Genomic DNA, 53,846 nt, shown 5'->3' on the forward strand with positions numbered 1-53,846 from the left:
TGGAATCCCCAGATGCCGATCTGAGTCAATCCGCCGCACCAGATATGTGCATGCCCTAGGGCCTTCGCCGGGACGACGCGTGGTTGGTGGCCTGCCTTAATCCACCATGTCCGCGACTGCCTTGCCGCAAGCCGTGGTGTCGGCATTGCCGCCGAGATCCCTGGTGCGCAGCGTGCGCTCGGCCAGCGTGCGCTCGATTGCATCGACGATCGACTTGCCGGCTTCCTTTTCGCCGAGATGCTCGAGCATCATCGCGCCGGACCAGATTGCGCCGATCGGATTGGCGATGCCCTGCCCCGCGATATCCGGCGCCGAGCCGTGAACCGGCTCGAACACCGACGGGAAATTGCCCTCGGGATTGATGTTGCCCGACGGCGCGATGCCGATGGTGCCGGTGCAGGCCGGGCCGAGGTCGGACAGGATGTCACCAAACAAATTGGAGCCGACCACGACGTCGAACCAATCCGGGTGCAGCACGAAGTTCGCGGTCAGGATGTCGATGTGATACTTGTCCCACTTCACGCCCGGAAACTTTGTTGCCATCGCCTCCACGCGCTCGTCCCAATAGGGCATGGTGATGGAGATGCCGTTCGACTTGGTCGCCGAGGTCAGGTGCTTCTTCGGCCGCGACTGCGCGAGCTCGAACGCGAACTTCAGGATGCGATCGACGCCGATGCGGGTCATCACGGTCTGCTGCGTTACGAACTCACGGTCGGTGTCCGGGAACATGCGACCGCCGACGGAGGAATATTCACCTTCGGTGTTCTCGCGCACCACCCAGAAATCGATGTCGCCGGGCTTGCGGTTTGCCAGCGGCGACGGCACGCCCGGCATCAGCCGCACGGGGCGCAAATTCACATATTGATCGAACTCGCGGCGGAACTTGATCAACGAACCCCAAAGCGAGACGTGATCCGGAATCTTGGCCGGCCAGCCGACCGCGCCGAAATAGATGGCATCGTGCTTGCCGATCTTATCCTTCCAATCGTCCGGCATCATCTGGCCGTGCTTCTCGTAATAGTCCCAGGACGAGAAGTCGAAATGATCGAAGTGAAGGGACACCCCGTGCTTCTTCGCCGCGGTCTCCAGAACGCGCAGACCTTCGGGCATCACTTCCTTGCCGATGCCGTCGCCAGGAATGACCGCGATCCGGTATTGTTTCTTGCTCATCGAGAACGTCCTTGATTGCTCCGGCAGCCGCCGCCTTTATGACCGCACTGCAATGGACCAAACGCGGCGGCAGTGCAACGCTGCACTGCAATGTTGACCATGGCGCGGCCGACCGCCTACTGATTTTATTCCCGTTCCTCTCCTGCGAGTAACTCCCATGGATCTGCATCTGCGTGGCAAGCGCGTCCTGATCACGGGCGCGTCCAAGGGCATCGGCGCAGCCGCCGCCGAGGCCTTTGCCGAGGAAGGCTGCCATCTCCTCCTCGCCGCCCGCAACGGCGATCAGCTTAAGGCTCTGGCCGAGCGCTTGCGCTCGGCGCACCAGATCGATGCCGCCACGAGCATCGTGGATTTGCGCAAGAGCGAGGATTTGACGCGGCTCGCCAAGGAAGCTGCCGACATCGACGTCCTCGTCAACAATGCCGGCGACATTCCCGGCGGCTCCATCGACAAGATCGACGAAGCGACCTGGCGCCACGCCTGGGAATTGAAAGTGTTCGGCTACATCAACCTCGCGCGCATGGTCTATGCGCAGATGAAGGCGAAGGGCGGCGGCGTGATCGTCAACGACATCGGCGCGGCCGGCGAGAAATTCGACGCCAACTACATTTGCGGCAGCGCCGGCAATGCCGCGCTGATGGCCTTTACCCGCGCGCTCGGGGGCAAGAGCCTCGCCGACAACATTCGCGTGGTCGGCATCAATCCCGGCCCTGTCGGCACCGACCGTCACGTCACCCTGCTGAAGACGCGGGCAAAGCACCAGTTCGGCGACGAGAGCCGCTACAAGGAATTTCAGAAGAGCCTTCCGCTCGGCAGGCCTGCGCATGCGCGCGAGATCGGCGACCTCATGGCGTTCCTGGCGTCGGATCGCGCGGGGTATACGTCGGGCGTGATCTACACGGTGGATGGCGGAATCAGCGCGGGATGGGGTTGATTGCCCCGAGATGATTTAGACGCGGTCATTCCGGGGCGATGCGAAGCATCGAACCCGGAACCTCGAGATTCCGGGTTCGCCCTTCGGTCGCCCCGGAATGACAGTCCAGAGTTAGGAGTAAAATAGTTGTCTCAAGACCTGATCCGCGAAACCGCGTGCACCGTCGTCGACAAGCTGCGGTCCGGCGACGTCTCGCCACTGGAGCTCCTGGATGTACTGGAGAAGCGCATCGGTGAAGTCGATGGCAAGGTCAACGCGCTGCCGACGCTGTGCTTCGATCGCGCGCGGGAGAGCGCAAAGGCGCTGATGCGGAAGCCGGCCGGGGCGCGTGGATTGCTCGCGGGCCTGCCGGTGCCAATCAAGGACCTGACCGATGTTGCTGGCGTGCTGAACACCCAGGGTTCGCCGATTTTCAAGGACAACATCCCGGCGACGTCCGACATCCTGGTCGAAAACCTCGAGGCCAACGGCGCGGTCGTCTATGCCAAGTCGAACACGCCGGAATTCGGTGCGGGCGCCAACACCTTCAACGAGGTGTTCGGCGCGACCCTCAATCCCTGGGATACGTCCAAGTCGGCAGCCGGCTCGTCAGGCGGCGCGGCCGTTGCGCTCGCCACCGGCATGGCCTGGCTCGCGCAAGGCTCCGACATGGGAGGCAGTCTGCGCAGTCCGGCAGCTTTCTGCGGCGTCGTGGGCATGCGGCCCAGCATTGGCCGGGTCGCGCATACTCCAAAATCAGCCATCGATCGTAACCTCGGCGTCGTCGGTCCGATGGCACGCAACGTCGAGGATCTCGCGCTGCTGCTCGATGCCATGAGTGGCGACTATGCGGCCGATCCATTGTCGCTTCCCGCGCCTGCGACCTCATTCCTGTCAGCGGCACAATCGGGCAAGAAGCCGAAGCGCATCGCCTATTCGGCGGATCTCGGCATCACACCGGTGGATCCCGAAGTCGAAGCGATCACGCGGAAGGCGGCCGAACGCTTCGCCGAAGCCGGGACCGTCGTCGAGGACGCGCATCCGGACTGGCGCGAGGCGCATGAGTGCTTCCACGTACTGCGCGCGTTCGACTTCGCGATCAGCAAGGCGCAGCTGCTGCGCACCAAGCGCGACCTGCTCAAGCCCGAAGTGATCTGGAACATCGAGGAAGGCCTCAAGCTCACGATCGAGCAGCTCGAACGCGCCGAGGCGCAGCGCGTCGGCATGACCGCGCGTGCGGTCGAGTTCTTCAAGAGCTACGATCTGCTGCTGGTACCGACCACGATCGTGCCGCCCTTCCCAATCGAGCACCGCTATGTCGCCGAATGCGCCGGCAAGAGGTTCGACAATTACGTCGAGTGGCTCGGCATCGTCTATGCCATCACGCTCGCCTGCTGTCCCGCGCTGTCGCTGCCGTGCGGCTTCACCGCGTCGGGCCTGCCGGTCGGGCTGCAAATCGTCGGGGCTCCGCGCGCGGATGCGCAGGTGATCGCCGGCGCGAAGGTGCTGGAGGATATTCTGGGCGTGCGCGGCACGACGCCGATTGATCCGCGGGTGAAGAAGTAGAACGAGGAAGATGCAGCGGGCTCGGTAGACTCCCTCGCCCCGCTCTTGCGGGGAGAGGGTTGGGGTGAGGGGCTGCTTCCGCGAAGACGGTGACAGTTCAACTCGCGGAGATTCCCCCTCACCCGATCGCTTCGCGATCGACCTCTCCCCGCAAACGGGACGAGGTGAAGAATCCTCACCTTCCGCTCGTCGCCTCCAGGCTCCGGCTATACCGCGACATCGCGAAGCAGAAGACAAAATAGATCCCGGCGACGAAGATGTAGACTTCGACGGAGAATTGCTGCCACGCCGGATCGATGATCGCGGTCTTGGCCGTGGTCAGCAGGTCGAAGATACCGATGATCAGAACGAGGCTGGTATCCTTGAAGAAGGCGATGAAGGTGTTGACCAGCGGCGGGATGACGTGGCGGATCGCCTGCGGCAGGACGATCAGCCGGTTCTTGCGCCAGTAGGACAGGCCGAGCGCGTCGGCGGCCTCGTATTGTCCGCGGGGCACGGCCTGAAGGCCGCCGCGAATGACTTCGGCAAGATAGGCACCCGCGAACAGGATGATCGCGACCTGCGCGCGCAGGAGCTTGTCGATGTTGAATCCGTTCGGCATGAACAGCGGAAACATCACGCTCGCCATGAACAGCAGACTGACCAGCGGCACGCCGCGGATCAGCTCGACATAGAGCACACTGAGCGAGCGGATCGCCGGCAGTTTTGAGCGCCGGCCTAGTGCGACGAGGATGCCGAGCGGGAAGCCGAAGGCCAGACCGAAGGTCGCCAGGATCAGCGTCACCGGCAAGCCGCCCCAACGGTCCTGCGAGACGAACGACAAGCCGAGTATGCCGCCCCACATCAGCACGCTGATCAGCGCGAGCGCTCCGATCCAGAGATAGGCCAACTCGCGCCGCCATAAGGCGCGGCGGCCGGAGAGATAGAACAGGGTAATGAACAGCAGTACCGCCAGCGCCGGCCGCCACTGCTCGTCGAACGGATAGGTGCCAAACAGGATGAAGCGGTATTTCTCGGGGATGATCGCCCAGCATGCGCCGACGCCGCGTACCGCGCGGCAGGCGCTGGAATCGTTCGCGGGGGTGAGCCAGACCGCATTGGCGATGCCCCACTGCGCGAAGCTGAAGATGGCCTTTGCGAGCACCGCCAGCAAGATGACCGAGACGATGCCGTTCGGGATCGACGAGAACAAATTGGTGCGCAGCCAGCGCAGCACCGGGTTGCCGATCTGCGGGCGCCGGGCGGCGCGCGGTGCTTCCGGAATATCGGCGATCGCCGTCATGGTCAGCGCTCCACCAGCGCGATGCGCGAATTGTACCAGTTCATGAAGAAGCTGATGCCGAGGCTGATGGTGAGAAACACCGCCATGATCAAGGCAATGGCCTCGATCGCCTGCCCAGTCTGGTTCAGCGTCGTGTTGGCGATCGAGACCACGTCCTGATAGCCGATCGCCACCGCGAGCGAGGAGTTCTTGGTCAGGTTGAGGTACTGGCTCGTCATCGGCGGCACGATGACGCGTAGCGCCTGTGGCAGGATGATCTGCCGCAGCATGAAGCTGCGGCGCAATCCGAGCGCATTGGCGGCATCCCATTGGCCGCGCGGCACCGACTGGATGCCGCTGCGCACGATCTCGGCGATGAAGGCCGAGGTGTAGGTGACGAGCGCGATCAGCAACGCGAAATATTCCGGCGCGAGCGTCAGCCCGCCGACGAAGTTGAAGCCGCGCAACTCAGGCCATTCGATCGTCCAGGACACGCCGAGCAGCACGGACACCGCCGCAGGCAGCACAACGAGCAACCCGAGCACAAAAGGCCAGGCCGGCCGCGGCTTGCCGTCGCGCATTTGCTGCGCGATGAGCCGCCGCCGGATGACATAGAACAGGCCAAGCCCGAGCACTGCCGTGCCGAGTACCCAGAGCTGCGGCCTCCCGATCGGAATTGCCGGCAGGATCAAACCGCGATTGGACAGGAACACGCCCTCGATCGGCCGGAACGCCGCGCGCGCGGCCGGCAGCGCTTGCATCAGCACGTACCAGAACAGGAGCTGGAGCAGCAGCGGGATGTCACGGAGCGTTTCGACATACACCGCGGCGACCCGCGACAGCAGCCAGTTGGCCGACAGCCGCGAGATGCCGATTACCGTGCCCAGGATGGTTGCAAGCACGATTCCGATCACGGCGACGCGCAGCGTGTTGGCGATACCGACGACGAAGGCCCAGAGATATGAGTCTCGTGGATTGTAGGCGAGCAGGCTGTCGGCGATAGGCATGCCGGCCTCGCGGCTGAGGAAGGCAAAACCGGTCGTGATGCGGCGCGCGGAGAGATTGGTGACCGTGTTGGACCAGAGAAAGGCGATGACCGCGACCGCGATCCCGACCACCAGGGCCTGCCAGAACAGGCCTTTCAGCTCGCGTTGTCCGAAAGCGCCGAAGAAGCGGCGGCGCGGCGGCGGTCTCGGAGCGTCTGACGTCACAGCACAAAAATCCTTCTCGAGACAACGATTTCCGGCGGCGTACGTCAAGTGTTGCACCAAACTCTACTTCGTGCAACAAATGTTTCATGGCCGAGCCCGCGAAATCCTCGCCGCTGAGCGAACTGCGCATTGCATTGCCATCGCTTCCGATGCGGTTGCAGGAGGTCGGGCGTTTCGTCGCGGCCAATGATTACGACGCCACGACGCGTTCGATGCGCGATCTCGCAGCGGTTGCCGGTGCCGATCCCGCCGCGTTCACGCGGCTTGCCAAGGCGATCGGCTATTCGGGCTGGGATGAGTTGCGTGCGGCGTTGACGGAGGCACGGCGGCCTTCGCAGATTGCGCCGTTCTCCGGCCGCGCCCGGAGCCGACGCCACGGCCCGAACGCCGATGTCGCGCTCGTCACCGAAAAGCTGGAGGCCGAGGCCGCCGGCCTTCCGCGCATCCCGGCCCAGCCGATTACGGAGGCGGCGCGCGCGCTGCACGACGCAAAGCGGATCTGGATCACCGGCTACCGAAGCTGCCGCAGCGTCGCGGAACTGTTGAACTACGAGCTCCGGCTGTTTCGTCCCGAACAGGTGCAACTCGTCGGCGCGTCCGGCCCCGATGATCTCGACATGGGCGCGTTCCGGCCCGGCGAGGCCGTCATCGTCGTCGGCTTCATGCCCTACACCCATGCGAGCGTCCGGGTTGCGCAGGCCGCCTATCGCTCCGGCGCGGCCTTGATCGCGATCGCCGATAGCCCTTCGGCGCCGATGGCTGAAGGCGCCGACCACGTGCTGCTGTTCGAAGCGGCCTCCTCTCCCGGCTTTTTCCCGAGCCTCACCGGCGCCATTGCCATCGCGCAATCGCTCGCCGCCGTGACGTTTTCGCTCGGCGGCACGGCGGCGAAGAAGCGCCTGGAGAATACCGAGGCGCGGCTGGCCGCGGCCTCAACTTACGTTTCAGAGAAAGGTTGACCCATGGCCGCTCGCACCAGCCGCGTGCTGCATCGCTCGCTGCGCGAAACGCCGCCCAAGGCGATCGGCGGCGAAGGCGTCTATCTCTTTGCCGAGGATGGACGCCGCGTGATCGACGCCTCCGGCGGCGCGGCAGTCTCTTGCCTCGGCCACCAGCATCCACGCGTCATCGCGGCGATGACGAAGCAGGCCTCGACGCTGGCGTACGCCCACACAGCCTTCTTCTCGTCCGAGCCGGCGGAGGCCCTTGCCGAGACGCTGGTCGGCCATGAGCCCGGCGGCCTCGCCTACGCCTATTTCGTCAGCGGCGGGTCGGAGGCGATCGAGGCCAGCATCAAGCTCGCGCGGCAGTATTTCATCGAACGCGGCGAGCCGCAGCGGCAGCATTTCATCGCCCGGCGGCAGAGCTATCACGGCAACACGCTCGGCGCGCTGGCCGCCGGCGGCAATGCCTGGCGGCGTGCGCCCTATGCGCCGCTGCTCTCCGACGCCTTCAGCCATGTGACCCCGGCCTTCGCCTATCACGAGAAGCACGAGGGCGAATCCGATGCGCAATTCGTCGCCCGGCTTGTGGCGGAGCTCGAAGCCGAGTTTCAGCGCCTCGGTCCCAATACGGTCGCCGCGTTCCTCGCCGAGCCCGTCGTCGGCGCCACCGCAGGTGCCGTGACGGCGCCGGACGGTTACTTCAAGGCGGTGCGCGAGATCTGCGACCGACACGGCGCGCTGCTCATCCTCGACGAGGTCATGTGCGGCATGGGCCGCACCGGCACCACGCATGCCTGGGAGCAGGAAGGCATCGCGCCCGACATCCAGGCGATCGCCAAGGGCCTCGGCGGCGGCTACCAGCCGATCGGCGCGATGCTCGCGAGCGGCAGGATCATCGACACAATCCGCTCAGGCTCGGGCGCCTTCCTGCACGGCCACACTTATCTCGCTCATCCCCTCGCTTGCGCTGCCGCCCTCGCGGTGCAGGACGTGATCCGCGAGGACAGCCTGCTCGACCGAGTCAAGGAGCGCGGCAAGCAGCTCGAGCAGCGGCTCACCGAGCGATTCGGCAATCACCGCCATGTCGGCGATATCAGGGGCCGCGGGCTGTTCTGGGCCATCGAGCTCGTCGCCGATCGCGCCAGCCGGACCTCGTTCGATCCCGCGCTGAAGCTGAACCAGAAGATCAAGGCGGAGGCCTTCGCCAACGGCCTCGGCTGCTATCCCGGCGGCGGCACCGCGGACGGCGTCCGTGGCGACCACGTGCTGCTGGCGCCGCCCTATATCACCTCCGCGGAGGAGATCGATCTGATCGTCGACAAGCTCGGCACGGCCGTCGACAGCGTATTGCGTCGTGTCAATCACTGAGGGGAGAATAGCATGATGAGAAGAGTGGTTATCATAGCCGGCGTGCTCGCGGCATCGACGGTGGTCGCGTCGGCGGCAACGCTCGACACGGTGAAAAGCCGCGGCACGCTGATATGCGGCGTCAGCGCCGGTTTTGCCGGCTTCTCCGCGCCGGATTCGCAAGGCAACTACAAGGGTCTCGACGTCGATTATTGCCGCGCGCTCGCCGCCGGCGTGCTCGGCGATGCCAGCAAGGTGCGCTACGTCTCGCTGACCGCGCAGAACCGCTTCACCGCGCTCCAGTCCGGCGAGATCGACGTGCTCTACCGCAACTCGACGCAGACCTATCTGCGCGGCGTCACGCTGGGCCTGCGGCAAGGCCCAATCAACTTCTACGACGGTCAGGGCTTTGTCGTGAAGAAGGACCTCGGCGTGAAGGAGATCAAGGATCTCAAGGGCGCCACCGTCTGCGTCGCGCAGGGCACTACGCATGAGGTCACGCTCGGTGACTACGGCCGCGCCAACGGCATCGACTGGAAGCCACTGGTGTTCGACCGCGTCGACACCATGTACCAGACCTTCTTCGGCGGGCGTTGCGATGCCATGACCCAGGACGCTTCCGCGCTCGCAGGCGCCGTGACGACCGCGGCGCCGAACGCGGCCGACTACGTCGTGCTGCCGCAGACCATCAGCAAGGAGCCGCTCGGCCCCTTCACCCGCAATGGCGACGAGGTCTGGAGCGACATCATCACCTGGCTGCATTACGGCTTGATCGAGGCCGAAGAGCTTGGCGTCACACAGGGCAATGTCGACGAGATGGCGAAGTCGCCGACGCCCGCGATCCAGCGCCTGCTCGGTGCTTCCGGCGATCTCGGCTCGCGGCTCGGGCTCGACAACAAATGGCTGGTCACGGCCATCAAGGCCACCGGCAATTACGGCGAGATCTACGAGCGGAATGTCGGCAAGGCGAGCCCGCTCAAGCTCGAGCGCGGCCTCAACGGCCTCTGGAGCAAGGGCGGCTTGATGTACGCGGTGCCGTTCAAGTAAACGCTTCGCGTGTCCCGGACGCGCGGCGTCCGGGGCACGCGACCTCCCATCAGGTAACGTTCAATGCCGACGTCTCCTCGCATCGCCCTGATCCACGCCCTCAAGCATTCCATCGCTCCGATCGAAGCTGCGTTCGCGAAGGCGTGGCCGGAAGCGCGGCTGATGAACCTGCTCGATGACAGCCTGTCGTCGGATCTGGCGCGTGACGGCAAGCTCAACGATGCCATGACCGAACGCTTTCTTGCGCTCGGTCGTTACGCCGCGGCAACAGGCGCGGATGCGATCCTGTTCACCTGCTCGGCCTTCGGTCCCTGCATCGAGGCGGTCGCGCGCGCGCATGCGCCGATGCCGGTGCTCAAGCCGAACGAAGCCATGATCGAACGGGCGGTGACGATGGGCCAGCGCATCGGCCTGCTCTCGACCTTCCCGCCGACGCTGGCCTCGATGCCGCCGGAGTTTCCTTCCTCCGTCCAGATCGTACCGAAGCTTGCCGAAGGCGCGCTGGCCGCGCTCGACCGCGGCGACCGCGCTACGCATGACCGGCTGATCGTGGAAGCCGCACGCGATTTGCGCGATTGCGACGTCGTCGCGCTCGCGCAGTTCAGCATCGCGGCAACTGCGCCCCTCGTGGCAGAAGCCACCGGCCGCGCTGTGGTGACGACGCCTGACAGCGCCGTCGAGAAGCTGATGAAGCTGTTGGCGGCGAAGGCTTAAGCGCCGGCCTTTTTCCGGCGTCGCGCGCCCTTGATCGCCGCCGCAAGCGCGACCTTGGTTTCGCTGACAAAATCCTCGACAAGGTCCTCGCGCGTGGCATGGGCCGCCTCGCCGGTGAACAGTCCCTGCTCAGCCAACATCACCACGCCGTGCACCGCCGCCCAGATCTTGAGCGCCTGCCGCTCGCGCAAGTAATCAACTGCCGGAGCTTCCAGCGCTTCGACCACGAGCGCAAAGGTTTCGCGCGTCGCTTCGTGCAGCTCGCTGCCTTTCGCCGCACACGACACCGTGCGCGAGGCGAACATCAAGCGGTAGATGCCATTGCGCCGTAAGCCGAAATCCAGCGTCGCCTGGGCCAGCAGCGACAGTTTCGAGCGCTTCGACGGCTTTGCCATCGCCGCCCGCAAGATCCCGCTGAGTTGCCGGAACGCCTCCGCCGTCACCGCCGTTAGCAGCGCCTCGCGATCGGCAAAATGCCGGTAGGGCGCCGGCTGCGAGACGCCCAGCTGCTTTGCAAGCGCCTTGATGCTGATCGCCTCCGTCCCGCCCTGCTCGGCTTCGCGCAGCGCGGCCTTGATCAAGGCGTCGCGGAGATCGCCATGGTGGTAGGTATTCTCGGGCTTGCGGGCAAGTTGTGAACGCATCTTGCGCAGAGCCTATAAGTTTGCGCTTGACAGGGGAAGCCTGCCGCGAATGTAATAGCCTATAACTTGAACAAGAACTCAAATGGGAGCGCGTGCCGGCTTCGACCGGGGCGCACACGACCGAGGAAGCCGCCATGACAGAGCGACTGAGGGTTCACGTCGATCCGGACAAATGCCAGGGGCACGCGCGCTGCAAGGCGCTGGCGCCGGAGCTGTTCGAGCTCGACGAATACGGCAACGCCCACGAAGCCGGCGACGGCACCGTCCCGCCCGGCCTCGAAGACAAGGCCTGGCTTGCCAAATCCAATTGTCCGGAAATCGCAATCGACGTGATCGAGGAGTAGCGCAGCCGCTGCCGCCCGCGTGCCTTCCGCGACCACGAGCCCCAAGGGATTTCCAGATGTCCGACATCAGCCAGCCCGCCGCCCATCCGCCCGTGACCGACTGGGTCCATGATTTCGACCACACCGATCCGCAATGGACCGAAGATCCCTTCCCGATCTGGGACGAGCTGCGCGCCGCAAGCCCGGTCGTGCACACCGAGCGCTTCCTCGGCTGCTACCTGCCGACGACCTATGAAGCGGTGCGCGAGATCGCCAACGACAGCGAGCATTTCTCCTCACGCCGCATCATCGTCCGCGACGTTCGGCCGGAGATCACCAGCAGAAACTCCGCCCCGCCGATCACGTCCGATCCGCCGGTGCACAAGCCAGCCAAGCAATTGCTGCTGCCGCCGTTCACGCCGGACGCGATGAAGAAGCTGGAGCCGCGGGTGCGCGCGATCTGTAACGAGTTGATCGACGGCTTCATCACTGAAGACCGACTGGACGCGGCAGAGCGCTACACCAAGCACATTCCGGTTCGCGCGATCGCACACATGCTCGGCATCCCCGAGACAGACAGCGATCTCTTCATCCGCTGGATCCACATGATCCTGGAACTTGGCATCAAGGACGAAAACACGCTGCTCCAGGCGGTGCAGGAGATGACCGTCTATTTCAGCGGCCATATCGAGGCGCGCAAGACCAAGCCGACCGACGATCTTATTTCCTACCTGATGAATGCCAGGGACAAGGACGGCAACCCGCTCGAGGATTCACACGTGCTGGGCTCGCTGCGCCTGCTCCTGATTGCCGGCATCGACACCACCTGGAGCGCGATCGGCTCCTCGCTCTGGCACCTCGCCCGGACGCCCGCCGACCGCGAGCGCCTGGTCGCCGAGCCCGGGTTGATCCCGACCGCGGTGGAGGAGCTGCTGCGCGCCTATTCGCCGGTGACGATGGCGCGCGAAGTGGTCAAGGAGACCACGATTTCCGGCTGCCCGGTCAAGGCGGGCAACATGGTGCTGCTGTCCTTCCCGGCCGCCAACCGTGACCCGAAAATGTTTCCGGATGCTGACAAGGTCGTGATTGACCGCCGCGAGAACCGGCACGCCGCCTTCGGCCTCGGCATCCACCGCTGCGTCGGCTCGAACCTTGCGCGCATGGAAATGCAGGTTGCACTGGAGGAATGGCTGAAGCGAATTCCGGACTTCGCCCTCGATCCGGCAGGCACGGTGACCTGGTCACAGGGAACCGTCAGAGGTCCCCGCCAGTTGCCATTTTTGCTTGGAAAGGCGATGTAGACCTCTCCAAACAGCGATACGGAGAGGCCGGACGTGACTGAGCAACTAACGCGACCGGCCTCCGACCACATTGACGTTGCCGACGCCAAGCGCCGGATCAAGGCGATCTTCATCGGCTCGATCGGCAATTTGGTCGAGTGGTACGACTTCTACGCCTACACCGCGTTTGCGCTCTATTTCGCTCCCGCCTTCTTTCCCGGCAACGACCCCGTCGTCCAGCAATTGAATGTCGCCGTCGTATTCGCAGCGACCTTCCTGATGCGGCCCCTGGGCGGCTGGCTATTCGGCTATATCGCCGATCATTACGGGCGGCGCATCTCGCTGACGCTGTCGGTCGTCTTCATGTGCTTCGGCTCGCTGATCATCGCGTTGACGCCGACCTACGCCACGATCGGCTTCGCCGCACCGGTGATCCTGGCGCTCGCCCGCGTCATCGAAGGCTTGAGTCTCGGCGGCGAATACGGCGCCAGCGCCACCTATCTCAGCGAGGTCGCCGACCCCAAGCATCGCGGCTTCTATTCGAGCTTCCAATACGTCACCCTGATCGGCGGCCAGCTCACCGCGATCATCGTACTGTTGGCTCTGCAAAAGATCTTCCTCACGCCGGAGGAACTGAGAGCCTGGGGCTGGCGCATCCCGTTTGCGATCGGTGCGGCGCTCGCGATCTTTGCCGCGGTGATGCGGCGCGGCTTGCACGAGACCGAGGCCTTCGAAGAAGCCAGGAAGGTGGTAAAGCCGACCGGCTCGCTCACCAATTTGCTGCGCTATCCCCGCGAGTTGCTCCTGGTGGTCGGCTTGACCGCGGGCGGCACCGCGGCGTTCTACACTTTCACCACCTATATGCAGACCTTCGTCAAGCTTTCGGTGGGGTTGACCGAGGACCAGACCACGTTCGTGATCTTCGGCACGCTGATCTTCGCGACCATCCTGCAGCCGATCTATGGCGCCATCTCCGACAAGATCGGCCGCAAGCCGCTGCTGATCTTCTTCGGCGTCGCTGGCACGCTCGCCACCGTGCCGCTCCTGATGACGCTGAAGGAGACCAAGTCGCCCTTCATTGCGTTCATCCTGATCTGCGCGGCCTGGCTGTTCGTTGCCGGATACACCTCGATCAACGCGGTAGTGAAGGCCGAGCTGTTCCCGACCAATGTCCGCGCCCTCGGCGTCGGCCTGCCTTATGCGATCACCGTCTCGATGTTCGGCGGCACGGCGCCGGCGATCGCGCTCTATTTCAAGAGCATCGGGCATGAGGCGTGGTTCTACTACTATCTTGCCAGCATCATCTTCCTGTCGCTGGTGATCTATTCTACCATGCGCGACACCAAGCACGCCTCCGCGATGCATCGCCACGAGTAGCCGATGGCCGAAGACAACGAACCGCCCGACAGCAAGCTGACGCGCACCAAGGAAAAATGGGCGCGCGAAGGCCGGTTTTTGACCGGCAAGATCACTCGCTCGGAGGATCAGCGCCTGCCGCCGGGCCAGCATCTGACAAAGGACTGGCCGGTACTCGATCTCGGGGTCGTGCCGCCGGTATCGCGCGAGCGCTGGCGGCTCGACGTCTACGGCGCGATCGAGAACCCCGTGTTCTGGACCTTTGCCGAGTTCGCCGCCCAGAAGCAGGCGCAGTTCACCTCCGACATCCACTGCGTCACCACCTGGTCGCGCTACGACAATGAGTGGGAGGGGCTCGCTACGCGCGAGCTGCTCGCGGCCTGCCAGCCGCGCGAGGACGCGCGCTTCGTCGTGCTGCATTCCCACGACGGCTACACCACCAATCTCACATTGGACGACTTTGCCGCCGAGGACGCGTTGCTCGCCCATAGCTGGTCCGGTGAGCCATTGTCGGACGAGCATGGCGGCCCGGTGCGGCTGGTGGTGCCGCATCTGTATTTCTGGAAGAGCGCCAAATGGCTCCAGGCCATCGAGTTCCTGACCGAGGACGCGCCGGGCTTCTGGGAAGTCCGCGGCTACCATAATCGCGGCGACCCCTGGGCAGAGCAGCGCTATTCGGGCGATTAGGTTCAAGGCAAGGACGGGGGAAGCTCATGCCGACAGAGCGCTTTCAATTTACCGGCGAAGGCGGCCATCAACTTTCGGCCGCGCTGGAGCTACCCGACGGCGAGCCCGCGGCCTTCGCGCTGTTCGCGCATTGCTTCACCTGCGGCAAGGACACGCTGGCCGCCAAACGCATCTCGGTCGCGCTCGCCGCCAAGGGCATCGCGGTGCTTCGCTTCGACTTCACCGGGCTCGGTTCCAGTGAAGGGGATTTCGCCAATTCGACGTTTTCCTCCAACGTCGCCGATCTCGTGCGCGCCGCCGATCACCTGCGTAGCGTCCGCAAGGCGCCGTCGATCCTGATCGGTCACAGCCTCGGCGGCGCCGCGATCCTTGCGGCAGCAGGACAAATCCCGGAAGCCAAGGCGGTTGTGACCATTGCGGCACCATCCGATCCCGCCCACGTCACCGGCCTGTTCAAAGAGCATCTCGGCGACATTCGCACGCAAGGTGAGCTCGAAGTCTCGCTTGCGGGACGCCCGTTCCGGATCAAGCGCGAATTCCTCGACGATATCGCCGAGCACGAGCTGATGAAGGACGTCACTGGCCTGCACAAGGCGCTGTTGGTGATGCATTCTCCGGTCGACGATACCGTCGGCATCGACAATGCGACGAAGCTCTTCGTTTCCGCCCGGCATCCCAAGAGCTTCGTCTCGCTCGATCATGCCGATCATCTCCTGACCAAGCCGGCCGACGCACTCTACGCAGCCGACGTGATCGCGGCCTGGGCGAGCCGGTACATCGACACGGCGAAACCTGCGCAGGCGATGGATCTCCCCGAGGCGCCGCGCCGGGTCGTGGTGCAGGAGACCCGCAAGAGCAAGTTCAACCAGACCATCTCCGTCGGTCCGCATCAGCTCATCGCGGACGAGCCGGTCGCCGCCGGCGGCGAGGATGCCGGCCCTGGTCCCTACGATCTCCTGCTCGCTGGCCTCGGGGCCTGTACCTCCATGACCATGCGCCTCTATGCCGACCGCAAGTCGCTGCCGCTCGATCGTGTCACCGTCTCGCTGAAGCATTCCAAGATCTATGCAAAAGACTGCGCGGAGTGCGAGACGCGCGACGGCATGCTCGACCAGATCGAGCGCGACATCGCGATGGACGGCGCGCTCGATGCCGAGCAGCGCAAGAAACTGATGGAGATCGCCGACAAATGCCCGGTGCACCGGACGCTGACGTCGGAAATCCGCATCGTGACCAAGGCCGTGGAATGATCTAGGCGGTGCTTGACGTTGTGTCGGTTACCGGCTTGAACGGGACTACGCGCAGCATCCCGCGCAAGCCCGCCGTCGTGCCGAGCAGGATGCCGGCGACGGCGACGAACGAGCCCAGCGCGAGCGTCGACACGCCGGTTAGCCCCTGCCCGATCGAACAGCCGAAGGCCATCACGCCGCCGATGCCCATCAGCGCGGCGCCACCGGCCGATCGCAGCATGTGGCTTGGCGAGGAATAGCCTTCGAGATGGAAACGGCCGGTCGCAAGCGCGGTGACCAGACTGCCGGCGAAGACGCCGGCAACCGTCGCGATGCCGAAGTTCGGCGTCAAGCCGGTCGAGAGCATGGCATACTGCAGGCTGTCCGCGATCGGCGCGATAAAGGTGAGCGACGTCACGGGGACCGGGTTGAAATCATCCGCGCCGAGATAGCCGGTGACGAACCAGCCGCCGGCGACGAGGAGACCGACGATGACACCGGCCGCAATCTGGCCGGGCGAACGCCGGAACGCTGGGTGCGCGAAAGCAAACAGGATCAGCAAGACGACGATGACAGCAGCAGCCATCGCGCGCGAAACCGCTTCAGCCGGACCGAACATGGCCAACAGCGACGGCAACGAATTCATGTTGACCGTGGTTTGCGAGGCCTGGACCAGCGCGATGCGCGCCGGCGCAATCAGGCCCTTGAGCGTCATCTGCGCGGCGATGGCGAGCACGACCACCACGACGAAGGAGCGCAGATTGCCGCGACCGAGCAGCACCAGCGCGCGCGAACCGCAGCCGTTCGACAGCACCATGCCGTATCCGAACAGAAGTCCACCCAGAAACAGCACCGGCACCGAAAAGGACTGTTGCAGGTAGATCGATTTACCGAGATCGACCACGCCGTTGCCGGCGAGGAGTTGGCTCGCTGCGGTCGCGACCGCGATCGCCAGCGCATAGGTTCGTACCAACCGTCCATCCCCCTTCGATAGCCAACTGCGCATGCTGCTCATCAGGCAAAAGCCACTGAGCAGGCCGACGGCGCCATAAACCAGGCCGATGACGAGGCCCGCGAGGATGACGAGTTGGGTGGACGATTCCATGATCAAGGCTTCAGGATCACGCGGTCCCGGGACGAGCCGGCAACGGCGACATAGGCCTCCTTCGCGCGTTCGAGCGGATAGACGGCGTTCGCCTTGATGGGGAACGGTTTCAGGTGCCCGCTCGCGAAGCCCGGGCCGAGGTCACGCAGCACAGCGCCTGTCGCGATCGACGACAGGCCGAGCGTGTCGATGCCGACATAGGTATGTTGCCCGCGATAGAATTCGAGGATGTTGAACTGCACGATGCGATCGATCGCGGCGATCAGGATCTGGCGGCCGCGAAGCGCGAGCGACTTGTGCGCCGCCTGGAAATAGGGATCGCCGACCGTGTTAAAGACGATGTCGGCGCCTCTACCATCCGTCAACTCGCGCACGCGTGTGGCGACGTCGGTCGCGGAAGCGTCGATCACCTCGATGGATGCGTTGGTGTGGCCCTCATAAGCTTCCGCCTTGCGCACCACGCCGATGACACGCGCGCCCTGCCAGGTCGCGATCTGCACCGCAGCTTGACCGACCTTGCCATTGACGCCGAACACCAGCACCGTTTCCCCAAGCTTTGGAATGCCGGCGCGGCGAAAACCCTCCATGGCGGTGACAAAGGGCACACCGATGCCGGCGGCCTCCTCCCAGGATACGGTTTTCGGCTTCTCCACCACCGCGTCGGATTCAACGACGAGATGGCTGGCGTGAGTGCCGTCGCGGCGGATGCCGAGATCGCCGGAGGAGCCGAACACCTCACGGCCGATCGTACCGGCCGGCCCGTCGATCACCACGCCGGCGTAATCGCGACCCGGCGTGCGCGGGAAGACGGCATAGGGCATCAGCCCGGTCGCGGCCTTGGCGTCGGAGGGATTGACGGCAGCGGCCTTCACCTCGATCAGGAGTTCATTCGGACCACGCGTGAGGGTATGACGCTCGATGGCAGGTGCAAGCGCGGCGGCGTTCTCTGCCTTGGCGTTGAGGCGCACGCAGCGCGCGTCGACGGCTTTGCGATCGGCTGGTGACATCGATGGACCCGTGATTTCTCGCGGGCCTTGTCGCCTCTGGAGAGAGCCAAGTCAACCGGCCTCGCGTCATTCTGAGGAGCCGCGCCAGCGCCGCCTCGAAGGATGAAGGCCCGCGTTGCAGCATCCTGGCCGGCATGGTTCGAGACGGCGCTGCGCGCCTCCTCACCATGAGGGGTGAGACCTAATCCTTCGGCCGCTTGTCGTAGAGACGCTTGGCCTTGCCGAGCGAGCGTTCCAGCGTGGCCGGCGCAACGACCCGCACGTTGGAGCTGATGCCGATCGTGTTCTTGACATGGGTTGAGATCCGATCGGCATGGTCGAGGAGACCCCGGCCATCCCAGCTCTCGGGCCGCGCCTCGGCAATGATGGTCAGTTCGTCCATGCGGCCTTCGCGGGTGAGTTCCAGAATGAAATGCCCGCCGCACCAGTCGGTGGCGAGCAGAACCTCCTCGATCTGGGTCGGGAACAGATTGACGCCGCGCAGGATGATCATGTCGTCGGAACGACCCGTGACCTTCTCCATCCGCCGCATGCCCGGCCGCGCCGTGCCCGGCAACAGTCGCGTCAGGTCTCGGGTGCGATAGCGGATCACCGGAAAGGCTTCCTTGGTGAGCGAAGTAAACACCAGTTCGCCCTTCTCGCCGTCGGGCAGCACCACACCGGTATCAGGGTCGATCACTTCAGGATAGAAGTGATCCTCCCAGATATGCAGGCCGTCCTTGGTCTCGATACATTCCTGCGCAACGCCGGGCCCGATCACCTCGGAAAGACCGTAGATGTCGGTCGCGTCCATGTCGAAGGCGTCTTCGATCTCGCCGCGCATCGCATTGGTCCAGGGCTCCGCGCCAAAAATGCCGACCTTGAGCGAGCATTGACGCGGATCGAGCTTCTGACGCTTGAACTCGTCGAGGATCGCCAGCATGTAGCTCGGCGTCACCGTGATGATGTCGGGCCGGAAATCGTTGATGAGCTGCACCTGCCGCTCGGTCATGCCGCCGGAGATCGGCACCACGGTGCAGCCGAGCTTTTCGGCGCCATAGTGCACCCCTAACCCGCCGGTGAAGAGACCGTAGCCATAGGCATTGTGGATGATCATGCCGGTGCGACCGCCGGCGGCCCGGATCGAGCGCGCCATCACGTCCGACCATGTGTCGATGTCGCGTTGCGTATAGCCTACCACGATCGGCTTGCCCGTCGTGCCGGAGGACGCATGCACGCGCACCAGCTTTTCACGGGGCACGGCAAACATGTTGAAGGGATAGTTGTCGCGCAGATCCGTCTTCACCGTGAACGGGAATTTCGCAAGATCGGAGAGCTCGCGAAAGTCGGACGGATGCACGCCGGCCGCGTCGAAGGCCTTGCGATAATGCGGGACGTTGTCGTAGGCGTGCTTCAGCGACCAGGCCAGCCGCTGCGCCTGCAGTGCCATGATCTCGTCGCGCGATGCGCGCTCATGCGCATCCATTTCGGCGCGATAGGTGTTACCACCTTCCTTGAGCCTCGACAGAGCCATCCTCATTTCCCCGTATCATTGCTTTTCTTTATTGATTGTGCGCCGGCAGCCAATTGCCGGGAATGACCCGCGAGTGCCCGCGGAATTCGGCGATGACTGTATCGCCGGCAGTGACGCGCACGTCATAGATGCCGGACCGGCCGCCGCGCGCAACTTCGCGCGCTCTTGCGACGAGGCGATCGCCGAGCTTGCCCGGCTTGATGAAGGTGATCTGTCCCTGCGCCGCCACGACGCGGTCGTTGTGCGAGTTGCACGCGAAAGCGAACGCGGAATCGGCAAGCGTGAAGATGAAGCCGCCATGGGCGATGCGCTGGCCGTTGACCATGTCCGGCCGTACAGTCATAGCGAGCGTCGCATAGCCCGGGCCGATCTCGACGATCTCCATGCCGAGTCCCTTGGAGGCGTCGTCCTCCGCCCACATCGCATCGGCGCAGGCGCGGGCAACATCCTCGGGCGACAAGGTGGCTTTGACGTTCACGCGCTCCTCCCGTCCGGTTGTTTGGAGACGATGTTCTGCTGCCCGGCTGAAACTGTCAAACGTGGTCGTAATCGACCACAACCCGCTCCGACGATGGCTTGGCCTGACAGGTCAGGACAAAGCCGGCCTTCAGCTCCCATGGTTCCAGCGAGTAGTTGATGTCCATCGGCGCCTCACCCTCCACCAGTTTTGCACGGCAGGTCGAGCACATGCCGCCCTTGCAGGCGAAGGGCAGATCGACGCCGGCGCGCAGTGCGGCATCGAGGATCGCCTCGTCCTCGGCCACCGGCACGTCGCGGCGCTTGCCGTCGATGATCAGCGACGCGATCGCTTTCGGCGGCGCGTCCGGCGCAACGATCTTCTTCGGCCGCGGCTTGCCGCCGAACTCCGAGACGAATCGCTCGACATGGATACGCTCGTCCGCGATGCCGAGCCCTCGGCAGGTCGCCTCGATGTCCTCGCTCATGCCGGACGGACCGCAGATGAAGACGTGATCGACGCTTTCCGCCGGTACCAGCGAGCGCAGCAACACCCTCACCTTGTCGCCGTCGAGCCGGCCGTGCAGGATCGGAATGTCCTGTTCTTCGCCGGAGATGACGTGGAAGATCGAGAGGCGGTCGATGAAGCGATCCTTGAGCTCTTCGAGCGCCTCGCGGAACATGATGTTGTCGGTCGCGCGATTGCCGTAGAACAGGAAGAAGTGGCTGTCCGGTTGGCGCGCAAGCGTGCCCTTGACGATCGACAGGATCGGCGTGATGCCGGAGCCCGCGGCAAAGCCGACATGGATGCGGCCGACGCCGGCAGGCGGGATCACGCCGAAGCGTCCCGTGGGCGTCATCACGTCGAGCTCGTCGCCGCACTTCAGATCGTCCGCTGCCCAGCTTGAAAACGCGCCACCATCAACCTTCTTGACGGCGATGCGGATCTCGCCGTCGTCGGGGCCGGAGCAGATCGAGTAGGAGCGGCGCACTTCCTCGCCATCCAGCATGGTGCGGAGCGTGAGGTATTGGCCGGGCGTGAAGGCGTAGTCGGTCGCAAGCTCAGTAGGGATGGCGAATGTCAGCGATACGGCGTCCGACGCCTCGCGGCGGAGGTCGTTGACGGCCAGGCGATGGAAGCGTGGTGCGACTGCTGACATGGTCAATGACACTTGAAATAATCGAAGGGTTCGCGGCAGGCCCTACAGCGCCACAGCGCCTTGCAGGAAGTGGAGCCGAATTCGGACAGCAGCTCGGTATTCGACGAGCCGCATTGCGGGCACACAACGGCTTGCTCGCCAAACAGCGCGCGGCGTGAATTCGAAGCCTGCGGCGGCGCGATGCCGTAGGCGCGAAGCTTTCGGCGGCCCTCTTCGCTCATCCAGTCGGTGGTCCAGGCCGGGGACAGCACGGTGCGAACCTTTGGACTGTGGAAACCGGCGCGCTCCAGCGCGACCTCGATTTCCAGCGCGATCATGTTCATGGCCGGGCAGCCCGAATAGGTCGGGGTGATCGCGACCTCGACCTGATCGCCGTCGAGGACGACATCGCGGAGGACGCCGAGATCGGCGATGGTCAAAACCGGAATTTCGGGATCGACCACGCTCGCCGCGGCCTCCCAGGCCCGTTGGCGCAATTCGCTATGGGGCTCCAGCACCGTCACCATGTCTGCCCCGGGAAGGTGCGCTGTATCGACTGCAGCTCTGAGAGAAGATGGCCGAGATGCTCGCTGTGCCGGCCCACGCGGCCGCCCTGCTGCATCCAGTCGTTCTGCGGCAGCTTGAGCATTGCTTCGCCGATCACATCCGAGAGTGTCGTCAGCCAGCGACCCCGCAAGGTCCCTGGGTCTACTGCGATACCGGCATGGATCAAGGCGCGCTCGCCGTCGTCGACGGTAAACATCTCGCCGGTGAACGCCCAGAGATGATCGATGGCAGCCTGCGCGCGGGCATGGCTCTCGTCGGTGCCGTCGCCGAGCCGGATGATCCACTCCGAGGAATGCCGCAAATGATAGGCACTCTCCTTCTCCGACTTGGCGGCAATGGCCGCAAGCGCCGCGTCGCGCGAAGCCATCATCGCACGCCAGTAGAGATCGGCGAAGGCGGAGTAGAAGAATTGCCGCACCAGCGTCTGGGCAAAGTCGCCGTTCGGCTGCTCGAGGAGCAGCAGATTGCGATATTGCCTGACATCGCGCAGGTAGGCGAGCTTGTCTTCGTCGTTGTCCTTGCCTTCGGCTTTGGCTGCGTAGGTGTAGAGCTCGCGGGCCTGGCCGATGAGGTCGAGCGCGATGTTGGAGAGCGCCATGTCCTCTTCCAGCATCGGTGCGTGCCCGCACCATTCCGACAGCCGGTGGCCGAGGATCAGCGCGTCGTCGGCGCGGCGCAATGCATAGAGCACCAGCGGCGTTTCAGAGATCTGGATGTTCGCGACGGGCATCTGTCCTATCCACTTGTTCCGACCTCATCCTGAGGAGGCGCGAAGCGCCGTCTCGAACGATGGCCGCGGGTCACGGGCCCTCATGGTTCGAGACGCCGCTTCGCGGCTCCACACCATGAGGAGAAAGAGCTACATGTGCCCCACTTCCTCAGGCACTTCATAGAACGTCGGGTGCCGGTAGATCTTCGATTCCGCCGGCTCGAACATCATCCCCTTCTCCGCGGGATCGCTTGCGGTGATCGCAGCCGACGGCACGACCCAGATCGAAAGGCCCTCGCCGCGGCGGGTGTAGATGTCACGGGCGGCCTGCAGGGCCATGGTGGCGTCGCTTGCATGCAGCGATCCCACGTGCTTGTGCGCGAGCCCGTTGCGGCTGCGAATGAAGACTTCCCACAGCGGCGTGTTCGGCGTGGCCATCGCGATCTCCCTACTCTGCCGCTTGTGCAGTTCGACGCTGCGCGCGCTTTGCGGCATAGCTAGCTGCCGCCTCGCGTACCCAGGCGCCCTCGTCGTGCGCCTTACGGCGCGCAGCCATCCGGTCACGGTTGCAGGGGCCGTTGCCGGCGAGCACCTGCTTGAACTCGGTCCAGTCGATCTCGCTGTAACGCCAGTGCCCGTCCGCATCCTGAATCATGCCGGGATCGGGAATGGTGAGGCCGAGATATTGCGCCTGCGGGACGGTGGCGTCGACGAATTTCTGGCGCAGCTCGTCATTGGAGAAACGCTTGATCTTCCACTTCGTCGAAGTGTCGCTGTGCTGGCTGGTGGCATCGGGCGGCCCGAACATCATCAGCACCGGCCACCACCAGCGGTTCAGGGCATCCTGCGCCATCGCCTTCTGCTCGTCCGAGCCACGGCATAGCGTCAGCATGATCTCGTAGCCCTGGCGCTGGTGGAACGACTCCTCCTTGCAGACGCGGATCATCGCGCGTGCATAGGGACCGTAGGAGCAGCGGCACAGCGGGATCTGGTTCATGATCGCGGCGCCGTCGACCAGCCAGCCGATGGTGCCGATGTCGGCCCAGGTCAGCGTCGGATAGTTGAAGATCGAGGAATATTTTGCCTTGCCCGCGAGCATGGCGTCGACCAGCTCTTCGCGCGACGTGCCGAGCGTCTCGGCGGCGGCATAGAGATAAAGGCCATGGCCGCACTCGTCCTGCACCTTGGCGAGCAGCGCGGCCTTGCGGCGCAAGGACGGCGCACGCGTGATCCAGTTGCCCTCGGGCAGCATGCCGACGATTTCGGAATGAGCGTGCTGGGAGATCTGACGGGTGAGCGTCTTGCGATAGGCCGCCGGCATCCAGTCGTTCGGCTCGATGCGTTCCTCGGCATCGATGCGGGCCTGGAACTGCGCAGCCTTGCCCGCGTCCTCGAGGCCGCGATCATCGCTCTCGGCCGTATTCAGCGCCTGGGTATACATGCGCATCCTCCCAATCTTATTGGGAGCAATATATAACAGAAACTAAGTCATGCAAGATATTTCTGTAACATATCGATCAGGCCGCGAACCTTCGCTCCAGAAGCTTTCGGGCCGGTGGCAATGGCCCCTTCTCATTGGTTCCATGGCCATCAAGCCATTGTTCGGATGGGACGAGCAGCGCCCGATAGATCTCGCCGCAGAGTTCGCGGGCAGCCCTGCCCGGCCAATCGGCCGGCAGCAGGCTCTCGGGCAGCAGAGGATCGCGCAGCACGACGCGGCGGTAATGGTGGATCAGGAGGATGCGCGCGGTGAAGGCGTCGGCCTCGGACAAGTCGCTGCCCCGTGCGATCACGGCGCGCAGCGGCTCGAACGTCTTCATGAACTTGAGATAGGCATCCCCGGTGCGATCCAGCGGCCAGCTCGCGCTGAGCAGCCGGCGGCCGCTGTCATCCTCGGCCGAGACTTCCAGACGGATGGCGCCCGCCGCTTCGTCCGGCACTGCCACGCCGGACGGCGCCACCCACACGCCCGGCAGCGGGCTACCGAAGCCGGCATTGCGGAGCGCCTCGCGCGAGGCGTCCCGATCCTCGCCATTGCCGATCAGCAGCAGCTCGAAGCGCCCGGTCCAGTCGGATGGCGGCGGATCGTAGATGTGGCGTGTCGCGGCCTCGAAGATCTGGCGGCCCTTGTCGGCCAAGCGGTAAAAACTATTGCGGCCGACCTTTTCGCGCGTCAGCCAGCCATCGGCGGCAAGCCGCGACATCGCGGTACGCACCACGCCGCTGTCGATGTCCAGGGTCTCGAAGAATTCCAGGAGCGTGCCGAGCCATACCGAGCCGCCACGCGGCACGATGGCATCGCCGAACACCGTGATAACGATGGAGCCGGTGCGCGACGGCTCGCGCTTGAGCTGCTCGATGATGCGGGACAACGGATGCGCCATGCGCGAGGCATAGCGCGTTTGGTGCGGGCGCGACAATGGACCGGTGCGACAATGCAAGAGCCGGGCTCAATCCTTCGAGACGGCTTCGCGCCTCCTCAGGATGAGGTCCAACTACCTACGCGCCGCGCCACGTCGTCTCAATCCTCATGGTGAGGAGCGCGGCAAAGCCGCGCGTCTCGAACCATGCAGGCCCGGCTACCGATGCGGATCGGGATAGACCACGCTGCGCCAGCCGCTGCGGTCGAAGGGCCGCCAGCTGCCTTCCTTCTGCGCAAGGCGATCAGCCACCGCGAAGACAGCGGCGGGATGATGGCCCATGCCGCAATGGCTGCTCTCGATCTCGATGCTCTCGGTCTGCGTGCCCGTCTTCTCCATGCAGCCCTGCCAGGCGCAGACGCCGTCGGTGCGGCTGAAGATCGCCGTGGTCGGCACCGGCGGCGGAACGGCGAGATCGCCGCCGAACTGCGGATCGACCTCGTCGGACTTCCGCCCGCTCGCCCATTCATAGACGCGCCAGGCGTTGGTCGAATGCGGATCGCCGGCAAAGGGGCTGCCGAGCGTGATCACCTGGCGCACGCGGTCGGGCATCATCTTGGCGAGCTGGCGCGCATAGAGACCGCCGAGGCTCCAGCCGACCAGGCTGATCTTGCGGCCATGCCTGTCGCTGAGCTCCTGAACCAGATCCACCATCGCGTGCTGCACGCCCTCGCGCAGGCCGTAATTGCGGCCCTGGCGCCAGCCGCTCACCGCATAGCCCTTGCCGGATAGAAAGGTGCGCAGTGCACGCGTGGACCCGTCGGAGGCCACGAGGCCCGGCAGAACCAGCACCGGATGCCCATCGCCGCGCGGCGCAAGGCTGAGCAGCGGCAGCGCGCCGAGGAATGCACCGAACTCGTGGATCGCTCGCCCTTCCAGGAACATCAGGGTGCGAGACGGCGGGCTCAGCGTCTGGGCAGTAGCGGTCATCAATGGTCCCCTTGGGAGAATTGCTGAAAAGGCCACCGGTTGTTTGCCGGCAAATGGGTATGGGATTCCAACACGCCGGCTTCTTGATCGTTCCGCAACGCAACATGAATCAGCTAGGCAGCGGGTTCCCGACATTCAAGCGGGAGACACACCCGGCCACAATAGGCCCGCGCGTTAATGCTGACGTCCGTGACGCAAAAGTCACAACCATCGCAGCAGGAATTCTACGGAGTAAAGCGCAAGACCCGCGAGCCCGCCGATCAGCGAGCCGTTGAAGCGGATGTATTGCAGGTCGCGGCCGATGTTGATTTCGATCAGCGAAATCAGCTGCGCCATGTCCCACGCCTTGACCTGGTCGGAGATGAAGGTCGAGACGCCGCTCTTCTGGTCGGCGACGAAGCTGCGCAGCACCGCGACCAGACCCTTGTTGATCTCGCCGCGCAGCTCGCCATCGCCGGCAAGCGCTTCGCCCGCGGCGACACACATGCCGGCGAGATGATGCTGCAGCACCTGCGTCTCGCCGCTTGCACTCCGTTCGATGAAGGACCGCGTGTTGGCCCAGACGGTGCGGGCGAGATCGGCAAGCTCGGGACGCGCGAGCAGATCGCGCTTCAGGCCATCGATGCGGTCGATATAGGCCTGGTCGGTGCCGAGTCGGTCGACGAAGCTCAGCACCATGCGATCGAACTCGCCGCGGAACGGATGTTTGGGATCGCTGCGCACCTCATTGAAGAAAGCTGTGGCGGAGGCCACGATCTTGTTCACCAGAAATTTGTCGGCCCGATAGAGCCTGAGCAAGGTCGGCAATTCCGCACGCACCTTCTCGCGGATCATCGCCATCGTCTCGGTCTGGTTCAGCGTCTCGTGCATGACGCGCAGAAGATCGTCGAACAGGATCTGGTGACGTCCCTCCGCCACGAAGCCGCGCAGCGTGCCGGCCGCGAGCGGCGCGAGGTCGATCGCCTGGAGCTGCGATGACATGCGGCGAAGGATGAAGGTCATCAGGCCCGAGCTTTCCGTCGCGGAGACGGCCTCCGGCAGCAGGCGCAGTGCAAAGCGCGCAAGGTCGTCACTACGCTTGCGGTCGCGCAGCCAGTCGGCGACGAAGGAGCCGAAATCGATCTCGTTCAGCTTGGCCTCGACCGGACCAGCATCGAGGAAATGCACCTGAATGAACTCGCCGAGCTTGTCGGCGATGCGGGCCTGATTGCTCTGGATGATCGCGGTGTGCGGGATCGGCAGGCCGAGTGGACGCTTGAACAGTGCCACCACCGCATACCAGTCGGCGAGCCCGCCGATGGTCGCGGCTTCCGCGAATGCCGCGATGAAACCGAACACCGGATGTAGGGGCAGCAGCCATTTCGCGACGACGAACAGGACGAGCGTCGAGGCCAGCACCAGCGTCGCCAGCGCTTTCACGCGGCGCAATTCGGCGGCGCGTTCTGCGTCGCCGGGGGAATCGAAGGAGAAGGTGGCGGGTGGAGTCATGGTAGATACTTAGCGCGTCGATCTCCGCGTGTCCCGGACGCGGTGCAGCGCGGAGCGATGCGCCGCAGAGCCGGGACCCAGCATGGACCCCGGATCAGCAGTGCACCACGCCGCAAACGCGGCGCGCTGCACAGCATCCGGGGAACGCAAGAGACAAAAAACAAGGCCCGCCGAAGCGGGCCTCAAATTCAGTTTTTACTCAGGGCGCCGTATCAGGCGGTCTTGTTGTAGACCTTGGCAAAGTTGTCCTGAGCGGACTTCGCACCGTTAGCGGCGAGCTTGCCGAAATAGTCGGTGGTCGCCTTGGCGCGCGAGACGAACGCTTCGCCGCGGGAGCGGAGCAGGCCGGACTGGATCTCGACAGCTTCGCTGAACGACTTGGCGGACGCGAGCTTGTCGATGCCCGCGAAGAACGCCTCGGCGTCCTCGTAGATCGCCTGCTGGATGTTGCGGCTGATCTTGCCGGCTTCGGTGACGGACTCGGTCACCGCGTTTTCGACGGCGGCAGTCACGCGCTCGGAACCAGCGAACACCTCGGCAGCACGGTCCTTGGCGGTATTGGCGGACTTCTTGACGAACTCGCGGGCGGCCTCGGGAACTTCCAGGTTCTGGATGTTCTTGAACGCGTCCTTGAAGCCTTCGAAAGCGGTGTTGGTTTCGGTGGTCATTGGGGTCTCTCCATCCTCATTGGTTGAGCTATGGGCTCACCCCGTCCGGTTTTGGCCCGGGGCACGACTTATATGGCATAGTTAATTGTGCGATGCAATATCCATATTGCAGTGCGATATCACGAAACCGTGAACAGCCTTAATGAGAGGCAATCTGGCGCGTCCCTGACCATCCGGCTCCCGAACACCCGTCCAGCGGTTCTCAATGCTGGACGGCGCCCGGCAGCCCATAGGCCTCCATCTGGGCCTGGACCTGCGCGATGTTGTGCCCGAGCACGACGATGTCGTGGGTCTTGCCGTCGACGTCCCGGACATGGTCGCGCAGCAGTGCCTCGGCCTTGAAGCCGAGGCTCTCGAACAGCGTGATCGCTGCCTGCTGATCGACCGTCATCTGGACCGAGAGCTTCTCGAGGCCGGCGCCGAGCGCGAGTGCGAAGGTCTCCTGAGACAGCGTCCGTCCCACCCCCTTCCCGCGCACGTCGAGCGAAACCACCATCCGGATCTCGCCGACATGGGGCGACCAGGAGTGCGGATCGCGCACCAGCGTGCCGCAGCCGACGACCGTGCCGCCCCTGACCGCGAGCAGGCTCGTGATAGCGCCGCGCTCGATCTCCTTCACCCAGGCGGAGAGCACCTTCGGCTCACTGATATTGCGCGGCAGGAACAACAGGTCGTGGGTCGGCAGGCCCTTGCCGAAGGCGAGCACTGCGGCTTCGTCCGCCGGCGACATCAGGCGGATCTCGATATCGCCCGCGTCCGTCTTCACATGACGCGGATAGGAACGCTGCTCACTCATGTCGATCTCTTCCCCAGCCAGGAATCCAGTTTCGGCCATAGCCGCTTCACCGCATTGGCGCCGGCGACGAGCGAGACGTGACCGCCCTTCAGCATCACCTCCTCCTTGTCCTGCGATCCAATCTTGGCGATCAGGTGCTTTGCCGCCTCATACGGCACGATGTGGTCGTGTTCCGCCACCGCATGCAGGAACGGCACCTTGATGTCCTCGAGCTTCGCAGCACGGCCGCCGACCGACATGGTGTCGTTGAACAGCTTGTTGTCCCACATCAGGTCCTTGGTGATGGTGCGGAAATATTCGCCGGCCAGCGGCAGCGTGTCGGTCGCCCAGCGGTCGAACATCCGGTAGGATTTGACGAACTCGTCGTTCCAGATGTTTTCCCAGAGCTGGATCTGGCTGACGGTCCGGGAGGCCGGGCGCAGCATCTCGAACGACGACAGGATCATCTCGGGCGGCACGTTGCCGACGCTGTCGACGAGGCGATCGACGTCGAAATAGCGACGGTCGGAGAAGTTCGAGAACAGCTTCATCTCGCGAAAGTCGACCGGCGTGGTGAAGCAGATCAAATTCTTCATCGGCCCGTCCTTGTGGATCGAGCCATAGAGCAGCGACAGCACGCCACCGAAGCAATAGCCGATGACGGAGACGTCCTGTTCGCCGGAATCCTGCTGCACGCGGCGGATGCAGTCCGGGATGAAGTCGAGGACATAGTCCTCCATGCGCAGGCTCTTCTCCTCCGGCCGTGGCGCGCTCCAGTCGAGCATGTAGACGTCGTAGCCGCGCTTCAAGAGGAACTCGATGAAACTCTGGCCGGGCACGAGGTCGAGAATGTAACCGCGATTGGTGGTCGCCATCACGATCAAGATCGGAATTCGATAGATCTCGTCGGACATCGGCCGATAATGGTAGAGGCTCCTCGTGCCGCGCGAATGCAGCACGTCCTTCGGCGTCGAGCCGAGCGTGGGACCGGACGTCGAGAAATATTCGACGCCCTTGATGCTGCGCTGGATCGCGCGCTGCACCTCGGACTGGATGCGCTCCGGGATCCCTGCGAAGTCTAATCCGGCGGGTGCATTCATGTCTGCTCTCCGCCTTCAGATGGCGGGCGCTTGGTGCGCGGCCGGCGCAATGCGGTATCGGAGCCCTGAGAAATGCCGGAACTTGCAGCCATCTGGCTCAGCATCGACTTGATCTCACCGATCTGTCCCTCGATGGACTGCAGCCGTTCCGCAAGGCCGGTGACCTGGTCCCGGCTCGGCAGATTCATGGAGACTAGATATTTCTCCATGAGGTCGCCGAGTTGCTTCTGAGCACCTGCAGCAACGCCGCCGGCCCGGTTCACGGCCTGCGAAAACTCGGGCGACGACATGGCCTGATTGGCGAAGGAGTTGAACCCCTTCTCCATTTCGCCAACCATCTTCTGCCACACGGCGATGGGGTCGTTGCTCTTGTCGGTCATCGGCGTCCTCCTGAACTCGAGAGCTTCGATGCCCTTCCTTTTTCGCCATACCACACCGTTGCGCGGTGCCGGTCAACCGGCAAGCAGCGGGTCCGGTGTCGCGAACGCGGCTTCATTGCGAGGGGAAACCGTGCGATACAGCATTAATCAAAAGCCGAGGGAACGCAGCCGTGAACGCCTATCATCCGCCGCAAACCGTCCACGCCAACGGCATCGACATCTGTTACGAGATTTTCGGCAACGACAATGCCGAGCCGTTGCTGCTGATCATGGGGTTAGGCGCCCAGATGATCCACTGGGACGATGCGTTCTGCGAGCAGCTGGCCGCGCAGGGCTTTCGCGTCATCCGGTTCGACAATCGCGACATCGGCAAGTCGAGCCATCTCACCGGCGGCAAGCGTCTGACGCCGCTCGAACTGTTGAAGCTGCGGTTCCTCAGAATTCCCGTGGCCGCAACCTACAAGCTGATCGACATGGCGAAAGACACGGTCGGACTGATGGACGCACTCGACATCAAGTCGGCGCATCTGGTCGGGGCGTCCATGGGCGGCATGATTGCGCAAGAAGTGACGTTGTCGTTTCCCGAGCGCGTGCGCTCACTGACATCGATCATGTCGACGACCGGCAATCCGCGCGTGCCGCCGCCGACACGTGAGGCCGCCGCGATGCTGATGGCGCCGCCGCCGCGCAGCAAGGAGGAGTTCATCGTCCGCTACGGCCAGACCTGGAACGTGTTGCGGGCCGGGTCCTTTCCGGAGGAAGAGGCGCTCGATCCCGGTCGTGCCGAGCGCGTGTTCGCGCGCGGGCTCAATCCGGCCGGCGTCGGTCGGCAGCTCCGTGCGGTGCTTGCCTCCGGCAGCCGCAAGGAGCGGCTGCACGGCGTCAAGACGCCGACGCTGGTCATCCATGGCACCGTCGATCCGCTGGTCCGCCCCGAGGGCGGCAAGGACACGGCAGAGTCCATTCCGGGCGCCAAGCTGTTGATGATCGAAGGCATGGGCCACGCGCTGCCGATGCGCTTCTGGCCGGAGATCATCGGCGCCATCGCCAAGCACGCGCATGGCGCAGCAGCGCAGGCGGCGTAGATTGACCGGCGCAGAAGGTCTCCTCGCGGTGACCATGTGAGCTGCCGGTTACTCTCTTAACGGAAGCCGGCGCGAAGGCTATACAGGTCTCCTTCATTCGCCGAGAACCTCAATCGCCAACGAGGCTGCCGCCTCTCGGAGTTCACATGCATCTCTTCGTCCGGTCGGCCGCAGTCGTCGCTGCTTCAGTCCTCACGCTGTCCCTCGCCAGTGGCGTCGCGATGGCGGGTAGCGCGCAAGAAGAAGCCAATCGCAAGACTGTCCTTGCGTTCTACGAGAAGGGGCTCAACCAAAAGGACGCCGATGCAGCCCTCGCCCATGTCGGCGACCGCTACGTCCAGCACAATCCCAACGCGGCAGATGGTCCGGACGGATTCCGAAAGTTCATCGGTTTCCTTCGCGAAAAATTCCCGAACTCGCACAGCGAGATCAAGCGCAGCTTCGTGGATGGGGACTACGTCATTCTGCACGTTCACGCGGTTCGCGAGCCCGGCAGCAGGGGCAACGCGATCGTCGACATCTTCAAGCTGGAGAACGGCAAAGTCGTCGAACACTGGGACGTCGTTCAACCGATCCCGGAAATTCCGGCGAACAACAACACGATGTTCTAGCTCGGAGCCGTAGCCCGGATGGAGCGCAGCGCAATCCGGGTTCTTGCGCGGATCGACCGTCCCGGATTTCGCTGCGCTCATCCGGGCTACAAATAGCCGCCTAGCTCTTCCTCGCCATCCAGATCACGTGACGTGCGCCACCGCCTCTTCCGGTGGCGCGGATGTTGACTTCATTGACGTCGAAGCCGGCGCTACCGAGCCGCTTGGCGAAGGCCGGGTTGGGTCCCGAGGACCAGACCGCGAGCACGCCTCCCGGCCGCAGCGCCGTCTTCGCTGCTTTCAACCCGCTCGCATTATAGAGCGCATCATTGCCCTTCCGGGTCAGCCCTTCCGGTCCGTTGTCGACGTCGAGGAGGATGGCATCGAATGCCGACCGCTGCGCCCGGATGATTTCGCCAACGTCGGTTTCCCGGATGCTCACCCTGACATCATCGAGACTGTCGCCGAACACCTGCGCCATCGGGCCCCGCGCCCAGGCGACCACCGCCGGCACGAGCTCGCAAACCACGATCTTCGCCTTGCCTCCCAGCACGGTAAGCGCCGCACGCAACGTAAAACCCATGCCAAGGCCGCCGATGAGGACGACGGGTTTTGCGACCGCCTCGATCTGCTTCGCCGCCAGCGTGGCGAGCGCGGCTTCCGAGCCCGACAGGCGGTTGTTCATCAGCTCGTTGGTGCCGAGCTTGATGGAGAACTCCTTGCCTCGCCGCATCAGGCGAAGCTCTTCATCGGAGCCGGGGATTTTGGCGGTATCGATCTTTTCCCAGGGAATCATGCGAGAGCTTTAGCACGTCCCGGCCAGCGGCCTACCCTCCTGCCCACACGTCCAGCACATACCTGTTCCTGGCGCCCATTTCCTCGATCCAGCGGGCAGCCGTGGCGGCATCGCCGCCGCTCTTCTCGCGATGAATCGCGACCAGCGCCGCCTTCACGTCGGGCTCCATCTTGCTGCCGTCGCCACAGACATAGACGATGGCGCCCTGCTCGATCAGCGGCCAGACCTTGTCCTTCTGCGCGGCGAGGACGTGCTGAACATAGGTCTTCGGACCCTCCGCGCGCGAGAACGCGGTGAACAGCTCCGTGATGCCGCTTGCCGCCAGCGCCTTCAGCTCGTCCGCGTAGAGAAAATCCTGATCGGGATGACGGCAGCCGAAAAACAGCATGGCCGGACCGAGCGCGGCGCCCTTTGCCTTGCGGGCGGCGCGCTCCTGGAGGAAGCCGCGGAACGGCGCCAGTCCCGTCCCCGGGCCGATCATGACGATCGGCACGGATGGATCGTCCGGGAGCCGGAAGCCGGCCTTGGTCTCACGCACGGTTGCATGGATCACGTCGCCCGCGCGTCGATTGGCGAGATAGTTCGAGCAGATACCCTTGTAGGTGCCGCGGCCCGAGGCGGCCGGCCCTTCGACCACGCCGACCGTGACGCTGCAACGAACAGGGTCGACCGACGGCGAAGACGAGATCGAATAGTAACGCGGCGCCAGCAGCGAGAGCATTTCCAGATAAACGTGGAACGGCAATTCGCAGGCCGGATATTCGAGCAGCAAATCGAACACCGATTTCCGCTTGGCCAGGATCTCGCTGCGATAACGCTCGAGCGTTTCAGGCTCCTCGCCCACGAAGGCCAGCAGCTTCGGCTGGGTCACCGGGCAGCGGGTGTGCTCGGCCATGATCTGGATCTGCTTCCGCGTCGCCACTTGCTGGAGCTCGACGAACTCGCTGAGCAGGCGGCCGACCGACACGGCATCCCCGACCGGCAATTGCGCGCGGCGGCCTTCGGCAACCTGAAGCCTGATCTGGTCGGCCGGCAGGAAGCCGAAGCGGCGGGCAACCGAATCCACCAGCGTCGGATCGTTGCGCGGAACCACGCTTAGATGATCGCCGACGCGGTATTTGATGTTGGACGGCAGCTGCACCTCGATGTGGCGCGTCGAACGCTCTGACGGATTGGATCCGGCCTTGTTCTGAAGCTCGTCATTGACCAGCACCTTCATGGCCACCGCGCCACCCTGGGCGACGATGGTGTTGACGGCGGTCACCGCGACCGGCTCGATCGCGTAGAGCGGATCGTCCTCCGCGGTACGGGTGAAATTCCAGTCGATGCCGAATTCCTTGGTCGCGACCTGGGCGGCTGCCGGGAACCATTTCTGGAACTGGCCGTCGAGATCGCTGCGCGCATCGCCTTCGCCGCGCGGATAGACCGCGCGCGCGCCATGTGCCGACAATTGCTCATCGATCAAGCGCGGCACCGACTGATAGGTCGCGGCCCAGTCGCTGTTGCCGCAGCCGAACACGGCGTAGCGCACATTGGCAAACGCGTCCTTCGGCAGCTCGTCGCCGAGCCATTTGACGAATTGCGTCGCGTTGTCCGGCGGCGCGCCGTTATAGGAGGCGCAGATGATCAGCACGCCGCCCTCCCGCGGCAACTTGCCGACGTAATCGTCGAGCGGCCCCAGATGCACGGCAAAGCCGTTGATCTCGGCAAGGTCGGCCATGCGCGTAGCGAGCTCTTCGGCGGTGCCGAGATTGGAGCCGTAAAGCACCAGCATCGGCGTATTGTGGCCGGGCCGCGCGGTGGGCTGACGCGGGGCCTTGGGCGCCGACGACACCGCCACAGGTCCGCCATAGGCACCGCGCTCGCGATCGGCGCGCGGACGGACCTTGATCTTGAAGCCGTCCGGCTTCATCGTCAGCGTTTCCTTCAGATGCATCTGGTAGCGCTGGTGATCGATCAGCTTGAAGCGCTGGAGGATCATGCCGAGTGCGAGCGCGGCCTCGTGCATGGCGAAGCCGCGGCCGATGCAGGCGCGCTGGCCGTTGCCGAACGGCTTCCAGGCATTGATCGGCCGTTTGGCTTCCGCCTCCCGGCTGAAATTCTCCGGATCGAACGCGTCCGGGTTCGGGCCCCAGACCGAGGGATCACGATGCAGCGCGGTCACCAGGATGGTCGTGAACGTACCCTTCCGAAGCTTGTACTTGCCGCCGCCGATGGTCTCGTCGTTCAGCGGCGAGATGCCATAGGCCGGCGCCGGCGGCCATAGCCGCAGCGCCTCCTTCAGGATCTGCGTGATGTAGGTGAGCTGCGTGACCTGTTGATAGGTCGGCCGCACGTCGACATTGGGACCGAGGACGCGATCGACCTCGTCATAGGCTTTCTTGAGAATGTCGGGGTGCTTGAGTAACGCATACAGCGTGCAGGACAACAGGCCGCTGGTGGTTTCGTGGCCTGCGATCAGGAACGTGTTGATCTGGTAGCGGATGTTGACGTCGTCGAGCTGCTCGCCGGTCGAGCGATCGACGCCGGTCATCATCGCCGCAAGCATATCCTTCTTGTCGTCGGTCGCATCGCCTCCCTTGCGGCGCTCCGCAATGATCTCGTCGACCATCTTGTTCATGAAGGCGACGTCTTCAGCCATGGTCTTGCGCCGCTTCTGCATCCAGAGCTGCTCGAGCGGCAGGCCACGCGTCATCATGATGGTTTCGAGCGAGCGCACCAGCGACTCGACGAAAGGATGGTAATCGCGCCGGTAGAACGAATTGAAGCGGTAGTCGAAGCCGCACAGCCCGATCGTGTCCAGCGTCAGTGCCGTCATGTCGTGGACGACGTCGATCTCGTCGTCGGCGTTGAGCCGTTCCCATTTGCCGACGAGCTGCTCGGCGATGTCGACCATGCTCGGGTGATAGGATTGCATCGCGCGGTTGCCGAAAGGCTGGAGCAGGATGTTGTGCGCCTTGCTCCAGTTCGGCTCCCTGGTGTCGGCCGTGAACAGGCCGTCGCCGCCGACCGCGCGCACCCGCCGCAGCGCACCGCGCACCGTCTTGTCGAATCGCTTCTCGTCGGAGAGCTCGTCGACGAGATCGTGGCCGGAGACGACCACGATCGGCGAGCCCATCATGTCGAGCCAGAAGATCGGCCCCAGCTCCTTGGCAAGCCGGGTCAGATGCTGCACCGGCGCGGCCGAATCCAGTGACAGCATGTTGCCGACCACCGGCTTGGTCGGCGGCTGCGGTATCGGATCCAGACGGTTCTTGGATGACATCGAAATGTAGTCCCCCTGCCTCAGTGTCGTCATTGCGAGCGAAGCGAAGCAATCCAGAAATTTGTCGGCGAAGGCAGCCTGGATTGCTTCGTCGCTTCGCTCCTCGCAATGACGAGTTCGCAATGGTCAGCTAGCCAAACCGCCTTCTACGCCATTCGATCAGCTTCGCGCTGACCTCCTCCGGCTTCTCCTGCTGCGTCCAATGGCCGCTGTCTTTCACAAGATATTTCTCGAGATCAGATATCAGCGTCTCCATGCCGTCGGCCGCCGACGGCGGCAGCACGGCATCGTTCTCCGCCATGATCATCAATGACGGCACGTGCACGTGATGGTCCAGGCCTTTCGCGCGCTCCCAATTGCGGGTGAAGTTGCGATACCAGTTGATGCCGCCGGTGAAGCCGGTTTTCGTGAACGTATCGACGAACACCTTCTTCTCGTCGGCCGACAGGATCGGCGTACGCGGATCGTGCTTTGCATCGTAGGCCGCGATCATCTGCGGGAACGCCAGATTGGTCTTTGACGAGGCGCCGACACCAGCGATCGGCGGCTCCTCCGGTTTCGCCGCCGGCCGCGCCAGCGGCTTGCGCATGAACGCGTCGAACGTCTGCTCGACGCGGCTGCCGAATATCCTGTCCGGCTCACGCGCGGGATCCTGGAATTGGACGATATACATCTGATCGCCGAAGCGTTGGCGGAACAGCGCGATCGGATCGATCGGCGCGCGGTCCCAATGCGGCGTGTTGACGCCGACCACACCGGCGACGCGCGAAGGATGCCGCAGCGGCATCTGCCAGACGACGAATCCGCCCCAGTCGTGGCCGACAAAGATCGCCTTGTCGATCCCGAGATGATCGAGCAGCCCGACGAGATCGCCGGTCAAATGCTCCATGTCATAAGCCTCGACCGGCTCTGGCCGGTCGGTCGCGCCGTAGCCGCGCTGGTCCGGCGCGATCACACGGATGCCGGCCTCGCTCAGCGCCTTGATCTGATGGCGCCAGGAAAATGCGAGTTCGGGCCAGCCATGGCACAGCACCATCGGCGGCTTGTCCGTGACAGGGCCCGCCTCGTAGTAGCCCATGCGGATTCCGTTCGTCTGCGCGAACTTGAGCGGTGGCATTTCAATCATCGGAACATTCCTACTCGGCGGCGCCCTTGATGTCCGCCGCGGGCGAAGCATAGGCAGCCTCCAGCGCGGCAAACTCCTCCGGCAGCATGTCGCACATCACCTGCACGTGCGGAATGATGTTGGCGCCGACGATGAAGCCGAAATCGAGCTGGTCGCGATAGCTCTGCACGGTGATGTTGAGCGCCTGTCCGTGCGTCGAAATCGACACCGGGAAGATGTGCAACAGCTCCGCGCCCGCGGCGTAGAGCGTCTGCCGCGGCCCCGGCACGTTGGACACCGTGATGTTCGCAGCCGGCGGCAGCACATTCGACAAATCGGAGCGGCTGTAGAGCAGCGCCATGATCTGGACGATGATCGGCGCGCCCAGCATCGAGATGTTGGAGACCTGCGGCATCAGCGCCCGCAGCGGATGCGACATCTCCTTGGACTTGGTCGATTGCGCGATGATGGCTTCCAGGCGCGCCTTGGGATCGTCGATGTTGGTCGCGATCGAACAGATCATCCCGAACACTTGGTTGTTGGCTTCGGTGTTGCCTTCCTCGCGCAGCGAGATCGGCACGGCAGCGGTCAAGGACTTCGCCGGCAGCGTTCCGTGTTGCAGGAGGTAGCGCCGGACCACACCGGAGGCGAGCGCCAGCACGACGTCGTTGAGCTTGCCGCCGGCCTGCTTGGCCAGCGCCTTGGATCGCGACAGCGAGATCGAGACGCCGGCGAAGCTGCGCTCGGACGAGATCGATTTGTTGAGCATGGTCGGCGGCGACACCATGCTGGCGAGGCTCTCGCGCGATTTTGGATCGGATATCTTGCCGAGCACGTCCGAGACGCTCTTGACCATGGTCGGGATGTTGCCGGCAAAGCGCACGGCGCTCTCGATCTGGTACATCGCATTGTCGAACAGGATCGAACCGATGTCGCTCTTGCCGGTGCGCGGCAGTTGCAGGTTCTTCGCGGCCGCCGATGCATCGAGCGGCTGGGTGAAAAGCTGCTGGTAGGAATCGACCAGGTTCGCTGCGATGTCGCGCGGCTCCTGCCCGGGCTTCGCGCCCGCGATCGGCGGATCGACCTTCCGCGGGATCGGCGAGATATCGTAGATCATGTTGGTCAGCGCCGCACCGGCGCCGCCGTCGATGGCGGCATGATGCATCTTCGAATAAAGCCCGACCTCGTTGTTCTTCATGCCCTCGAACACGTAGAACTCCCAGAGCGGGCGGGCGCGGTTCAACAGCTTGGCGTGCATCCAGCCCACGATGCGTTCGAGCGTGGCGCGGTCGCGCGGCTGCGGCAGGCTGGCGCGGAAGATGTGACGGTCGATGTCGAACTGATCGTCCTCCACCCAGGAGGGATGATCGATGTCGAGCGGCGCCTTCTCCAATCGCGCTTTGAGGATCGGCGCGATGTGCAGACGCGAGACGATCATCGCCTTGAAATCTTCGAAGAAGTCGCCCTTGTAGTCGTCCGGCAGGCGAAAGATCGCCATGCTTCCGACATGCATCGGCATTTCCGGCGTTTCCAGATAGAGAAACGACGCGTCCAGCGACGACAGCTTCTTACCGTCAGCCATAGTTCCCTCCCGAGTATTTGACGGGCACCTTAGGCGGCGCTTCTCGTCAGGCCGATACTGCCTGTTCCGGCGGGGCATATGCAATGGCAAACGGCCCTGCCCGGTCAAATGGCCAGAACTCCCCCTCCGGTTGCGCAAGGCGGTCCGCGACGGCCCACAGCGCTGCAGGGTTCACCCCAAGCCCGATGTGGCTCGCCAGGTGCACCTCGATGTTCTCGGCACGGTCGGAGGGACGCAGCAGGCAAGTCCGCCAGTTCACGATGCCGTCGGCGCGCGAATAGATCGACGTCGCCGGCACCGGAAGATCGCCGGCGATCGCTTCGCGCAGCTCGGCGAAATCCTCCACTCGCTCGCCGGACATCATCTCGTAGAGCCGCGTCGCATTGGTCGCCCGTATGTCATTGGCAAAAGGGCTGCCGAGCGTGATGACGTTGCGGACCATGTCGGGCGCCTGGAGCGCGAGATCGCGCGCATAGACGCCGCCGAGACTCCATCCGACCAGGCTGACCTTGCGTCCGCTCGCAGCATGGATTTCGGCGAGACGGGCGCGCAACGAATCCCGCATCCGTCCGAGCCCGCCGAAATTACGGCCCATTCGCCAGGCATGTGCCTCATAGCCGAGCTCGCTGAGATAACGCCGCATCGGCGCCATCGAGAGGTCGCTGGCGAGAAAGCCAGGCAGCGCCAGCACCGGATGGCCATCGCCTTTGGGCGCCCGCATCAGGACCGGCGACAGCAGCAGGCTGGCGTTGAGTTCGAGCAACCCACGGGCTTCGGCGAGCAGCAAGGCAAGGCCGGGCGGACGAAGCCGGCCCGAGGTCTGCGGCCCGTCCGGACCGGGCGGCATTATTTCTTCTTGTCGCCGCTGCGCGTGCCGCCGAGGCCGGCCATGGTGACGAACATGTCCTGAAACCGCTCGGCAAGCTTGGGATCGAAGGTGAACCAGCTCTGGATCAGCGACTCCGGCGAGACCTTGTCGATGTTGCTCAAGACCTGCTGCTGCAGCTTATCCATCACCGCCGTCTGCATCGGTGCCAGATCGGGCAATCCGATGAACTGACGGGCTTCGAGGGGGGTGCAGTCGATTTCGATATTAACTTTCATGTCCCCTCCAGATGAGATTCGAGCGGCCTGCCGCAGTATCGCCGCGAGACGGTGTGCAACGCAAGCGACCTGAGGCCGGCGGCGGCCTCCGGCTTCGTCGATCGGCGGATATGGTCAATCAAAATTGCCCGCCCGCGCCCATCCACCCCTCAATGCCGGTCACCATTGCTGCACAGCGGTGCAACTTGGCGCGTTCCTTGCTGGAATGGCGCTTGCACGGGTCGAGAAGTCTGGGCAACATGGATTGGGACGCCCGCCGAACAATCAAAAATCACGGCGCGGCAGAGTTGAGAGGGTCAAGAATGTCAGTCGGTCGAACTCTGTTTGCGGCGACGCTCGCCGGTATGCTTGCGTTGACGATGTCGCCCGCGTCGAGCCAGACGCTACGCTATGCCAACCAGGGCGACCTGAAGTCGCTTGATCCCTACTCGCTGAACGAGTCCACCACCCACGCCCATCTCGGTCACGTCTATCAGGGCCTCACCGCGCGGGACAAGGACCTCAAGATCATCCCGGCGCTGGCGGAGAGCTGGGAAACTCCGGAGCCGACCCGGTGGCGCTTCCATTTGCGCAAGGGCGTCAAATTCCACAACGGCGACCCCTTCACCGCCGACGACGTGCTGTTCTCCGCCGATCGCGTCCGCAACAAGAACTCGAACATGCAGACCCGGCTGGCGCCCAACGTCAAGGTCGTCAAGGTCGACGACTACACGGTCGATTTCGTCCTGCCCTCGCCCAATCCCATCCTGCATTCGTCGTGGGATGTCTGGTACATCATGGACAAGAAATGGGCTGAGGAGAACAAAGCGGTCGAGCCGACGCCGGTGTCCGCGACCTCTCCGAGCTATGCCTCGCTTCACGAGAACGGCACCGGCCCCTTCATCATCGAGAGCCATCAGCCTGGTGTGAAGACCGTGTTCAAGGCCAATCCCAACTACTGGGGCAAGATGGAAGGTAACCTGAAGGAGATCATCTTCACCCCGATCTCGTCCGATGCCACCCGCGTCGCCGCGCTGCTCTCGGGCGAAGTGGACGTCATCGAGCCGGTGCCGATCCAGGACATCTCCCGCGTCGATGCAAGCCCGAATGCCCAGGTGCTGAAGGCCCCTGAGTTGCGCACCATCTTCATCGGATTCGATCAGACGCGTGACGAGCTGCTCTACTCCAACATCAAGGGCAAGAACCCGTTCAAGGACGTCAAGGTCCGCGAAGCCTTCTACAAAGCCATCGACATCGAGCTGATCAAGACGCGGGTGATGCGCGGGCTGTCGACGCCCTCGGCGCTGATGATCGCTCCGGAATTGTTCGCGCTGTCCAAGGAGTTCACCCGGCCGAAGTTCGATCCAGATGGTGCCAAGAAGCTCCTGGCCGAGGCCGGGTACCCCGAAGGCTTCGAGGTCACCATGGACTGCCCGAACGATCGGTACGTCAACGACGCCGCGATCTGCCAGGCCGTCGTGGGCATGCTTGCCCGCATCGGCGTCAAGATCAATCTGCTGGCGCAGCCCAAGGCGCAATACTTCGCCAAGGTGTTGAAGCAGGGCGGCTATCAGACCTCGTTCTACATGCTGGGCTGGACGCCGAGCACGATGGACTCCCATAACGTGCTCTACGACATCATGGGCTGTCGCGACGATGCGAAATCATCGCGCGGCGAGGCCAATCTCGGCGGCTATTGCAACAAGGAATTCGACGCCATCACCGACAAGGTGCTGGTCGAAACCGACACCACCAAGCGCAATCAGCTGATCAAGCAAGCGTATGAGATCAGCATCAAGGACTGGGCTTATATTCCGCTGCACCAGCAGGCGCTGGCCTGGGGCGTATCGAAAAAGGTCAACCTGCCGCAGCGCGCCGACAATCTGGTCATGTTCCACTGGGCGACCAAGAAGGAATAGCGTCAGTTGAACACAAGGTCCCGGCAGCGTCAGGCTACCGGGACCTTTCCTTTTTCGGCTGACAAAGACGTCCGCCGGACGCACACTCAAGGAAAGTGGAAGGCATGCTCGCTTTCACTCTTCGCCGGGCCGTTCAGGCCATCGGCGTCATGTTCGCCGTCGGCATCATCGCGTTCTCGATGTTCCGCTTCGCCGGCGACCCTATCAACCAGATCGTCTCGCTCGATACGCCGGCGGCCGAACGCGCAGCCGTGCGCAAGTCGCTAGGGCTCGATGATCCCGTGCCGGTGCAGTTCGTGCGCTATTTCGCAGATGCCGCGCAATTCAAGTTCGGCGTCTCCTATCAGTTCCGCCAGCCGGTCTCGACGCTGTTGATGGAGCGTATGCCCGCAACGCTGGAACTCGCGATCTGCGCGACCGTATTTGCAATGGTCTCCGGCATCCTGATGGGCGTCTATTCGGCGCTCAGGCGCGACACCCTGCTCGCCAAATTATTCCAGGCGGTTTCGCTGATCGGCATCTCGCTGCCGACTTTCCTGATCGGCATCCTTCTGATCTACCTGTTCGCGGTGACGTTGGGCTGGTTACCCTCGTTCGGCCGCGGCGAAGTCGTCAAGCTCGGCTGGTGGACCACGGGCCTGCTCACATTGTCGGGCCTGAAGGCGCTGATCATGCCCTCGATCACGCTCGGCCTGTTCCAGATGACCCTGATCATGCGGCTGGTGCGCGCGGAGATGCTGGAAGTGCTTCGGACCGACTATATCCGCTTCGCCCGCGCCCGCGGGCTGACAACCCGTGCCATTCATTTCGGCCACGCGCTGAAGAACACGCTGATTCCCGTGATCACGGTGGCAGGACTTCAGTTTGGCTCGGTTATTGCATTTTCGATCATCACCGAAACCGTGTTCCAATGGCCCGGCATGGGACTTCTGTTCGTGCAGGCCGTGCAAAACGTCGATATCCCGATTATGGCTGCCTACCTGCTGATGGTCTCGCTGATTTTCGTCACCATCAATCTGGTGGTCGACATCCTCTACACCGTCGTCGATCCGCGCCTGCGCGCGACCGTCGGCCGCGCCACATAAGGCAGCCTGTATGTCCGAAGTGGTCGCCTCCAATCCCGACAAGCCGAGCACGCTGCCGACGCATGCCGCCCGCAGCTGGTTCAGCCGCGCACTCGACAGCGACGTCTTCTACTCGTTTCGCCGATCCAAGCTGACCATGGTCGCGGCAGCCATTACCGTGCTGTTCTTCCTGCTCGCGATCTTTGCCTCCGCGCTCGCGGTGCAGGACCCGTTCGATCCGGCACAGCTCCAATTGATGAATTCCAGGATCTCACCGCTGTGGACCGCTGAGGGGCAGAGCCCGTTCCTGCTCGGCACCGACGAGCAGGGCCGCGATGTGTTCTCCGCCATTCTCTACGGGCTGCGCATCTCGCTCGCTGTCGGCGTGGCCGGCGTGATCTTCGCGGGCGCGCTCGGCATCGCGCTTGGCTTGGTCGCCGGCTATTTCGGCGGCGCGGTGGACGGCGTGATCATGCGGATCGCCGACGTGCAACTCACTTTCCCCGCCATCCTGATCGCGCTGCTGGTCAACGGCATCGCGAAATCGATTCTCGGCAACCGGCTGGATGCAACCAGCATGCTGATCGTGCTGGTGATCTCGATCGGCCTGAGTTTCTGGGTCGGGTATGCCCGGACGGTGCGCGGTTCCGTGATGGTCGAGAAGAACAAGGACTACGTGGCCGCCGCGCAATTGATCGGCCTTCCCGCACCAAAGATCATGTTCCGCCATGTGCTGCCAAACACGATGGGTCCGATCCTGGTCATCGCGACGATCAACCTCGCGCTCGCCATCATCACCGAGGCGACGCTGTCTTTCCTCGGCGTCGGCCTGCCCGACACAATGCCCTCGCTCGGCACGTTGATCCGCATCGGCAACAACTACCTGTTCGCGGGCGAATGGTGGATCGTGGCCTTCCCCGGTATCGCGCTCGCCGCCCTGATCCTGTCGATCAACCTGCTCGGCGACTGGCTGCGCGACGCGCTCAACCCGAAGCTTCGATGAGCAAAATTTCAAAGAGCGAAATCTGGATGAGCAAAACTTGGATGAGCGAAACTTGGATGAGAGCGTCTCGCTCATGACCGACCCCATCCTCTCCGTGCGTAATCTTCAGGTCGAGTTCGCTTCCCGCCGCGGCACGCTGCGCGCCATCGACGGTGTCTCCTTCGACATCGCCAAGGGCGAGGTCCTCGGCGTGGTCGGCGAATCCGGCGCCGGCAAGTCCGTCACGGGTCTGGCCGTGATCGGCCTGATCGATCCGCCCGGCCGCATCGCGGGCGGCGAGATTCGTCTTGCTGGCCTGCGCATCGACAATTTGCCGGCGGAGGAGCTGCGCCGTATCCGGGGAAAACGGATCGGCATGATCTTCCAGGATCCGCTGACATCGCTCAATCCGCTCTACCGCGTCGGCGATCAGCTGATCGAGACGATCAGAACCCATCTGAACCTGTCCGAGACCGCCGCGCGCCGCCGCGCCATCGACCTGCTCGCCGAAGTCGGAATCCCCGCACCCGAAAAGCGCATTGACGGCTATCCCCACGAATTCTCCGGTGGTATGCGCCAGCGCGTGGTCATTGCGCTCGCGATCTGTGCCGAGCCGGAGCTGATCATCGCGGACGAGCCGACCACCGCACTCGACGTCTCCGTACAGGCGCAGATCATCTCGCTGATCAAGCGACTCGGACGCGACCACGGCACCGCCGTGATGCTGGTGACCCACGACATGGGCGTCATCGCGGAGGCGTCCGACCGCGTCGCGGTGATGTATGCCGGCCGCGTCGCCGAGATCGGTCCGGTGCAGGACGTCGTCAGGAACCCGCTGCACCCTTATGCCAAGGGCCTGATGGGCGCGATCCCGACCCTTGCCGGCGACGACAAGCGTCTGGTGCAGATCCCCGGCTCCATGCCGCGCCTGTCGGCGATCCCACGCGGCTGTTCGTTCAATCCGCGCTGCGCATTCGCATTCGACCGATGCCGCGTGGAGAGGCCGGGGCCGCTACCGCGCGGCACGCAATCCGTCGCGTGCCACCTCTATGACAGCGTGCCGGCGGAGAGCGCGGCATGAGCACTTCCTTCGTCCAGGCCACAAATCTTCGGCGCGTCTTCGACGTCTCGAAACCCTGGCTCAACCGCGTGCTCGAGGGCGGCCATCTCGAATACCTCAAAGCCGTCGACGGCGTCACCTTCGACATCAGGAAGGGCGAGACCTTCGCGCTGGTCGGCGAGTCCGGCTCGGGCAAGACTACGGTCGCACGGATGGTCGTCGGCCTGCTGCCGCCGAGCTCCGGCGACGTCCTGATCGACGGCGTCTCGATGACCGACCCGAGGCAGGCACCGGCACGCCGAAAGCTCCGCCGCCGCATCCAGATGATCTTCCAGGATCCTTATGCGAGCCTGAACCCACGCTTCCGGGTCGACGCCATCATCTCCGAGCCGATCCGCGCTTTCGACCTGATCGAGGGCGAGCGCGACATCCAGGCGCGCGTAGGAGAGCTTCTCACCCTGGTCGGCCTGCATCCCGACGACAGGTTGAAATTTCCGCACGAATTCTCGGGCGGCCAACGTCAGCGCATCGCGATCGCTCGCGCGCTCGCCTCCGACGCAGAGTTCATTGTCTGCGACGAGCCGACCTCCGCGCTCGACGTCTCCGTGCAGGCGCAAATCCTGAACCTGATGCGCGACCTCCAGGACAAGTTCGGCCTGACCTACATGTTCATCAGCCACAACCTCGCCGTGGTCCGCCACATGGCGAGCCGCGTCGGCGTGATGTATCTCGGCCGCATCGTCGAGATCGCGGAAGGACGCGAGCTGTTTGCTCGTCCTCGCATGCCCTACACCAAGATGCTGCTCGGCGCCGTGCCCGATCTTGCCATGAGCGGCCGCCAGCGCATTCCCGTGAAGGGCGAGATCCCGAACCCGATCAATCCGCCGCCTGGGTGCGCCTTCAATCCGCGCTGCCCGCTGGCGTTCGATCTCTGCCGCAAGGAAGCACCTGAATTGATCGATGGCGTCGCCTGCCATGCGGTCAACACCGCGCCGGTACCGGCGTGACGCGCGCGTGCCATGCAGCCTGCGCATTTGGCGGCGGCCTGGCCCTGTGATCAATTGCGCGCGCCGCAAATGAGGTAGTCCATGGCCAGCATCGTCAATCCCGATCCCTTCACGACACGCCCCGAGATCGAAGGCACCTTCGGCGTCGTCGCGACCACGCACTGGATCGCGACCGCTATCGGCATGGCCATCCTGGAAAAGGGCGGCAATGCCTTTGACGCCGGCGTCGCCACCGCTTTCACGCTCCAGGTGGTCGAGCCGCATCTGAACGGCCCAGGCGGCGACGTTCCGATCATCGTGCACGACGTGAAGCGCGGCCGCACCGAGGTGATCTGCGGCCAGGGTCCGGCACCGGCCCGCGCCACCATCGCGCATTACAAGAGCGAAGGCCTCGACATGGTGCCCGGCACCGGCCTGCTCGCGGCCTGCGTCCCCGGCACCTTCGAATCCTGGATGATGCTGCTGCGTGACTACGGCACGATGCGCGTGCGCGACGTGCTGGAGCCGGCGATCTCCTATGCGCGCGACGGCTATCCGCTGGTCGAGCGCGCCTGCGCCACGATCCAGACCGTCGAGCAATTATTCCGCAAGCACTGGCCGACATCAGCCGCCGTCTATCTGCCGAACGACGAAGTGCCAAAGCCCGGCACGCTCTTCACCAACAAGACGCTTGCAGCGACCTACGCACGAATCCTGAGCGAGGCCGAAAGCGGTGGCGGCGGCCGCGATGCCGAGATCGAGCGCGCGCGAAAGGCGTGGTCGCAGGGCTTCGTCGCGGAAGCCATCGACAAATTCTGCCGGACGCAGGAGGTGATGGACGTCAGCGGCTCGCCGCACCGCGGCGTGCTGTCGGCCGATGACATGGCGCGCTGGCAACCGACGGTCGAGGCCCCGCTCACCTACGATTATGGCCGCTACACTGTCTGCAAGGCCGGGGTCTGGAGCCAGGGTCCGGTGACGCTGCAGCAGCTCGCGCTGCTGAAGGGCTTTGCGCTCGATGGGCTGGACCCGACCGGGCCTGAATTCATCCATCTCCAGATCGAATGCGCCAAGCTCGCCTTCGCCGACCGCGAGAAATTCTACGGCGATCCTGAGTTCAGCGAGATCCCGATCGGAACGCTGCTGTCGGATGCCTACAACAACGAGCGCCGCAAGCTCGTCACCGACAAGGCCTCGCTCGATCTCCGGCCCGGTGCGATCGAGGGCTTTGGCGGCGTGGTCAAGCTGCGCCGCGCCGAGGGCCAGCGCGAGGCTGTCGGCGCGCTCGGCGCCGGTGAACCGACGGTGGGCCGTTTCGGCGAGGTGCGCGGCGACACCGTGCATTTCGACATCATCGACAAGGCCGGCAACATGGTGTCCTCGACACCATCAGGCGGCTGGCTGCAATCATCGCCGATCATCCCCGAGCTCGGCTTCTGCCTCGGCAGCCGCGCGCAGATGTTCGATCTGGAGGAGAACCAACCGAGTTCGCTCGCGCCCGGCAAGCGGCCACGCACCACTTTGTCGCCGACCATGGCGCTGCGCGATGGCGAACCCTATCTCGCCTGGGGCTCGCCCGGCGGCGACCAGCAGGACCAGTGGATCACGCAGTTTTTCCTGCGGCACGTCCATTGCAATCTGAATCTTCAGGAAGCCATCGACGCCCCGGCCTGGCACTCCGAGCATTTCCCGATCTCGTTCTGGCCCCGCACCGCGCGCCCCGGCGTGCTCGTGGTCGAGAACCGCGTGCCGAAGGCGACGATCGCGAATCTTCGCGAACGCGGACATATCGTCGAGGTCGGACCCGATTGGTCGGAAGGCCGCCTCACCGCGGCCTCGCGCGTCGGAGCCCGCCGCCGCGCCGCCGCCAATCCGCGCGGCATGCAAGGCTACGCCGCAGGGCGCTGAAGGCAGCACATGACCTGGTCGATCATCGCGCGCGATTCTGCTACCGGCCAGTTCGGCATCGCCGTTGCTACGCGCTTCTTCGCCGTCGGCGCGCGTGTCCCCTACATCGCGGCGGGACTTGGCGCCATTGCGACGCAGGCTTTCGTCAATCCGTATTACGGCATCGACGGCGTCAAGCTGCTGCGTGAAGGTCTCAACGCGCACGACGTGCTGGCTACCCTGCTCGCGACCGACGATGGCCGCGACAGCCGCCAGATCCACATCATGGACGCCAGTGGCGCGATTGCCGCGCATACCGGGGGCGACTGCGTGGATTGGTGCGGGCACATTGCGGGCAGCGACTTCTCGATCGCCGGCAACATGCTCGCGGGCGCCGATGTGCTCGACGAGACCGCAAAAACCTATATCGCCAATGACAGCCTGCCCTTCCCGCGCCGGCTGCTCGCCGCGATGCGCGCTGGCGAAGCCGCCGGCGGCGACAAGCGCGGCAAGCAGTCCGCCGCGCTCCTGATCCACGGCGAGGAGGAATGGCCGGCATTGGACCTGCGCGCCGACGATCATCCCGATCCGCTCGGTGAGCTCGAGCGGCTCGAGCGCGTCAGCCACGAGCTCTGGGTCCACTTCCGCGCTTCCATGCCGACGCGGCAGAACCCGGCCGGCAACACCGATCGCAGCGTCATCGACGCCAGCATCGCCGCAGCGCGCGTAAACCGATCATGAACCCGAGCCCCCTTATCGAGATCAGCGATCTGCGCATTCGCTTTCACGGCGACGACGGCCGCGTCACCCACGCGGTCGACGGCGTCGATCTCAGCGTCGCCAATGGCGCGACGCTCGGCCTCGTTGGTGAATCCGGCTGCGGCAAGAGCGTGACGTCGCTGGCGATCATGGGCCTGCTGCCGAAGCAGAGCGCGGAGATCTCCGGCGCGATCCGCTTCGACGGTTTCGACCTGCTTAGGACGTCCGACCAAACGTTGCGCGACCTTCGCGGCAACCGGCTCGCGATGATCTTCCAGGAGCCGATGACCTCACTCAATCCGAGCTTCACCATCGGCGATCAGATCGTCGAGACGATTCTGCGCCATCGCGGCGGCTCGCGAAAGAGCGCGCGTGAGCGGGCGATCGAACTCTTGCGTCGCGTCCACATCCCCTCGCCCGAGCGGCGGATCGACGAATATCCGCACAAGCTTTCCGGCGGCATGCGCCAGCGCGTCATGATCGCGATGGCGCTCGCCTGCGACCCGCGGCTGCTGATCGCGGACGAGCCGACCACCGCGCTCGACGTCACCCTGCAGGCGCAGATCCTGGAGCTGATGCGCGAGTTGAAGGCGGCGAGCGGCGCGGCCATCATCCTGATCACCCACGATCTCGGCGTCGTCGCCGAAGTCTGCGACGAGGTCGCAGTGATGTATGCCGGCGAGATCGTCGAGCGCGCGGCGGTGGACGAGTTGTTCGCGGCGCCGCAACATCCCTACACCGTCGGCCTGCTCGGCTCGATCCCGCGGCTCGACCATCGCGCCGAACAGCTCGCCACGATCGAGGGCATGGTGCCGAACATGGCGCAGCCGCCCGCCGGCTGTCGCTTCGCCGCACGCTGCCCCTTCGTGCTGGAGGCCTGCACCAAGGCGCCGCCGCCGCTGGTCGAAGTCAGTCCCGGCCACCTGTCGCGTTGCATCCGCGCGCCGCTCGAACGTCTGGTGTCGTGATGGCGCTGCTCGAGGTCGATGGTCTGGTCAAGCATTTCGTCGCCGAGCGTTCGCTGTTCGGCCGGGCGCTGGCGCATGTCAAAGCCGTTGATGGCGTTTCCTTCTCGCTCGATGCCCGCAAGACGCTGGCGCTGGTCGGCGAATCCGGCTGCGGCAAATCCACCGTCAGCCGCCTGGTGCTGCGGCTGATCGAGCCGGATGCAGGCACAATCCGTTTCGAGGGCCGCGATCTGCTCTCGCTCGACGCCGGCGCGCTGCGCGCCTTTCGCCGCGAGGCCCAGATCATCTTCCAGGATCCCTACGCCTCGCTCAATCCGCGCATGACCGTCGGCCAGATCCTGACCGAGCCGCTGGCGCTGCACAATCTGGTGCCGCCCGCCCGGCGGCGCGAACGCATCGAGGAGATCTTGCGGCTGGTCGGGCTGGAGCCGCGGCTGGCGCGGCGTTATCCGCACGAGTTTTCCGGCGGCCAGCGCCAGCGCATCGCCATCGCCCGCGCGCTCGCAGTCGAGCCGAAACTGATCATCTGCGATGAGCCGGTCTCGGCGCTCGACGTCTCGATCCGCTCGCAGATTCTCAATCTGCTGCGCGAGCTTCAGGACCGGCTCGGGCTGGCCTACATTTTCGTCTCGCACGACCTCGCGGTGGTCAAGCACATCGCCGACCACGTGGCGGTGATGAATCTCGGCCAGATCGTCGAAACGGCGGCGGCGGACGCGCTGTTCGCCGCACCGCGTCATCCCTACAGCCGGGCTCTATTGTCCGCGATCCCGGTGCCTAAACCGCGGGCAAAGCGCAGCCGGATTGTGCTGCAGGGAGAGATCCCCAGCGCGCTCAATCCGCCGCCGGGATGCCGCTTCCACACCCGCTGCCCCTACGTGGTCGACCGTTGCCGCAGCGAAATGCCTCAGCTCGTGCGGGATGGCATCGGACATGCAACGGCGTGCCACCGAACGTCGGAACTGCCGTCGTCCGAGGCGATCGTCCCGACGGACGGCGGCTTCTCCCCGGTTCTCGAAAAATTGGTCGCCGCCTTCAGCGGCGGCCCGGAAGCAGTCCGCGGCAGCGGGGTTAGTCCATTGGGGACGAACCCGGCATAGCCGCAAAACAGAGGTTGAGAGCGATGAGTCCTATGCGTTTGGCACTCCTGGCGTCGGCATTGCTGACGTCGCTCGCAGGCGCGGCCCAGGCCCAGGCCCAGACCACGCTTCGCATCGGCATTGCCGAGGATCCTGACATCCTCGATCCCAGCATCGGCCGCACCTATGTCGGCCGCATCGTGTTCTCTGCCTTCTGCGACAAGCTGTTCGACATCGACGAGAAGCTCAACATCGTGCCGCAGCTCGCGCTGTCGCATGAGACGTCGGCCGACGGCAAGGAGATGACGATCAAGCTCCGGCCCAACGTGAAATTCCACGACGGCGAGCCGCTCGACGCGGAAGCTGCGAAGTTCTCGATCGAGCGCCATATGACGCTGCCGACCTCGTTCCGCAAGTCCGAGCTCGCGAGCGTCGACCATGTCGAAGTCGTAGACCCCCTGACCATCAAGCTGGTGCTCAAGACGCCTTACTCCCCGTTGATCGCCCAGCTGACTGATCGCTCCGGCATGATGGTCTCACCGAAGGCCGCCAAGGAAGCCGGCGACAAGTTCGGCCTGCATCCGGTCTGCGCCGGTCCCTACAAGTTCGTCGAGCGCGTGCAGCAGGACCGCATGGTCTTCGAAAAATTCGCCGACTACTGGAACAAGGACAACATCCATATCGACCGCGTGGTGTTCCTGCCGATCGTGGACGCCACGGTGCGCCTTGCCAACCTGAAGTCCGGCGGGCTCGATCTGATCGAGCGCGTGCTCGCCACCGACATCAAGGATGTGCGTGCAGATTCGCGGCTCGTGCTGTCGACGGCACCCGAGCTCGGCTACTATGGCCTGACCGTCAATATCGGCAACGACAAAGCGAAAGGGCCGCTCAGCCAGTCGGCGAAAGTACGCCAAGCGCTCGATCTGTCGATCGATCGCGAAGCTCTCAATCAAGTCGTCTTCAACGGCGAGTTCACGCCCGGCAACCAGTGGGTCAGCCCGACCCATCCCTATTACCAGAAGGCCTTTCCGGTCCGTGGCCGCGACGTCGCAAAGGCCAAGGCGCTTCTGAAGGAAGCCGGCGTCACCCTGCCGGTGACCGTGGACTACATGATTCCCAAAGGCGCGGAGAACGAAGCGGTCGCCCAGGTGATCCAGTCGATGGCCGCGGAAGCGGGCTTCGACATCAAGATCCGCGCGGTCGAATTCGCGACCACGTTCAAGCAGGCCCAGGCCGGCGAGTTCCAGATCTTCCAGATCAACTGGAGCGGCCGTATCGATCCCGACGGCAACTCCTATATCTTCATGCGCAGCAAGGCACCGCAGAACGATGGCGTCTATTCGAATCCGGAAGCCGACAAGCTGCTGGAAGAAGGAAGGGCGACATCCAACGTCGAGGAGCGCAAGGCGATCTACGCCAAGCTGAACAAGATCCTGCTCGACGACCTGCCGATCATATACATCTATCACCGCACGCTCCTGATCGCGCACACGACCAAGCTCCAGGGCTATAAGCAGGTGCCAGATGGCCTCGTGCGCGTGGTCGGGCTGAAGTTCAAGTGATGCCTCCGGCGGTGAACGCGTGTCCCGGACGCGGCGCAGCGCGCAAGCGCTGCTCCGCAGAGCCGGGACCCATAGCGACGGCACACCATGATAGATGGGTCCCGGTTCAGCAGCGCAACATTGCATGTTGCGCTGCGCCCGGGACACGACGGCCGCCATGCTGAACTTCCTCGCCCGCCGCATTGTGCAGATCGTGCCGACACTGTTCTTCGTGTCGGTGCTGATCTTCTCGCTCCAGCAATTGTTGCCGGGTGATCCGGCGCTGGTGATGGCCGGTGAGGAGCGCGATCCCGCCGTGATCGAGCAGATTCGCCAACAATACCGGCTCGATCAGCCGATTCCCGTGCAGTACGTCTACTGGCTCAAGGGAGTCCTGACCGGCAATTTCGGTGAATCGCTCCGCAACAAGATGCCGGTGCGCGAGCTGATCGCGCAGAAGCTGCCGGTGACGCTCCAGCTCGGCTCGATGGCGATGTTGATCGCGCTCCTGATCGGAATTCCTGCCGGCATCGTCTCCGCCGTGAAGAAGGGCACCGTCTGGGACTACGGCGCGAATTTGTTCGCGTTGTGGGGCATCTCGACGCCGAATTTCTGGCTCGGCATCATGCTCATCTTCCTGTTCTCGATCGAACTCGGCTGGCTGCCGGCGTCCGGCTACGTGCCGCTGACCGAGAACTGGCGTGCGAGCCTCGCCGCGACCATCATGCCGGCCTTCGTGCTTGGCAACGCGATTTCCGCGGTCCTGATGCGGCACACCCGGAGCGCCATGCTCCAGGTGCTGGAAAGCGACTATGTCCGCACCGCGCGCGCCAAGGGATTGTCCGAACGCTCGGTCATCCTCAAGCACGCCATGCGCAACGCACTCACGCCGATCATCACGCTCGGCGCGCTTGAGCTCGGCACGCTATTGTCGGGAGCGGTTCTGACCGAGCAGATCTTCTCCATTCCCGGCTTCGGCAAACTGATCGTGGACGCCGTGTTCAACCGCGACTACGCGGTCGTACAGGGCGTCGTGCTGGTGACGGCGACGGTCTACATCACGCTGAACCTGGTTGCCGATATCGCCTACATCCTCGTCAATCCACGGCTGCGGGGCTAGACACATGATCGATGCCGTCCTGCCCGCTGCTCTCGTCGCGCAAGCTGACGAGCTGGACAGCCCGGCGCGTCGCGCCCGGCGGCGCCTGTTCAAACGCAAGGCCGCAGTGTTCGGACTTGTCATGATCAGTTTGTTCGTCGGCTTCGCGGCTCTCGCGCCGCTCGCCGTGCCCTACGATCCCATCGCGACGAGCTGGAGCCTGGTCCGCAAGCCGCCCACGGCGGCGCACTGGTTCGGCACCGACGAGCTCGGTCGCGACATCCTGAGCCGCGTCGTCTACGGTGCCCGGGCGTCGTTGCTCGCGGGCCTCATCTCGGTCGCGATCGCGCTGGGCGTCGGCGTCCCCCTCGGCCTGCTTGCCGGCTATCGCGGCGGCTTCGTCGATGCACTGATCAGCCGGATGACCGACGCGATGCTGGCCTGCCCATTCCTGATCCTGGCGATCGCGCTCGCCGCATTCCTCGGTCCGAGCCTCGGCAATGCCATGATCGCGATCGGCATCTCGGCAACCCCGATCTTCATCCGCCTGACCCGGGGCCAGGTGCTGAACGTCAAGGCTGAGGACTATGTCGAGGCGGCGCGCGCGCTCGGCAATCCGCCGTGGCGGATCGCGTTCTCGCACATCCTGCCGAACATCCTGCCGGCGCTGCTGGTGCAGGCGACGCTGTCGATTGCGGCCGCCATTATCGCCGAAGCCGCGCTGTCCTTCCTTGGCCTCGGCCAGCAGCCGCCGGCGCCATCCTGGGGCAGCATGCTCAACGCAGCGCAGCGCTTCCTGACCCAGGCGCCCTGGATGGCGATCTGGCCGGGGCTGGCGATCTTCCTCGTGGTGCTGTCGCTGAACCTGCTCGGCGACGGCCTGCGAGACGCGCTCGATCCAAGGCAGCGTTAGAGCGGAATGAGAATAGGTTGAATTAAGCGGCTCCGGGCTCGGTGCACCTCTCCCGCTTGCGAGAGCTTTGCGTAAATCGCGAATCTGCGATTCTCTAAGAGACGTTTGAAGAGGATCTGGGGATGGCATATCGG

51 protein-coding genes are annotated in these 53,846 nt (G+C 64.2%); 25 read left to right on the plus strand and 26 right to left on the minus strand.

The annotated features are described in order from the left end of the window. Positions 1-96: 96 nt before the first annotated feature. Entirely contained in the window at positions 97-1,170 is a 1,074-nt protein-coding gene (locus AC0L2J_RS28610) for a tartrate dehydrogenase (RefSeq protein ID WP_473395242.1), read from the minus strand. Positions 1,171-1,327: 157 nt separating this feature from the next. Here AC0L2J_RS28610 and AC0L2J_RS28615 point away from each other — a divergent pair, with 157 nt between their 5' ends. Continuing rightward, entirely contained in the window at positions 1,328-2,104 is a 777-nt protein-coding gene (locus AC0L2J_RS28615; protein WP_473395243.1) for an SDR family oxidoreductase, read from the plus strand. A 126-nt stretch (positions 2,105-2,230) separates the two neighbouring features. Next, entirely contained in the window at positions 2,231-3,649 is a 1,419-nt protein-coding gene (locus AC0L2J_RS28620) for an amidase (protein WP_473395244.1), read from the plus strand. A gap of 175 nt (positions 3,650-3,824) precedes the next feature. On the opposite strand, the gene AC0L2J_RS28625 is transcribed toward AC0L2J_RS28620, so the two are convergent. Beyond that, on the minus strand, positions 3,825-4,931 hold the full coding sequence (locus AC0L2J_RS28625; protein WP_473247564.1) for an amino acid ABC transporter permease: 1,107 nt from the start codon (positions 4,929-4,931) through the stop codon (positions 3,825-3,827). A gap of 2 nt (positions 4,932-4,933) precedes the next feature. After that, positions 4,934-6,121, minus strand: a complete 1,188-nt coding sequence (locus AC0L2J_RS28630) for an amino acid ABC transporter permease (RefSeq protein WP_473395245.1) — start codon at positions 6,119-6,121, stop codon at positions 4,934-4,936. Between the two features lie 86 nt (positions 6,122-6,207). Here AC0L2J_RS28630 and AC0L2J_RS28635 point away from each other — a divergent pair, with 86 nt between their 5' ends. The 4 genes from AC0L2J_RS28635 (at position 6,208) to AC0L2J_RS28650 (ending at position 10,173) form a co-directional block, all read left to right on the plus strand. Beyond that, positions 6,208-7,080 carry a MurR/RpiR family transcriptional regulator gene (locus AC0L2J_RS28635; protein ID WP_007607937.1) on the plus strand — a complete coding sequence of 291 codons (873 nt, stop codon included), beginning with the start codon at positions 6,208-6,210 and terminating at the stop codon, positions 7,078-7,080. Positions 7,081-7,083: 3 nt separating this feature from the next. After that, on the plus strand, positions 7,084-8,433 hold the full coding sequence (locus tag AC0L2J_RS28640; RefSeq protein WP_007607935.1) for an aspartate aminotransferase family protein: 1,350 nt from the start codon (positions 7,084-7,086) through the stop codon (positions 8,431-8,433). Positions 8,434-8,445: 12 nt separating this feature from the next. Next, complete coding sequence (locus tag AC0L2J_RS28645) at positions 8,446-9,459, plus strand: amino acid ABC transporter substrate-binding protein (RefSeq protein ID WP_007607934.1); 1,014 nt, start codon at positions 8,446-8,448, stop codon at positions 9,457-9,459. A 63-nt stretch (positions 9,460-9,522) separates the two neighbouring features. Next, the gene (locus AC0L2J_RS28650) at positions 9,523-10,173 is read left to right on the plus strand and encodes an aspartate/glutamate racemase family protein (protein WP_007607933.1); all 651 of its coding nucleotides are present in this window, start codon (positions 9,523-9,525) and stop codon (positions 10,171-10,173) included. On the opposite strand, the gene AC0L2J_RS28655 is transcribed toward AC0L2J_RS28650, so the two are convergent. Then, positions 10,170-10,817, minus strand: coding sequence for a TetR/AcrR family transcriptional regulator (locus tag AC0L2J_RS28655; RefSeq protein WP_007607932.1), 648 nt, complete (start codon positions 10,815-10,817; stop codon positions 10,170-10,172). The two genes, AC0L2J_RS28650 and AC0L2J_RS28655, sit on opposite strands and share 4 nt — an antisense overlap. Before the next feature lie 134 nt (positions 10,818-10,951). On the opposite strand from AC0L2J_RS28655, the gene AC0L2J_RS28660 reads away from it, so the two are divergent. From AC0L2J_RS28660 to AC0L2J_RS28680, 5 genes are read left to right on the plus strand one after another with little or no spacing between them, the layout of a single operon-like run. Further along, positions 10,952-11,161: a ferredoxin gene (locus AC0L2J_RS28660; RefSeq protein WP_007607931.1), complete on the plus strand. Its 210-nt coding sequence runs from the start codon at positions 10,952-10,954 to the stop codon at positions 11,159-11,161. A 56-nt stretch (positions 11,162-11,217) separates the two neighbouring features. Continuing rightward, positions 11,218-12,441 (plus strand): cytochrome P450, encoded by a 1,224-nt coding sequence (locus AC0L2J_RS28665; protein WP_063993178.1) that lies wholly within the window; start codon positions 11,218-11,220, stop codon positions 12,439-12,441. Between the two features lie 33 nt (positions 12,442-12,474). After that, positions 12,475-13,797 carry an MFS transporter gene (locus AC0L2J_RS28670; protein WP_007607924.1) on the plus strand — a complete coding sequence of 441 codons (1,323 nt, stop codon included), beginning with the start codon at positions 12,475-12,477 and terminating at the stop codon, positions 13,795-13,797. A 3-nt stretch (positions 13,798-13,800) separates the two neighbouring features. Beyond that, on the plus strand, positions 13,801-14,463 hold the full coding sequence (locus tag AC0L2J_RS28675) for a sulfite oxidase-like oxidoreductase (RefSeq protein ID WP_007607923.1): 663 nt from the start codon (positions 13,801-13,803) through the stop codon (positions 14,461-14,463). A 26-nt stretch (positions 14,464-14,489) separates the two neighbouring features. Next, entirely contained in the window at positions 14,490-15,713 is a 1,224-nt protein-coding gene (locus AC0L2J_RS28680) for a bifunctional alpha/beta hydrolase/OsmC family protein (RefSeq protein WP_007607922.1), read from the plus strand. 1 nt (position 15,714) lies between these two features. Here the strand turns inward: AC0L2J_RS28680 and AC0L2J_RS28685 are convergent, their stop codons facing one another. The 16 genes from AC0L2J_RS28685 to AC0L2J_RS28760 form a co-directional block, all read right to left on the minus strand. Next, positions 15,715-16,797, minus strand: coding sequence for a YeeE/YedE family protein (locus AC0L2J_RS28685; RefSeq protein WP_473395246.1), 1,083 nt, complete (start codon positions 16,795-16,797; stop codon positions 15,715-15,717). Between the two features lie 2 nt (positions 16,798-16,799). Continuing rightward, positions 16,800-17,804 carry a quinone oxidoreductase family protein gene (locus AC0L2J_RS28690; RefSeq protein ID WP_473395247.1) on the minus strand — a complete coding sequence of 335 codons (1,005 nt, stop codon included), beginning with the start codon at positions 17,802-17,804 and terminating at the stop codon, positions 16,800-16,802. A 181-nt stretch (positions 17,805-17,985) separates the two neighbouring features. After that, positions 17,986-19,317: a phenylacetate--CoA ligase PaaK gene (gene paaK, locus AC0L2J_RS28695; protein ID WP_007607919.1), complete on the minus strand. Its 1,332-nt coding sequence runs from the start codon at positions 19,315-19,317 to the stop codon at positions 17,986-17,988. Positions 19,318-19,345: 28 nt separating this feature from the next. Continuing rightward, a complete protein-coding gene (paaI, locus tag AC0L2J_RS28700; protein WP_007607918.1) occupies positions 19,346-19,795 on the minus strand; it encodes a hydroxyphenylacetyl-CoA thioesterase PaaI in 450 nt (149 codons plus the stop codon). Positions 19,796-19,850: 55 nt separating this feature from the next. Then, positions 19,851-20,933, minus strand: a complete 1,083-nt coding sequence (paaE, locus tag AC0L2J_RS28705; protein ID WP_473395248.1) for a 1,2-phenylacetyl-CoA epoxidase subunit PaaE — start codon at positions 20,931-20,933, stop codon at positions 19,851-19,853. 2 nt (positions 20,934-20,935) lie between these two features. Further along, a complete protein-coding gene (paaD, locus tag AC0L2J_RS28710) occupies positions 20,936-21,439 on the minus strand; it encodes a 1,2-phenylacetyl-CoA epoxidase subunit PaaD (protein ID WP_473395249.1) in 504 nt (167 codons plus the stop codon). After that, the gene (gene paaC, locus AC0L2J_RS28715) at positions 21,433-22,209 is read right to left on the minus strand and encodes a 1,2-phenylacetyl-CoA epoxidase subunit PaaC (RefSeq protein WP_473395250.1); all 777 of its coding nucleotides are present in this window, start codon (positions 22,207-22,209) and stop codon (positions 21,433-21,435) included. Before paaC ends, paaD begins: the two co-directional genes overlap by 7 nt. Before the next feature lie 129 nt (positions 22,210-22,338). Further along, entirely contained in the window at positions 22,339-22,626 is a 288-nt protein-coding gene (gene paaB / locus AC0L2J_RS28720) for a 1,2-phenylacetyl-CoA epoxidase subunit PaaB (protein WP_007607912.1), read from the minus strand. A gap of 10 nt (positions 22,627-22,636) precedes the next feature. Next, positions 22,637-23,629: a 1,2-phenylacetyl-CoA epoxidase subunit PaaA gene (gene paaA, locus AC0L2J_RS28725; protein ID WP_007607910.1), complete on the minus strand. Its 993-nt coding sequence runs from the start codon at positions 23,627-23,629 to the stop codon at positions 22,637-22,639. A 76-nt stretch (positions 23,630-23,705) separates the two neighbouring features. Then, positions 23,706-24,572: a phenylacetic acid degradation operon negative regulatory protein PaaX gene (gene paaX, locus AC0L2J_RS28730; protein WP_473395251.1), complete on the minus strand. Its 867-nt coding sequence runs from the start codon at positions 24,570-24,572 to the stop codon at positions 23,706-23,708. A gap of 195 nt (positions 24,573-24,767) precedes the next feature. After that, positions 24,768-25,538, minus strand: coding sequence for an esterase/lipase family protein (locus AC0L2J_RS28735; protein WP_007607906.1), 771 nt, complete (start codon positions 25,536-25,538; stop codon positions 24,768-24,770). 201 nt (positions 25,539-25,739) lie between these two features. Next, positions 25,740-27,026 carry a DUF445 domain-containing protein gene (locus tag AC0L2J_RS28740; protein WP_473395252.1) on the minus strand — a complete coding sequence of 429 codons (1,287 nt, stop codon included), beginning with the start codon at positions 27,024-27,026 and terminating at the stop codon, positions 25,740-25,742. 212 nt (positions 27,027-27,238) lie between these two features. Continuing rightward, complete coding sequence (locus AC0L2J_RS28745) at positions 27,239-27,694, minus strand: phasin (protein ID WP_007607904.1); 456 nt, start codon at positions 27,692-27,694, stop codon at positions 27,239-27,241. Positions 27,695-27,896: 202 nt separating this feature from the next. Continuing rightward, positions 27,897-28,490 carry a GNAT family N-acetyltransferase gene (locus AC0L2J_RS28750; protein ID WP_007593821.1) on the minus strand — a complete coding sequence of 198 codons (594 nt, stop codon included), beginning with the start codon at positions 28,488-28,490 and terminating at the stop codon, positions 27,897-27,899. Continuing rightward, positions 28,487-29,569: a PHA/PHB synthase family protein gene (locus tag AC0L2J_RS28755; RefSeq protein ID WP_473395253.1), complete on the minus strand. Its 1,083-nt coding sequence runs from the start codon at positions 29,567-29,569 to the stop codon at positions 28,487-28,489. The genes AC0L2J_RS28750 and AC0L2J_RS28755 overlap by 4 nt, the downstream gene beginning before the upstream one ends. Continuing rightward, positions 29,566-29,949 (minus strand): hypothetical protein, encoded by a 384-nt coding sequence (locus tag AC0L2J_RS28760; protein ID WP_473395254.1) that lies wholly within the window; start codon positions 29,947-29,949, stop codon positions 29,566-29,568. Before AC0L2J_RS28760 ends, AC0L2J_RS28755 begins: the two co-directional genes overlap by 4 nt. A gap of 170 nt (positions 29,950-30,119) precedes the next feature. Between AC0L2J_RS28760 and AC0L2J_RS28765 the strand changes: the two genes are divergently transcribed. Both AC0L2J_RS28765 and AC0L2J_RS28770 read left to right on the plus strand, forming a co-directional pair. Next, the gene (locus tag AC0L2J_RS28765) at positions 30,120-31,034 is read left to right on the plus strand and encodes an alpha/beta fold hydrolase (protein WP_007607895.1); all 915 of its coding nucleotides are present in this window, start codon (positions 30,120-30,122) and stop codon (positions 31,032-31,034) included. A 146-nt stretch (positions 31,035-31,180) separates the two neighbouring features. Further along, a complete protein-coding gene (locus tag AC0L2J_RS28770; RefSeq protein WP_007607893.1) occupies positions 31,181-31,645 on the plus strand; it encodes a nuclear transport factor 2 family protein in 465 nt (154 codons plus the stop codon). Between the two features lie 100 nt (positions 31,646-31,745). Here AC0L2J_RS28770 and AC0L2J_RS28775 read toward each other — a convergent pair whose 3' ends face one another. The 6 genes from AC0L2J_RS28775 to AC0L2J_RS28800 all read right to left on the minus strand — a co-directional run bounded on the left by AC0L2J_RS28775 (position 31,746) and on the right by AC0L2J_RS28800 (position 39,476). After that, entirely contained in the window at positions 31,746-32,420 is a 675-nt protein-coding gene (locus tag AC0L2J_RS28775; protein WP_473395255.1) for a spermidine synthase, read from the minus strand. A 31-nt stretch (positions 32,421-32,451) separates the two neighbouring features. Further along, a complete protein-coding gene (locus AC0L2J_RS28780; protein WP_473395256.1) occupies positions 32,452-35,685 on the minus strand; it encodes a bifunctional cytochrome P450/NADPH--P450 reductase in 3,234 nt (1,077 codons plus the stop codon). A gap of 130 nt (positions 35,686-35,815) precedes the next feature. Then, positions 35,816-36,811 (minus strand): alpha/beta fold hydrolase, encoded by a 996-nt coding sequence (locus AC0L2J_RS28785; RefSeq protein ID WP_473395257.1) that lies wholly within the window; start codon positions 36,809-36,811, stop codon positions 35,816-35,818. 10 nt (positions 36,812-36,821) lie between these two features. Then, positions 36,822-38,372 carry a WS/DGAT/MGAT family O-acyltransferase gene (locus AC0L2J_RS28790; protein WP_007607880.1) on the minus strand — a complete coding sequence of 517 codons (1,551 nt, stop codon included), beginning with the start codon at positions 38,370-38,372 and terminating at the stop codon, positions 36,822-36,824. Between the two features lie 46 nt (positions 38,373-38,418). Further along, entirely contained in the window at positions 38,419-39,219 is an 801-nt protein-coding gene (locus AC0L2J_RS28795; RefSeq protein WP_063993199.1) for an esterase/lipase family protein, read from the minus strand. Continuing rightward, entirely contained in the window at positions 39,219-39,476 is a 258-nt protein-coding gene (locus AC0L2J_RS28800; RefSeq protein WP_007593837.1) for a DUF6489 family protein, read from the minus strand. Before AC0L2J_RS28800 ends, AC0L2J_RS28795 begins: the two co-directional genes overlap by 1 nt. Before the next feature lie 302 nt (positions 39,477-39,778). Between AC0L2J_RS28800 and AC0L2J_RS28805 the strand changes: the two genes are divergently transcribed. From AC0L2J_RS28805 to AC0L2J_RS28860, 12 genes are all read left to right on the plus strand, one after another. After that, the gene (locus tag AC0L2J_RS28805) at positions 39,779-41,374 is read left to right on the plus strand and encodes an ABC transporter substrate-binding protein (RefSeq protein ID WP_473395258.1); all 1,596 of its coding nucleotides are present in this window, start codon (positions 39,779-39,781) and stop codon (positions 41,372-41,374) included. Positions 41,375-41,478: 104 nt separating this feature from the next. Next, on the plus strand, positions 41,479-42,459 hold the full coding sequence (locus AC0L2J_RS28810) for an ABC transporter permease (protein ID WP_007607877.1): 981 nt from the start codon (positions 41,479-41,481) through the stop codon (positions 42,457-42,459). A 10-nt stretch (positions 42,460-42,469) separates the two neighbouring features. Further along, positions 42,470-43,441, plus strand: coding sequence for an ABC transporter permease (locus AC0L2J_RS28815; protein ID WP_007607876.1), 972 nt, complete (start codon positions 42,470-42,472; stop codon positions 43,439-43,441). Positions 43,442-43,514: 73 nt separating this feature from the next. Further along, a complete protein-coding gene (locus AC0L2J_RS28820) occupies positions 43,515-44,501 on the plus strand; it encodes an ABC transporter ATP-binding protein (RefSeq protein WP_473395259.1) in 987 nt (328 codons plus the stop codon). Beyond that, the gene (locus AC0L2J_RS28825) at positions 44,498-45,487 is read left to right on the plus strand and encodes an ABC transporter ATP-binding protein (protein WP_354056517.1); all 990 of its coding nucleotides are present in this window, start codon (positions 44,498-44,500) and stop codon (positions 45,485-45,487) included. The genes AC0L2J_RS28820 and AC0L2J_RS28825 overlap by 4 nt, the downstream gene beginning before the upstream one ends. 81 nt (positions 45,488-45,568) lie before the next feature. Continuing rightward, positions 45,569-47,374, plus strand: a complete 1,806-nt coding sequence (locus tag AC0L2J_RS28830) for a gamma-glutamyltransferase family protein (RefSeq protein ID WP_473395260.1) — start codon at positions 45,569-45,571, stop codon at positions 47,372-47,374. A gap of 9 nt (positions 47,375-47,383) precedes the next feature. Beyond that, positions 47,384-48,094 carry a DUF1028 domain-containing protein gene (locus tag AC0L2J_RS28835; RefSeq protein ID WP_473395261.1) on the plus strand — a complete coding sequence of 237 codons (711 nt, stop codon included), beginning with the start codon at positions 47,384-47,386 and terminating at the stop codon, positions 48,092-48,094. Then, complete coding sequence (locus tag AC0L2J_RS28840; RefSeq protein ID WP_473395262.1) at positions 48,091-49,080, plus strand: ABC transporter ATP-binding protein; 990 nt, start codon at positions 48,091-48,093, stop codon at positions 49,078-49,080. The genes AC0L2J_RS28835 and AC0L2J_RS28840 overlap by 4 nt, the downstream gene beginning before the upstream one ends. Beyond that, positions 49,080-50,180, plus strand: a complete 1,101-nt coding sequence (locus AC0L2J_RS28845; RefSeq protein WP_473395263.1) for an ABC transporter ATP-binding protein — start codon at positions 49,080-49,082, stop codon at positions 50,178-50,180. The genes AC0L2J_RS28840 and AC0L2J_RS28845 overlap by 1 nt, the downstream gene beginning before the upstream one ends. Positions 50,181-50,203: 23 nt before the next feature. Further along, positions 50,204-51,721 (plus strand): ABC transporter substrate-binding protein, encoded by a 1,518-nt coding sequence (locus tag AC0L2J_RS28850; protein ID WP_007607866.1) that lies wholly within the window; start codon positions 50,204-50,206, stop codon positions 51,719-51,721. Positions 51,722-51,878: 157 nt separating this feature from the next. After that, positions 51,879-52,820 (plus strand): ABC transporter permease, encoded by a 942-nt coding sequence (locus AC0L2J_RS28855; protein ID WP_035974921.1) that lies wholly within the window; start codon positions 51,879-51,881, stop codon positions 52,818-52,820. Positions 52,821-52,824: 4 nt separating this feature from the next. After that, a complete protein-coding gene (locus tag AC0L2J_RS28860; RefSeq protein WP_473395264.1) occupies positions 52,825-53,712 on the plus strand; it encodes an ABC transporter permease in 888 nt (295 codons plus the stop codon). The last annotated feature ends 134 nt before the right edge of the window (positions 53,713-53,846 follow it).

It is taken from the genome of Bradyrhizobium sp. MV1.5 (assembly GCF_055807615.1).

Bases quoted from the DNA above. Each gene is read 5' to 3' on its own strand.
- AC0L2J_RS28610 (WP_473395242.1), bottom strand. From the start codon at position 1,170: ATGAGCAAGAAACAATACCGGATCGCGGTCATTCCTGGCGACGGCATC.
- AC0L2J_RS28615 (WP_473395243.1), top strand. From the start codon at position 1,328: ATGGATCTGCATCTGCGTGGCAAGCGCGTCCTGATCACGGGCGCGTCC.
- AC0L2J_RS28625 (WP_473247564.1), bottom strand. From the start codon at position 4,931: ATGACGGCGATCGCCGATATTCCGGAAGCACCGCGCGCCGCCCGGCGC.
- AC0L2J_RS28635 (WP_007607937.1), top strand. From the start codon at position 6,208: ATGGCCGAGCCCGCGAAATCCTCGCCGCTGAGCGAACTGCGCATTGCA.
- AC0L2J_RS28640 (WP_007607935.1), top strand. From the start codon at position 7,084: ATGGCCGCTCGCACCAGCCGCGTGCTGCATCGCTCGCTGCGCGAAACG.
- AC0L2J_RS28645 (WP_007607934.1), top strand. From the start codon at position 8,446: ATGATGAGAAGAGTGGTTATCATAGCCGGCGTGCTCGCGGCATCGACG.
- AC0L2J_RS28650 (WP_007607933.1), top strand. From the start codon at position 9,523: ATGCCGACGTCTCCTCGCATCGCCCTGATCCACGCCCTCAAGCATTCC.
- AC0L2J_RS28655 (WP_007607932.1), bottom strand. From the start codon at position 10,817: ATGCGTTCACAACTTGCCCGCAAGCCCGAGAATACCTACCACCATGGC.
- AC0L2J_RS28660 (WP_007607931.1), top strand. From the start codon at position 10,952: ATGACAGAGCGACTGAGGGTTCACGTCGATCCGGACAAATGCCAGGGG.
- AC0L2J_RS28665 (WP_063993178.1), top strand. From the start codon at position 11,218: ATGTCCGACATCAGCCAGCCCGCCGCCCATCCGCCCGTGACCGACTGG.
- AC0L2J_RS28675 (WP_007607923.1), top strand. From the start codon at position 13,801: ATGGCCGAAGACAACGAACCGCCCGACAGCAAGCTGACGCGCACCAAG.
- AC0L2J_RS28680 (WP_007607922.1), top strand. From the start codon at position 14,490: ATGCCGACAGAGCGCTTTCAATTTACCGGCGAAGGCGGCCATCAACTT.
- AC0L2J_RS28685 (WP_473395246.1), bottom strand. From the start codon at position 16,797: ATGGAATCGTCCACCCAACTCGTCATCCTCGCGGGCCTCGTCATCGGC.
- AC0L2J_RS28690 (WP_473395247.1), bottom strand. From the start codon at position 17,804: ATGTCACCAGCCGATCGCAAAGCCGTCGACGCGCGCTGCGTGCGCCTC.
- paaK (WP_007607919.1), bottom strand. From the start codon at position 19,317: ATGGCTCTGTCGAGGCTCAAGGAAGGTGGTAACACCTATCGCGCCGAA.
- paaE (WP_473395248.1), bottom strand. From the start codon at position 20,933: ATGTCAGCAGTCGCACCACGCTTCCATCGCCTGGCCGTCAACGACCTC.
- paaD (WP_473395249.1), bottom strand. From the start codon at position 21,439: ATGGTGACGGTGCTGGAGCCCCATAGCGAATTGCGCCAACGGGCCTGG.
- paaC (WP_473395250.1), bottom strand. From the start codon at position 22,209: ATGCCCGTCGCGAACATCCAGATCTCTGAAACGCCGCTGGTGCTCTAT.
- paaB (WP_007607912.1), bottom strand. From the start codon at position 22,626: ATGGCCACGCCGAACACGCCGCTGTGGGAAGTCTTCATTCGCAGCCGC.
- paaA (WP_007607910.1), bottom strand. From the start codon at position 23,629: ATGTATACCCAGGCGCTGAATACGGCCGAGAGCGATGATCGCGGCCTC.
- paaX (WP_473395251.1), bottom strand. From the start codon at position 24,572: ATGGCGCATCCGTTGTCCCGCATCATCGAGCAGCTCAAGCGCGAGCCG.
- AC0L2J_RS28735 (WP_007607906.1), bottom strand. From the start codon at position 25,538: ATGACCGCTACTGCCCAGACGCTGAGCCCGCCGTCTCGCACCCTGATG.
- AC0L2J_RS28740 (WP_473395252.1), bottom strand. From the start codon at position 27,026: ATGACTCCACCCGCCACCTTCTCCTTCGATTCCCCCGGCGACGCAGAA.
- AC0L2J_RS28745 (WP_007607904.1), bottom strand. From the start codon at position 27,694: ATGACCACCGAAACCAACACCGCTTTCGAAGGCTTCAAGGACGCGTTC.
- AC0L2J_RS28750 (WP_007593821.1), bottom strand. From the start codon at position 28,490: ATGAGTGAGCAGCGTTCCTATCCGCGTCATGTGAAGACGGACGCGGGC.
- AC0L2J_RS28755 (WP_473395253.1), bottom strand. From the start codon at position 29,569: ATGAATGCACCCGCCGGATTAGACTTCGCAGGGATCCCGGAGCGCATC.
- AC0L2J_RS28760 (WP_473395254.1), bottom strand. From the start codon at position 29,949: ATGACCGACAAGAGCAACGACCCCATCGCCGTGTGGCAGAAGATGGTT.
- AC0L2J_RS28770 (WP_007607893.1), top strand. From the start codon at position 31,181: ATGCATCTCTTCGTCCGGTCGGCCGCAGTCGTCGCTGCTTCAGTCCTC.
- AC0L2J_RS28775 (WP_473395255.1), bottom strand. From the start codon at position 32,420: ATGATTCCCTGGGAAAAGATCGATACCGCCAAAATCCCCGGCTCCGAT.
- AC0L2J_RS28780 (WP_473395256.1), bottom strand. From the start codon at position 35,685: ATGTCATCCAAGAACCGTCTGGATCCGATACCGCAGCCGCCGACCAAG.
- AC0L2J_RS28785 (WP_473395257.1), bottom strand. From the start codon at position 36,811: ATGATTGAAATGCCACCGCTCAAGTTCGCGCAGACGAACGGAATCCGC.
- AC0L2J_RS28790 (WP_007607880.1), bottom strand. From the start codon at position 38,372: ATGGCTGACGGTAAGAAGCTGTCGTCGCTGGACGCGTCGTTTCTCTAT.
- AC0L2J_RS28795 (WP_063993199.1), bottom strand. From the start codon at position 39,219: ATGCCGCCCGGTCCGGACGGGCCGCAGACCTCGGGCCGGCTTCGTCCG.
- AC0L2J_RS28800 (WP_007593837.1), bottom strand. From the start codon at position 39,476: ATGAAAGTTAATATCGAAATCGACTGCACCCCCCTCGAAGCCCGTCAG.
- AC0L2J_RS28805 (WP_473395258.1), top strand. From the start codon at position 39,779: ATGTCAGTCGGTCGAACTCTGTTTGCGGCGACGCTCGCCGGTATGCTT.
- AC0L2J_RS28810 (WP_007607877.1), top strand. From the start codon at position 41,479: ATGCTCGCTTTCACTCTTCGCCGGGCCGTTCAGGCCATCGGCGTCATG.
- AC0L2J_RS28815 (WP_007607876.1), top strand. From the start codon at position 42,470: ATGTCCGAAGTGGTCGCCTCCAATCCCGACAAGCCGAGCACGCTGCCG.
- AC0L2J_RS28820 (WP_473395259.1), top strand. From the start codon at position 43,515: ATGACCGACCCCATCCTCTCCGTGCGTAATCTTCAGGTCGAGTTCGCT.
- AC0L2J_RS28825 (WP_354056517.1), top strand. From the start codon at position 44,498: ATGAGCACTTCCTTCGTCCAGGCCACAAATCTTCGGCGCGTCTTCGAC.
- AC0L2J_RS28830 (WP_473395260.1), top strand. From the start codon at position 45,569: ATGGCCAGCATCGTCAATCCCGATCCCTTCACGACACGCCCCGAGATC.
- AC0L2J_RS28835 (WP_473395261.1), top strand. From the start codon at position 47,384: ATGACCTGGTCGATCATCGCGCGCGATTCTGCTACCGGCCAGTTCGGC.
- AC0L2J_RS28840 (WP_473395262.1), top strand. From the start codon at position 48,091: ATGAACCCGAGCCCCCTTATCGAGATCAGCGATCTGCGCATTCGCTTT.
- AC0L2J_RS28845 (WP_473395263.1), top strand. From the start codon at position 49,080: ATGGCGCTGCTCGAGGTCGATGGTCTGGTCAAGCATTTCGTCGCCGAG.
- AC0L2J_RS28850 (WP_007607866.1), top strand. From the start codon at position 50,204: ATGAGTCCTATGCGTTTGGCACTCCTGGCGTCGGCATTGCTGACGTCG.
- AC0L2J_RS28855 (WP_035974921.1), top strand. From the start codon at position 51,879: ATGCTGAACTTCCTCGCCCGCCGCATTGTGCAGATCGTGCCGACACTG.
- AC0L2J_RS28860 (WP_473395264.1), top strand. From the start codon at position 52,825: ATGATCGATGCCGTCCTGCCCGCTGCTCTCGTCGCGCAAGCTGACGAG.